This is a genomic window from Mesorhizobium sp. WSM4847, assembly GCF_055811335.1.
The window spans coordinates 170,593-228,263 of the sequence record NZ_JBVVPY010000010.1; the positions used below are offsets into that span (position 1 = coordinate 170,593).

General features: G+C 62.4%; 53 protein-coding genes (2 of these 53 only partly in view). 8 read left to right on the top strand and 45 right to left on the bottom strand.

Annotated elements, in window-relative coordinates; all coding sequences use genetic code 11:
• From AC0L28_RS16755 to AC0L28_RS16830, 16 genes are all read right to left on the bottom strand, one after another.
• Positions 1–1,191 carry the 5' portion of an amidase gene (locus AC0L28_RS16755; protein ID WP_473478839.1) on the bottom strand. The gene continues 273 nt to the left of window position 1, outside the view, so only the first 1,191 of its 1,464 coding nucleotides appear in the window; the start codon lies at positions 1,189–1,191; the stop codon falls past the left edge of the window.
• Between the two features lie 48 nt (positions 1,192–1,239).
• Positions 1,240–2,061 (bottom strand): FAD binding domain-containing protein, encoded by an 822-nt coding sequence (locus AC0L28_RS16760; protein WP_473478842.1) that lies wholly within the window; start codon positions 2,059–2,061, stop codon positions 1,240–1,242.
• Between the two features lie 10 nt (positions 2,062–2,071).
• Positions 2,072–4,459: a xanthine dehydrogenase family protein molybdopterin-binding subunit gene (locus AC0L28_RS16765; RefSeq protein WP_128167606.1), complete on the bottom strand. Its 2,388-nt coding sequence runs from the start codon at positions 4,457–4,459 to the stop codon at positions 2,072–2,074.
• A gap of 2 nt (positions 4,460–4,461) precedes the next feature.
• Positions 4,462–4,950, bottom strand: coding sequence for a (2Fe-2S)-binding protein (locus AC0L28_RS16770; protein WP_023800427.1), 489 nt, complete (start codon positions 4,948–4,950; stop codon positions 4,462–4,464).
• Between the two features lie 13 nt (positions 4,951–4,963).
• Positions 4,964–6,070 (bottom strand): ABC transporter ATP-binding protein, encoded by a 1,107-nt coding sequence (locus AC0L28_RS16775; RefSeq protein WP_128167576.1) that lies wholly within the window; start codon positions 6,068–6,070, stop codon positions 4,964–4,966.
• Positions 6,067–6,966 carry an ABC transporter permease gene (locus tag AC0L28_RS16780; RefSeq protein WP_023800425.1) on the bottom strand — a complete coding sequence of 300 codons (900 nt, stop codon included), beginning with the start codon at positions 6,964–6,966 and terminating at the stop codon, positions 6,067–6,069. Before AC0L28_RS16780 ends, AC0L28_RS16775 begins: the two co-directional genes overlap by 4 nt.
• 2 nt (positions 6,967–6,968) lie before the next feature.
• Entirely contained in the window at positions 6,969–7,844 is an 876-nt protein-coding gene (locus AC0L28_RS16785; RefSeq protein WP_023800424.1) for an ABC transporter permease, read from the bottom strand.
• Between the two features lie 72 nt (positions 7,845–7,916).
• Positions 7,917–9,227 carry an ABC transporter substrate-binding protein gene (locus AC0L28_RS16790; protein ID WP_023800423.1) on the bottom strand — a complete coding sequence of 437 codons (1,311 nt, stop codon included), beginning with the start codon at positions 9,225–9,227 and terminating at the stop codon, positions 7,917–7,919.
• Positions 9,228–9,592: 365 nt separating this feature from the next.
• A complete protein-coding gene (locus AC0L28_RS16795) occupies positions 9,593–11,503 on the bottom strand; it encodes a CocE/NonD family hydrolase (protein WP_473478847.1) in 1,911 nt (636 codons plus the stop codon).
• 20 nt (positions 11,504–11,523) lie between these two features.
• Positions 11,524–12,519, bottom strand: coding sequence for an ABC transporter ATP-binding protein (locus AC0L28_RS16800; protein WP_128171838.1), 996 nt, complete (start codon positions 12,517–12,519; stop codon positions 11,524–11,526).
• 56 nt (positions 12,520–12,575) lie between these two features.
• Positions 12,576–13,538 carry an ABC transporter ATP-binding protein gene (locus AC0L28_RS16805; RefSeq protein WP_091597382.1) on the bottom strand — a complete coding sequence of 321 codons (963 nt, stop codon included), beginning with the start codon at positions 13,536–13,538 and terminating at the stop codon, positions 12,576–12,578.
• The gene (locus tag AC0L28_RS16810) at positions 13,535–14,458 is read right to left on the bottom strand and encodes an ABC transporter permease (RefSeq protein WP_413468470.1); all 924 of its coding nucleotides are present in this window, start codon (positions 14,456–14,458) and stop codon (positions 13,535–13,537) included. Before AC0L28_RS16810 ends, AC0L28_RS16805 begins: the two co-directional genes overlap by 4 nt.
• 1 nt (position 14,459) lies before the next feature.
• Positions 14,460–15,437, bottom strand: a complete 978-nt coding sequence (locus AC0L28_RS16815; protein ID WP_287226327.1) for an ABC transporter permease — start codon at positions 15,435–15,437, stop codon at positions 14,460–14,462.
• 58 nt (positions 15,438–15,495) lie between these two features.
• The gene (ggt, locus tag AC0L28_RS16820) at positions 15,496–17,106 is read right to left on the bottom strand and encodes a gamma-glutamyltransferase (RefSeq protein WP_473478851.1); all 1,611 of its coding nucleotides are present in this window, start codon (positions 17,104–17,106) and stop codon (positions 15,496–15,498) included.
• The gene (locus tag AC0L28_RS16825) at positions 17,103–17,963 is read right to left on the bottom strand and encodes an alpha/beta hydrolase (protein ID WP_473478853.1); all 861 of its coding nucleotides are present in this window, start codon (positions 17,961–17,963) and stop codon (positions 17,103–17,105) included. The genes ggt and AC0L28_RS16825 overlap by 4 nt, the downstream gene beginning before the upstream one ends.
• A gap of 12 nt (positions 17,964–17,975) precedes the next feature.
• The gene (locus tag AC0L28_RS16830; protein WP_023800415.1) at positions 17,976–19,577 is read right to left on the bottom strand and encodes an ABC transporter substrate-binding protein; all 1,602 of its coding nucleotides are present in this window, start codon (positions 19,575–19,577) and stop codon (positions 17,976–17,978) included.
• Between the two features lie 232 nt (positions 19,578–19,809).
• Between AC0L28_RS16830 and AC0L28_RS16835 the strand changes: the two genes are divergently transcribed.
• Positions 19,810–20,604: an IclR family transcriptional regulator gene (locus AC0L28_RS16835; protein ID WP_023800414.1), complete on the top strand. Its 795-nt coding sequence runs from the start codon at positions 19,810–19,812 to the stop codon at positions 20,602–20,604.
• 14 nt (positions 20,605–20,618) lie between these two features.
• Here the strand turns inward: AC0L28_RS16835 and AC0L28_RS16840 are convergent, their stop codons facing one another.
• The 12 genes from AC0L28_RS16840 to AC0L28_RS16895 all read right to left on the bottom strand — a co-directional run bounded on the left by AC0L28_RS16840 (position 20,619) and on the right by AC0L28_RS16895 (position 33,578).
• Positions 20,619–22,538, bottom strand: a complete 1,920-nt coding sequence (locus tag AC0L28_RS16840; protein ID WP_473478857.1) for a CHASE2 domain-containing protein — start codon at positions 22,536–22,538, stop codon at positions 20,619–20,621.
• Between the two features lie 15 nt (positions 22,539–22,553).
• Entirely contained in the window at positions 22,554–23,270 is a 717-nt protein-coding gene (locus tag AC0L28_RS16845) for a FecR domain-containing protein (protein WP_287179800.1), read from the bottom strand.
• Positions 23,271–23,365: 95 nt separating this feature from the next.
• Complete coding sequence (locus tag AC0L28_RS16850; RefSeq protein WP_473478859.1) at positions 23,366–24,640, bottom strand: tetratricopeptide repeat protein; 1,275 nt, start codon at positions 24,638–24,640, stop codon at positions 23,366–23,368.
• 311 nt (positions 24,641–24,951) lie between these two features.
• Positions 24,952–25,119 (bottom strand): hypothetical protein, encoded by a 168-nt coding sequence (locus AC0L28_RS16855; protein WP_473478862.1) that lies wholly within the window; start codon positions 25,117–25,119, stop codon positions 24,952–24,954.
• 15 nt (positions 25,120–25,134) lie between these two features.
• The gene (locus AC0L28_RS16860) at positions 25,135–26,322 is read right to left on the bottom strand and encodes a magnesium transporter (protein WP_023800409.1); all 1,188 of its coding nucleotides are present in this window, start codon (positions 26,320–26,322) and stop codon (positions 25,135–25,137) included.
• 346 nt (positions 26,323–26,668) lie between these two features.
• A complete protein-coding gene (locus AC0L28_RS16865; RefSeq protein ID WP_023800408.1) occupies positions 26,669–27,481 on the bottom strand; it encodes an SDR family NAD(P)-dependent oxidoreductase in 813 nt (270 codons plus the stop codon).
• Complete coding sequence (locus tag AC0L28_RS16870) at positions 27,478–28,536, bottom strand: sugar phosphate isomerase/epimerase family protein (RefSeq protein ID WP_023800407.1); 1,059 nt, start codon at positions 28,534–28,536, stop codon at positions 27,478–27,480. The genes AC0L28_RS16865 and AC0L28_RS16870 overlap by 4 nt, the downstream gene beginning before the upstream one ends.
• Complete coding sequence (locus AC0L28_RS16875; protein ID WP_287179839.1) at positions 28,520–29,287, bottom strand: SDR family NAD(P)-dependent oxidoreductase; 768 nt, start codon at positions 29,285–29,287, stop codon at positions 28,520–28,522. Before AC0L28_RS16875 ends, AC0L28_RS16870 begins: the two co-directional genes overlap by 17 nt.
• 10 nt (positions 29,288–29,297) lie before the next feature.
• Complete coding sequence (locus AC0L28_RS16880; protein WP_473478865.1) at positions 29,298–30,395, bottom strand: ABC transporter ATP-binding protein; 1,098 nt, start codon at positions 30,393–30,395, stop codon at positions 29,298–29,300.
• A gap of 25 nt (positions 30,396–30,420) precedes the next feature.
• On the bottom strand, positions 30,421–31,323 hold the full coding sequence (locus tag AC0L28_RS16885) for a carbohydrate ABC transporter permease (RefSeq protein ID WP_473478867.1): 903 nt from the start codon (positions 31,321–31,323) through the stop codon (positions 30,421–30,423).
• The gene (locus AC0L28_RS16890) at positions 31,316–32,251 is read right to left on the bottom strand and encodes a carbohydrate ABC transporter permease (protein ID WP_473478869.1); all 936 of its coding nucleotides are present in this window, start codon (positions 32,249–32,251) and stop codon (positions 31,316–31,318) included. The genes AC0L28_RS16885 and AC0L28_RS16890 overlap by 8 nt, the downstream gene beginning before the upstream one ends.
• Positions 32,252–32,312: 61 nt before the next feature.
• Positions 32,313–33,578: an ABC transporter substrate-binding protein gene (locus AC0L28_RS16895; RefSeq protein ID WP_473478872.1), complete on the bottom strand. Its 1,266-nt coding sequence runs from the start codon at positions 33,576–33,578 to the stop codon at positions 32,313–32,315.
• A gap of 142 nt (positions 33,579–33,720) precedes the next feature.
• Between AC0L28_RS16895 and AC0L28_RS16900 the strand changes: the two genes are divergently transcribed.
• Together AC0L28_RS16900 and AC0L28_RS16905 are read left to right on the top strand one after the other, a co-directional pair.
• Positions 33,721–34,917 (top strand): ROK family transcriptional regulator, encoded by a 1,197-nt coding sequence (locus tag AC0L28_RS16900; RefSeq protein WP_473478874.1) that lies wholly within the window; start codon positions 33,721–33,723, stop codon positions 34,915–34,917.
• A gap of 368 nt (positions 34,918–35,285) precedes the next feature.
• Positions 35,286–35,735 (top strand): DUF2397 family protein, encoded by a 450-nt coding sequence (locus AC0L28_RS16905; protein ID WP_473478911.1) that lies wholly within the window; start codon positions 35,286–35,288, stop codon positions 35,733–35,735.
• Between the two features lie 90 nt (positions 35,736–35,825).
• On the opposite strand, the gene AC0L28_RS16910 is transcribed toward AC0L28_RS16905, so the two are convergent.
• Entirely contained in the window at positions 35,826–36,224 is a 399-nt protein-coding gene (locus AC0L28_RS16910) for a RidA family protein (protein WP_128167591.1), read from the bottom strand.
• Between the two features lie 543 nt (positions 36,225–36,767).
• Positions 36,768–37,664, bottom strand: coding sequence for a LysR family transcriptional regulator (locus AC0L28_RS16915; RefSeq protein ID WP_128167592.1), 897 nt, complete (start codon positions 37,662–37,664; stop codon positions 36,768–36,770).
• Between the two features lie 293 nt (positions 37,665–37,957).
• Here AC0L28_RS16915 and AC0L28_RS16920 point away from each other — a divergent pair, with 293 nt between their 5' ends.
• The 5 genes from AC0L28_RS16920 to AC0L28_RS16940 all read left to right on the top strand — a co-directional run bounded on the left by AC0L28_RS16920 (position 37,958) and on the right by AC0L28_RS16940 (position 42,645).
• The gene (locus tag AC0L28_RS16920) at positions 37,958–38,692 is read left to right on the top strand and encodes an SDR family NAD(P)-dependent oxidoreductase (protein ID WP_128167593.1); all 735 of its coding nucleotides are present in this window, start codon (positions 37,958–37,960) and stop codon (positions 38,690–38,692) included.
• A 202-nt stretch (positions 38,693–38,894) separates the two neighbouring features.
• A complete protein-coding gene (locus tag AC0L28_RS16925; RefSeq protein ID WP_128245417.1) occupies positions 38,895–39,494 on the top strand; it encodes an NADPH-dependent F420 reductase in 600 nt (199 codons plus the stop codon).
• A 1,094-nt stretch (positions 39,495–40,588) separates the two neighbouring features.
• A complete protein-coding gene (gene nuoH / locus AC0L28_RS16930; protein ID WP_023800393.1) occupies positions 40,589–41,575 on the top strand; it encodes an NADH-quinone oxidoreductase subunit NuoH in 987 nt (328 codons plus the stop codon).
• A 23-nt stretch (positions 41,576–41,598) separates the two neighbouring features.
• Positions 41,599–42,165: an NADH-quinone oxidoreductase subunit I gene (locus tag AC0L28_RS16935; protein ID WP_023800392.1), complete on the top strand. Its 567-nt coding sequence runs from the start codon at positions 41,599–41,601 to the stop codon at positions 42,163–42,165.
• A 39-nt stretch (positions 42,166–42,204) separates the two neighbouring features.
• Entirely contained in the window at positions 42,205–42,645 is a 441-nt protein-coding gene (locus AC0L28_RS16940; protein WP_023800391.1) for a CBS domain-containing protein, read from the top strand.
• Between the two features lie 23 nt (positions 42,646–42,668).
• Here the strand turns inward: AC0L28_RS16940 and nuoG are convergent, their stop codons facing one another.
• The 15 genes from nuoG to AC0L28_RS17015 form a co-directional block, all read right to left on the bottom strand.
• Positions 42,669–45,278: an NADH-quinone oxidoreductase subunit NuoG gene (nuoG, locus tag AC0L28_RS16945; RefSeq protein ID WP_473478913.1), complete on the bottom strand. Its 2,610-nt coding sequence runs from the start codon at positions 45,276–45,278 to the stop codon at positions 42,669–42,671.
• A 32-nt stretch (positions 45,279–45,310) separates the two neighbouring features.
• A complete protein-coding gene (gene nuoF / locus AC0L28_RS16950) occupies positions 45,311–46,576 on the bottom strand; it encodes an NADH-quinone oxidoreductase subunit NuoF (protein ID WP_128245415.1) in 1,266 nt (421 codons plus the stop codon).
• A 5-nt stretch (positions 46,577–46,581) separates the two neighbouring features.
• Complete coding sequence (locus AC0L28_RS16955) at positions 46,582–47,094, bottom strand: NADH-quinone oxidoreductase subunit NuoE (protein ID WP_027152451.1); 513 nt, start codon at positions 47,092–47,094, stop codon at positions 46,582–46,584.
• 16 nt (positions 47,095–47,110) lie between these two features.
• Complete coding sequence (nuoD, locus tag AC0L28_RS16960; protein ID WP_027152450.1) at positions 47,111–48,325, bottom strand: NADH dehydrogenase (quinone) subunit D; 1,215 nt, start codon at positions 48,323–48,325, stop codon at positions 47,111–47,113.
• 28 nt (positions 48,326–48,353) lie between these two features.
• Complete coding sequence (locus AC0L28_RS16965) at positions 48,354–48,890, bottom strand: NADH-quinone oxidoreductase subunit C (RefSeq protein WP_128179632.1); 537 nt, start codon at positions 48,888–48,890, stop codon at positions 48,354–48,356.
• Positions 48,887–49,390, bottom strand: a complete 504-nt coding sequence (locus tag AC0L28_RS16970; protein WP_027152448.1) for a NuoB/complex I 20 kDa subunit family protein — start codon at positions 49,388–49,390, stop codon at positions 48,887–48,889. Before AC0L28_RS16970 ends, AC0L28_RS16965 begins: the two co-directional genes overlap by 4 nt.
• Complete coding sequence (locus AC0L28_RS16975; protein WP_023800384.1) at positions 49,378–49,743, bottom strand: NADH-quinone oxidoreductase subunit A; 366 nt, start codon at positions 49,741–49,743, stop codon at positions 49,378–49,380. The genes AC0L28_RS16970 and AC0L28_RS16975 overlap by 13 nt, the downstream gene beginning before the upstream one ends.
• Before the next feature lie 153 nt (positions 49,744–49,896).
• On the bottom strand, positions 49,897–51,336 hold the full coding sequence (locus tag AC0L28_RS16980; RefSeq protein WP_023800383.1) for an NADH-quinone oxidoreductase subunit N: 1,440 nt from the start codon (positions 51,334–51,336) through the stop codon (positions 49,897–49,899).
• The gene (locus AC0L28_RS16985) at positions 51,333–52,808 is read right to left on the bottom strand and encodes an NADH-quinone oxidoreductase subunit M (RefSeq protein ID WP_023800382.1); all 1,476 of its coding nucleotides are present in this window, start codon (positions 52,806–52,808) and stop codon (positions 51,333–51,335) included. Before AC0L28_RS16985 ends, AC0L28_RS16980 begins: the two co-directional genes overlap by 4 nt.
• Positions 52,809–52,815: 7 nt before the next feature.
• On the bottom strand, positions 52,816–54,576 hold the full coding sequence (locus AC0L28_RS16990) for a Na(+)/H(+) antiporter subunit D (RefSeq protein WP_473478882.1): 1,761 nt from the start codon (positions 54,574–54,576) through the stop codon (positions 52,816–52,818).
• A complete protein-coding gene (locus tag AC0L28_RS16995; protein WP_023800380.1) occupies positions 54,569–54,823 on the bottom strand; it encodes a hypothetical protein in 255 nt (84 codons plus the stop codon). The genes AC0L28_RS16990 and AC0L28_RS16995 overlap by 8 nt, the downstream gene beginning before the upstream one ends.
• Positions 54,820–56,283: a monovalent cation/H+ antiporter subunit D family protein gene (locus AC0L28_RS17000; protein WP_473478885.1), complete on the bottom strand. Its 1,464-nt coding sequence runs from the start codon at positions 56,281–56,283 to the stop codon at positions 54,820–54,822. Before AC0L28_RS17000 ends, AC0L28_RS16995 begins: the two co-directional genes overlap by 4 nt.
• A gap of 4 nt (positions 56,284–56,287) precedes the next feature.
• Complete coding sequence (gene nuoK / locus AC0L28_RS17005; RefSeq protein WP_287063202.1) at positions 56,288–56,590, bottom strand: NADH-quinone oxidoreductase subunit NuoK; 303 nt, start codon at positions 56,588–56,590, stop codon at positions 56,288–56,290.
• Positions 56,590–57,090 carry an NADH-quinone oxidoreductase subunit J gene (locus AC0L28_RS17010; protein WP_473478889.1) on the bottom strand — a complete coding sequence of 167 codons (501 nt, stop codon included), beginning with the start codon at positions 57,088–57,090 and terminating at the stop codon, positions 56,590–56,592. The genes nuoK and AC0L28_RS17010 overlap by 1 nt, the downstream gene beginning before the upstream one ends.
• A 277-nt stretch (positions 57,091–57,367) precedes the next feature.
• Positions 57,368–57,671, bottom strand: the 3' portion of a protein-coding gene (locus AC0L28_RS17015; RefSeq protein ID WP_023800376.1) for a CBS domain-containing protein. 128 nt of this gene lie beyond the right edge of the window; the window shows 304 of its 432 coding nt (coding positions 129–432); its start codon lies off the right edge, out of view; its stop codon occupies positions 57,368–57,370.

Consider the following 57,671-nt stretch of genomic DNA (forward strand, 5'->3'; position numbering starts at 1 on the left):
CGCAACTGTCGGCGTAAGCATCACGTCGACGGTGCGGAACAGTTCGACGAATTGGTTCCGGAGCCGGGAGCGCAGATGCGTCGCCTCCATGTAATCAGCGCCGCTGTAGGTGAGGCCTTTGTCAAGAACGGCGCGGAACTCCTCGTCCGAGTCGAGAAATGCTTCCGCGCCGCGATCACCAACCGATGCCGCTTGTTCAGTGAAGGCGATCGGATTGAGCACCCTGTCGAGAATATCCGGGTCGAGGGCGAAGGGAACCTCGACGAGGTTGGCGCCGGCGGAGGCCAGAATGTCGAGTGCGGTGGCGAACGCCGCACGCACTTGCGGATCGACCGGCGCATACCCGAAATCGACCGAAAAAGCGACGCGCAGACCCATGACCGATGGCGGAATCCTGGAGTACTCCTGCGGCTTCAGGGCGAGCGAGGCGGCGTCGCGCACATCATAGCCCGCTATTGTCTCGAGCAGCAGAGCAGCGTCCGCAACCGTGCGCGCTATTGGACCGGTGTGCGCGAGCGATCCCCATGATGGCGGAAAGAAGCCGGGCGCGCGCGAAACGAGGCCGTAAGTCGGTTTAAGGCCGAAGACCCCGCAGAAGGAAGCAGGTACGCGGATCGAGCCGACGCCATCGGTTCCAATTGCCAGCGGACCGCAGCCGCCGGCGACGCCCGCAGCAGCACCTCCGCTGGAGCCGCCGCTGGTTCGCTCCAGCGACCAGGGATTGCGGGTTATGCCGCTGACGGGACTGTCGGCAGTGAGCTTGTAACCGGATTCGCAGGTGGTCGTTTTGCAGGTTACGATGGCGCCGGCGTCGCGTAGACGGCGCACGACATGGGCATCGACTGGCGGCACGAAGCCGGCAAATGAGGGCGCGCCCGCCTTCGCCGGCTTGCCGGCGACGAAGATGAGATCCTTGACGGTGACGGGAACCCCTGCCAGCGGGCGGGTTTCGGCGCTTTTTCGGTAACGCTGCGCGATCACCTTGGCTGCGGAAACAGCCTCTTCGTAGAGATCAGTCACAACGATATTGCAGACCGCATCCGTGCGGCGGAGCGCACACACCGTGTCTTCGATCACATCAACGGGGTCGAAACGGCCCGCCCTGTAGCCGGCGACCATGTCGACGGCAGAGAGACGCGCAAGATCGCCCGGCGCACTGGCTACGCCGACATTGACTGGAATCATGGTCATGAGCCCTCCCGGGCCGGACTCGCGCGGCCGAACCACGCCGGCCGACCGCTATTTTGTTGCACTTTCGTCGGCACTCCGGAGCGCTGCGGCGACCGCGCGTCGCGCCATGACCATTACGAGATTGGCGCGATATTCCCGATCCGCATGGATGTCCGAATTCAATCCCGACGGATCCAATGACACGCGGCTCAGCGCATCCGGATCGAACCGCTCCTGCAGCGCCGTTTCGATGTCGGTTGCCCTGAACACCGACGAGGCTGCACCGGTGACCGCGACGCGCACCTTTCCGGCCGTTCGTGCGACGAACACGCCGACAATCGCATAGCGCGATGCCGGACTGCGGAATTTCGCATACGCCGCCATGTCGGGAACCGGGACGCGGAAACCGGTGACGATTTCGCCAGCTTCGAGCGCAGTCTCGAACATATCGACGAAGAACGCGTCGGCGGGGATCGTCCGTTCGATCGTGATCACGGTTGCATCAAGAGCGAGGATCGCCGCAGGATAGTCGGCGGCTGGATCGTTGTTGGCGGCCGAGCCGCCGATCGTGCCACGATGGCGGACTTGCGGATCGCCGATGTGCGCGGCGAGCGAAGCCAGTCCAGGTATATGTGTCCGCACCAGCGCTGAGGAGGCGACGTCGCAATGGCGAGCCATCGCGCCGATGACCAGAACGCCTTCATCGAACGCTATCTCGCGAAGTGCTGCGACCGCCGAAAGATCGATGATCGCGACGGGCGCGGCTAGGCTTTGCTTCATGGTGGGCAGCAAGGTCATGCCGCCAGCTAGGATCTTGGCGTCGTCATGCTCGGCAAGCAGGGCAGCCGCTGCCACGGTCGTTGCAGGCTTCAGATAGTCGAAGGATTTCATCGAAGCCCCCTTATTCGGCTGCGAGCGCGGCGCGCGAATTGCGGATGATGTTCCAAATCTTGTTTGGCGTCGCAGGCATGTCGACATGGGTGACGCCCAGGGGCTGCAGGGCGTCGACCACGGCGTTGATAACGGCAGCCGGCGAACCGATAGTGCCGCATTCGCCACATCCCTTCACGCCCATCGGCGTGTGGGTGCATGTCGTTGAATGCGGGGCAACGACTATCGCCGGAAAATTGTCGGCACGCGGCATACAGTAGTCCATGAAGGACCCGGAGAGCAGTTGTCCGGAGCTTTCATCGTAGACACCGTGCTCGAACAGCGCCTGGCCGACACCCTGTACGATACCGCCCTGCAACTGGCCCTCGACGATCATCGGATTGATGATCGTGCCGACATCATCGACGGCGGTGTAGCGCTCCAGCGTCACCATGCCGGTATCGGGATCGATTTCGACCTCGGCGAAATGCGCGCCACCAGGATAGGTGAAGTTGACCGGGTCGTAGTAGGACTGCTCCTCGAGGCCGGGCTCAAGGGTTTCCAGCGGATAGTCGAAGGGCACATAGGCCGCGCCGGCGATCTCCGTGAACGTTTTCTTGCGATCGGTTCCGGCGACCGAAAACTCTCCCGCGTCGAACATGATATCCTCAAGATCGGCCTCGAGTTGGTGCGCGGCGATCTTGCGCCCCTTCAGGACCACCTTGTCGGCGGCTTTCGAGAGCGCCGCTCCGCCGACCACAAGCGAGCGCGAGCCGTAGGTGCCCATCCCGAACTGCACCTTGGCGGTGTCGCCGCAGACGATGTCGATGTCTTCGAACGGCACGCCGAGACGATCCGAGACGATCTGCGCGAACGTCGTTTCGTGGCCCTGGCCATGATTGTGGGTGCCGATCAGCACAGTGACCGCGCCGGTCGGGTGCACGCGCACCGTCGCGCTTTCGTAAAGCCCGCCACGTGCGCCGAGGCTACCGGCCAATCGCGATGGCGCCAATCCGCAAGCCTCGACATAGGTGGACAGGCCGAGGCCGCGATATTTGCCGCGGCCCGCCGATTCCAGCCGCCTCTGCTCGAAGCCATCCGCATCGGCGAGCTTCTCGGCCCTGTCGAGGCAGCCCAGCGGATCGCCGCTGTCATATTCGACGATGACCGGCGTCTGGTAGGGATAGGCCTCGGTCGGGATCATGTTGCGGCGGCGGATCGCGCGCTTGTCGATGCCCATCTCGATCGCCGCGACGTCGACCAGTCGTTCCAGCACGAAGGTCGCCTCTGGCCGTCCGGCGCCGCGATAGGCATCCACAGGAACGGTGTTGGTGAAGACCACCTTCACCGAGCAATGTATAGCCGGCATACGATAGACGCCCGATAGCAGCGGTGCGTAAAGGTTGGTCGGGATGTTTGGTCCGAAGGTCGAGAGATAGCCACCCATGTTGGCGAGTGTGCGCACCCTGAGTCCGAGAAACTTGCCACTCTCGTCGAGTGCCAGCTCGGCCTCGGTGAAATGATCGCGGCCTTGGGCGTCTGAGACGAAGCCTTCCGATCTCTCGCAAACCCACTTGACGGGTTGCCCGAGCTTTGCGGCGGCCCAGGTGACGACGGCTTCCTCGGCATAGTGGAACTGCTTGACACCGAAGCCGCCGCCGACATCGGGCGCCACGACACGCAATTTGTGCTGAGGAATGTGGAGCACCAATTCACCCATCAGGAAGCGGACCACGTGCGGAAATTGGCTCGTCGTCCACAGCGTGTGCTGGCCGGTCGCGAAATCATATTCCCCGATCGCCGCACGCGGCTCCATCGGATTGCCGATTAGGCGGTTGTTGACGAGTTCGATGCTGGCGACATGTGCCGCGTCGGCGAACGCGACCTCCACGGCAGCGGCATCGCCCAGCTCCCAGTCGCAGCACAGATTGTCGGGAATGTCGTCGTAGACGGCGGGCGCACCCGGCTGCAACGCGTCGACCACGCCGACCACGGCAGGCAGGATCTCGTACTCGACCTCGATCGCCTCGACCGCGGCGCGCGCCTGCTCCAGTGATTGCGCCACGACGAAGGCGACGGCATCGCCGACGTGCCGCACCTTGCCATGAGCGATCGGCGGGTGCGGCGGCTCCTTCATCGGCATGCCGTCCTTGCCGTGGATGCCCCAGCCGACCGGCAGCCCGCCGACATTGTCGGCTTTCAGGTCTTCGCCGGTATAGATCGCCGCCACGCCCGGCATGGCGCGGGCGGCAGTTGCATCGATCTCTCCAAGCCGGGCGTGCGCATGCGGCGAGCGCAGGAACGCGCCAAAAAGCATGCCCGGCCGCTTGATATCGGCGACATAGTTTCCGCGCCCGGTGACGAAGCGCAGATCCTCCTTGCGCTTCGGCGCCGCGCCGATGCCAACCACTTTTGACATGTTCATGAGCCCCTCACTTTGCCCGCGCGCATGGCGGCGGCGCCGGCGATCACCGATTTGACGATGTTGTGGTAGCCCGTGCAGCGGCAGAGATTGCCCTCCAGCCAATCGCGCACCTCCGTTTCGGTTGGGTCGGGATTGCGTCCGACAAGGTCGACCGCGCTCATCAACATCCCCGGCGTGCAGAAGCCGCATTGCAGCCCGTGGTTTTCATGGAAGGCCTGCTGCATCGGATGCAGCTTCGCCTGTCCGGCGCCCGCCAGGCCTTCAACCGTCGCTACTGAACCGCCATCTGCCGAGACTGCCAGCATGGTACAGCTTTTCACCGACTCGCCGTTGAGATGCACCACGCAGGCACCGCATTGGCTGGTGTCGCAGCCAATGTGAGTTCCGGTGAGCGAGAGCTGCTCGCGCAGGAGATCGACCAGCAGCATCGCCGGATCGATCGATACGCTGACCGGGCGTGCATTGAGCGTGAGATTGATTTCCATGGTGTGCTCCGGGCTAGGCAAGCAAATGCGCGCGGTCGATCAGCCATGCGGCAAGGACGCTATCGCCGACGTCGAATGGATTCTCGAAAAAGCGGCGTTCCGGCACATAGGCGACGAATTCCTCCTCGCCCGCAGCGTCCAGCATCACCTTGACGAAATTGCCCTGGTATTCGATGCCGAGGATCGTCGCCGGCACCGAAGCCATGTCCTGCTCGGAGAGCGTTGTGCCCGTGCGGAACAGTTCGACGTCGTCGCGCCGCACCGCGATGTCGATCGCCTGGCCGGCCTCCAGCCGGACGCCGGCGCGCATCGGAATCGTAATGCCGTTGATTTCAGGGCTCGCGATCATAGCGCGCGTGCCATTAATCCTGCCGACCTTGCCACTGAGCACATTCTGCCCACCAAGGAATTCCGCGACGTAGCGATCCTTCGGCGCAGCATAGATTTCACGCGCCGGACCAGACTGCTTGATCTTGCCGTTTTCCATGACGACGACCATGTCGGCGAGCGCGATGGCCTCGAGCTGCGTATGCGTGACATGGACGAAGGTGATGCCGAGTTCGCGCTGCATGCGTCTCAGCTCGGCGCGCATCCTGATGCGGAGATGCTCGTCGAGCGCCGAAAGCGGCTCATCGAGCAGCAACACCCGTGGTTCGGTAATGGCAGCGCGGGCGAGCGCCACGCGCTGCTGCTGACCGCCGGAAAGCTGCGCCGGGAGACGGTTGGCAAACTCGGCCAGCCGTACCTTCTCGATCATGGCGTCAGTCCTGGCGTAGCGCTCGGTCTTCGAGAGCCCACGGACCCTGGGCGCGAAGGCTATGTTGTCGCGAACCGTCAGATGCGGAAACAGCGCGTAGGACTGGAACATCATCGCCGTACGGCGCTCGACCGGTGGCAGGCCGACGACACTTTCGCCGCCAATCAGGATCTCGCCAACGGTCGGATCCTCGTGGCCGGCGATCATACGCAGGATCGTGGTCTTGCCGCAGCCCGAAGGGCCGAGAATGCAGCAATAGGCGCCGTCCGGAATTTTCAGATTGACGCCGTCGACCGCATAGCTGAAGCCGTCATAGCTCTTGGCGACGCCGGCGATCTCAATATGACCCATGCCGACCGTCATGCGCCGGCTCCCACGAGAACGGGCGGGCGGCTCCTGCGCCGCTTCTGGATGAAGGCGATCGTGCCCAGACTTGCCCCGATGACGAGAAAAGAGACGATCGTGGTGACGGTGCCAAGCGCATAGAGTGCCGGCGAAGTGATGTTCAGCGTCATGCTCCAGATCTCCAGGGGCAGTGTATTGAGCGAGCCGGCGGTCTGCAGCGTCCGGGCAAATTCGTCATAGGAGAGCGTGAAGCCGAACAGCGCGACGGCGACAAGGCCGGGCGCCAGCACCGGGATCACGACGAGCCGGATCGCCTGCCAGGGCGAGGCGCCAAGGTCGCGCGCCGCTTCTTCCCAGGCATGGTCGAAGCGCGACATGACGGCGAACATGACGAGCACGCCAAAAGGCAACGTCCATGAAAGCTGCGCACCAAGCGCCGAGGTGAACAGGCTTGCCTCGATACCGACCGCGTTGAAGATGAGTCCCACGCCGATGCCGAGCACCAGGCCGGGAGCGACCAGGCTGCCGATCATCAAATAGAAGACGGTCGTGTCACCGGCGAAGCGTTTGCGAAAGCCAAGTCCGGCCAGGAAGGATACGACCACGGTCAGCACCGTGACCACGATCGCAAGCTCGAACGAGCGCTCGAAGGAGCCCTTGACGTCGCCGGTGCGGACCTGCGTGAACAGGTCGACGAACCAGTGCAGCGAGAGACCCTTGATCGGGAAGACCAGCCCGCCGCGCAGATCCTGGAAGGAAAGAATATAGATGCAGGCCATCGGACCGTAGAGCGCCACCAGGTAGAGCGTGAACAGGGTGGCAAGCACATAGAAGGTCCACGGCCGGCGTCCACTGGCCGGGGCAATCGCCCGGCTCCTGTGCGCCGGCACGCTTGCGGCGATGGTCGGGGCCATGCTCATCGCGTGATCTCCTTGCGGATGTCGACGAAGCGCAGGATCAAGCCGACAGTCAGCACGAGAACGACGGTGAGCAGCACTGCACTGGCCGCGGCGGTCGGATATTGCAGCACCGAGATGTCCTCATAAAAGGCGCCGGCGACAGAGGCAGAGCCGCCGCCCGACATTACCTTGACCACGAAGAAGTCGCCCATGACGATCGAAATCACGAAGATCGAACCGAGCGCGATACCGTTCTTGGACAGCGGCACGATGATCAGCCGCATGATATCAAAGCGGCTGGCGCCAGCGTCGAGCGCCGCCTCGACGACGCGCTTGTCGATCCGGCCCATGGCGTTGAAAATCGGCACGATCATGAAGATGGTGAGCTGGTGGACATAGGCGACGACCACCGCGAAGCTGGAAAACAGCAGGAATTCGAGCGGTTGGTCTATCAGACCGATCTTGAGCAAGGCCTCATTGACCAGCCCCTCCTTGCCCAGCAAGGGGATCCAGGAAATCATCCGGATAATGTTGGAGGTCCAGAACGGCACTGTGCAGAGCAGGAACAGCCCGAGCGCAAGCAGCGGGTTCCTGACATGGAAGACAAGGAAATAAGCGACGAGGAAGCCGATCACCAGGCTGAAAAACCACGTCAGCACGGTGAACTTGATGGTCTCGTAATAGAGATTGAACGTCAGTTCCGAGGTCAGTATCTGCGTGTAGTTTTCGAGATTGAACGCCGGGAACAATCCGCCGAAGCCATCGGTTTCGAAGAAGCTCGCTGCCACCACTGCAACCAGCGGTAGCACGAAGAACGGGATCAGCACGACGACCAGCGGGGCAACATAGGCCCACCCGGCCAGATTTCGCTTGAACGCAACGCTTTGTGTCATCGCCGGACTCCGAGGATTTTCGGATGAAGGTGTGATCGGGCAAGGCGCCCGATCCGGTTGCGGCGACGCCGGTCACGCAACCTTGAAGTCGTTCCAGCGCTTGTTCATGTAGGCCGCCTCGTCCATCAGCGTGTTCCAGCACGAGATGTTCTTGACCCGCTCGAGGAAGGAGCCGCCATCGCGCACCGTACCCGTCTTCTCCATCGGAGTGCCGTAGGGGTCCTTGACTTCATCCGGCGCCGGCTTGCCGTCGTACCAGTAGTCCCATTCGGCGGCGGTGAGGAACGGCTTGGCGGTGGACGGCACCGGGCTGTAGTAGCCGTAGCGGGCGACGAAAGCGCCCTGCCAGCCGGTGTAGTACCAATTCATATACTCGTAGGCCGCTTCAAGCTTCTTGCCGGTGAGGTGCTTCATCAAGCCCATCCCGTTGCACCAGCCGCGATAGCCTTCCTTGTCGCCCTTTTTGTTGACCGGCGCGTAGACGCAAGGGATCTCCTTGACGCGAACCGCGGCAACCGCTGGCGACCACATCGACTGGATGATCACCTCGCCGGCCGCCATGAGCTGCACGGATTGGTCGAATGTGGTCCAGGTGGCGCGGAAATGCCCCGACTTCTTCAGCTCGATCAGCTTGTCGATAGTGAAGTCGATCTCTTCCTTGGTCATGTTTCCCTTGTTGCCGTACTTGATCAGGTCGGCACTCTCGAAACACAGGGCGGCGTCCATGATCCCGATCGCCGGCACGTCGAGGATCGCCGCCTTGCCCTTGAACTTCGGGTCGATCAGTTCCTTCCACTCGGTAACCGGATGGCCGATCAGATCAGGACGGTAGCCGATCGAATCCGCATTGTAGACTTGCGGCAGGAATGTCGCCCATTCGGTGACGCCGTCGTGGAGATCGGTCGCGTCGGGCGTCTCGATATACATCGCTTCGTACGGCGAAATGCCCTGGCGCGACACCACTGCGCCGTCGATCTCACCCTTGGTGAAGATCGGCAGGATATTATCGAACTCCTTGATCTTGTTGATTTCGATGCCTTGGATCACGCCGCGTTTGGCGGCGAGCTTGGCCTGCCAGCCTTCGAGGTCGGCGATATCGACCGAATTCGGCTGGGTGATGAAGCGGTTGATGGCAGCGGAGGTGTCGAGATTCTGCATCGTCACTTTCAAGCCGAGATCCTTGGCCGCCTGGTCGCCGATCGCCTTGACGACCGAGTACGAAACGCCGACGTGGCGCAGTTCGATGTCCTTGATCTCCTGGGCCCAGATCGTCGGAAAACCGCCGATCGCTCCGGACCCTACGGCGGCCCCGGCAGCAGCCGCGCTGCCTTTGAGAAACTTTCTTCTTGTCAGTGTATTCGTCGGCTCTTTCACCTGTTTCATGGTCAAACCCTTCCCCTGCATGCCGAGCCTGTTGTCGGCAATCCACATTCTTCGATGTCCGGCTTTATGCTGGAGGGTAGGATATATTTTTTGCGCAGCCCGCCAAATTAGAAGTGAAAATTCCAATTATAAGCAGGGCAAATCTGCCGCCGATATGCGCACCGGCAAGCGCCGTTCTCCCAAAACATATGCAAAAGCGCAGATTCCCTACTCTTTCCTGCCAGAATATTCAGCAAGTTGGCAATTCCCGTAGCGCGCAGACTCGCAGCCACCGGGCGAAAAATAATTTCAAGGCACGTTCACCGTGATCTGGACGAACGGAGGGGACCGTGAGGGAGCCGCAATATCAAAGAGAGGATGTCCGCTTAAGCGAGCTCTGCCGAAAAGGAGCCGCCCGATTGTGCCCCCAATCTCTCCGCGATTAGCCTCGATGGCCGCGCTCTATCGAGAAAAACCGTGTTGCGCGCCACTTGCCGGCTACGGCCGAGCCCCGCCGGCGCACCGGTGTTCGGATTGACGTCGAACTTCGGAAAATTGCTCGAAGAGATGTCCAGCCGCAGCCGATGGCCGGCACGGAACAGATTGGCGGTCGCAAACAGCTCGATGTGAAGCCGCATGATCTCGCCAGGTTTCACGAGCTCGGCTCTTTCGAATGAATGCCGGAAACGACAGCGGAAAATCCCGTCTGACAGGTTCAAGGCAAAGCCCGTCGGATAGTCGGCGCTCGGTGGATGGACGTCGATCAGTTTCGCGGTGAAGTCGGTGTCTGGCGCATCGGTCGTCGCCCAGAGATCCACCGCCACCCTTCCGAGCACGGTCAAATCGTCGGCAAGCGGCTCGGTCTCGAAGGAGAGGACATCGAGACGGGCGGAAATCGGCAGTCCGAAATTGCGGCAGCCGAAGAACCTCTCGTCCTCTCTCTGGTCGAAGCCGCCCCCTGTGAAGATCGGCTGACCGCTGGTCAGCGCCCCGCCAATGGTCGGGACCGGGTCGGCGGGATCGAAATCATAGCTTAGCGCGGCGGCGTCGGGCGCGGGAAAGGCCTCCGAAAGCCTGCCGTTGGGGTGCAGGTAGTAGGTTTGCTCGGTCATGTCCGGCAGCGGCCACCGCTTGGCTTTGATCCAGCGCCCGCCGTGATCGAGACGGCCCGTTTCAGTTTTCGTGCCCTTTCCCCCGCCCATGACAAAAAGGCGGATCGGCTCCTCGTCGAGATTGTCCTCCGGCCCGCTCCTCAGCCAGCGATCGAACCAGCGGCGACGAAACTCCAGCCAGCTCGCCGCCACATTGCCGCCGAGCGGAGCGTTCGGTCCGAAATCGACGTCGCCGGCAAAGGTCAGATTGCGATCGCCGTGCAGACCCGGACCCATGATCAAGGCGAGCGGCCGTTTGCCATTGCGTGCAAGGCCGGCGAAATTCTCGAACGTCGTCGGGACATAGACGTCGAACCAGCTCGAGATCAGGGCGATCGGAATGTGGGGAATGGCGTCGTAGAAGCCCGCTGCATGAATGCCGACCTGCTTCCAGAAGCCGTCGAAAGTCTCGTGCCGCCACTGCTCCAGCAGGTAAGCCTCGTAGTCCGGAGCCCAGCGGAGCGGGGAACGGCCCTCAGACCAGGGCATTTTGCCGAACCAGCGATGCAGGTTTTCCGCTTCGAGCGCCTTTCGGGCCAACTCGTCGCCGGCGGCGGCGGCGCTCTCGCGGGCTTCCCGGTAGGCCCAGGTCGCCTGTTTCAGCTCGAACGCGCCGCCTTGGCGGATGCCGCAGGTGAAGGCGTTAGAGAATCCGCCGGAATCGAGGATCATGGTTGCAAGAGCCGGCGGCGCAAGGCACGCCGCCGCCATTTGGGTATGCGCAGCATAGGAAAGGCCCATGGTGCCGATCCGGCCACTGCACCAGGGCTGGGCTGCGATCCATGCAAGCGTGTCGTAGCCGTCCGGACCTTCGGAGCGATATTTGACGAACTCGCCTTCCGAGCCGTAGCGGCCGCGGCAGTCCTGGTAGACGACGATGTAGCCATGGCGCACGAAATGCTCGGCGACCGTCGCGCGATCCATCGGTTCGGTCATGCTGACCTCGAGTTCGGCGCGCGATGCCATCGCCTTGCCATAAGGCGTCCGCTCAACGATGACGGGAGCTGGCCGGTCCAGCGCGCGGCCTCCCCTTGCCGGTCGGTAGACGTCGGTCGCCAGTCTTACCCCATCGCGCATCGTCACCATAATATCGCGGCAGAGGACCATGTCATCGGTCACGGACTGGAACGCCTGGAGGTCGGTCATCTCAAAAAATTCCAAGGCGTTCAGGCGGCGGCGTCATTGAGGTGGCATGCGCTCTTGTGTCCGGCAGCAACCACCTTCAGTCGGGGCGCTTCGGTGCGGCAACGAGGCATCGCGTGCGGGCAGCGCGGGTGGAAATGACATCCGCTCGGCGGCGAGAGCGGGCTCGGCAATTCACCCTTGATCGCGGCAAAGCCGCGTTTGGTGGTTTCGATCCGCGGCACCTCGGCGAGAAGCGCCTGCGTGTAGGGATGGTTGGCCCGTGCAAAGATCTCCTCGGCCGGAGCCTCTTCGACAATGCGGCCGAGATACATGATCGCCACCCGATCGGAGATGTGCTCGACCACTCCGAGATCGTGGCTGATGAACAAGTAAGTGAGGTTCAGCCTCTCGCGCAGGTCCATGAAGAGATTGAGGATTTGCGCCTGGATCGAGACGTCCAAAGCGGCAACGGCCTCATCGCAGACGAGAAATTCCGGCTGCACGGCGAGCGCGCGCGCAATGCCGATCCGCTGGCGCTGGCCGCCGCTGAACTGATGCGGAAAGCGGTGTTTTAGCGCCGGATCGAGACCGGCACGCCGGAACTGTTGATCGACAAAGGTACCGAGATCGCCCTCAACCAGCCCGTGTACGCGCGGCGCCTCGCTGACGATATCGGCCGCTTTGCGGCGCGGATTGAGCGAGGCGTAGGGATTCTGGAATATCATCTGCACGCGCAGCTTGGCCTCACGCCGTTCGAGCGCCGGAAGCGCCTTCAAGTCCTTGCCGCGCCATGATACCGATCCCTTGCTGGGCGCCACGATGCCGGCGACGATCCGGCCCAGTGTGGACTTGCCGCATCCCGACTCGCCAACGAGGCCCAGAACCTCGCCCCTGCGAACGGCGAGGCTGACACCGTCGATCGCCTGCACGCTTGCCGTCGGTTTGGCGAGTTTGAACGAGATCGCCAAACGGGCCGCGAGATCCGGCCGCGTGCCGAAGCTGTGAGAAATCTCGTTCAGCTCGATCAGCGGCGCCATCCTGCTAGAACCCGCTGAGGAGCTTTGAATGTCTGCCGCAACCGGAGTGGAGGGGATCATACGCGGAACTCCGGCAAGGGATGAACGCAGCGGTGCTCGCGCGGGCCAGCAGTGAGCAGAGGCACCGCCTGGGCACACGCCGCGTCGGCGCGCGCGCAGCGCGGGGCGAAAGCGCATCCGGCCGGCAGCCGCGCAACACTGGGCGCCATTCCCGGGATCTGCCGAAGCCGCTCGCCACGCCGGTTGCGGCTGGGAACGGAGTCGATCAGACCGGCGGTATAAGGGTGCAACGGACGGGCGAGAACGTCCGACACCGGGCCGGATTCGACGATGCGGCCCGCATACATCACGGCGATCCGGTCGGCGAGCCGCGAGACGACGGCGAGATCATGCGTGATCCAGATCAGCGACGTGTTGTTCTGCGCCACGAGCTTTTGCATCTCGGCGAGAATCTGTGCCTGGATCGTCACATCGAGCGCGGTGGTCGGCTCGTCGGCGATGATGAAGTCCGGCCGGTGCAGCAGCGCAATAGCGATAACGACGCGCTGGCGCATGCCGCCGGAAAACTGATGCGGATAGGCCTGCAGCCGCTCATCCGGACTCGGGATCCCGACCATGCCGAGCGCGTCGCGCGCCCGCGCCCTGGCGTCCATGCGCGAGACGTTTTCATGCGCCTGCACCGCCTCGATCATCTGCGTGTCGATGCGCAGGACCGGGTTCAGCGTCATCATCGGATCCTGGAAGATCATCGCCATGCGGCGCCCGCGCAGCGCTCGCATCTCCTCGCGGCTGGAGCGGGTGATGTCGCGGCCGTCGAAGACGATCTGGCCGCCGACGATCGTGCCTGGCGGATCGACAAGGCCGATGATGGAAAAGCCGGTGACCGATTTGCCGGACCCGCTTTCACCGACGAGACCCAGAACCTCGCCGCGCGCGACGCTGAACGAGACGCCGTCGACGGCTTTTGCTTGTCCGAAATGGGTCCTGAGATCGCGGACTTCGAGCACGGTCGCATTCATTCGCGCCCCCGCGGGTTGAGCACGTCGCGGAGCCGATCACCTACGAGGTTGATCGCAACCACGGTAATCAGCAGCGCCACGCCGGGATAGAAACTGATCCACGTCATGCCGGAGAGCATGTACTGATAGCCGTTGGCGACCAGCAGGCCGAGACTGGGCTCGGTGATCGGCACACCGAGGCCAAGGAAGGACAAGGTCGCCTCCAGCGAGATGGCGCGCGCCACCTGCACCGTCGCGATCACGATCAGCGGCGGCAGGCAGTTGGGCAGAAGATGGACGAACAGGATGCGCCATCGCGGAATGGCGAGCGACTCTGCCGCCTCCATGTATTCCTTGCGCCGCTCCACCAGCGCCGTGCCGCGCGCGGCACGTGCATAAGTCGCCCATTCGACGATCACCAGAGCGAGTACGACGTTGAGGATTCCCTTGCCGAGAAAGGCGAGGATCATCAGTGCAACGAGAATGGAGGGGAAGGAGAGTTGCAGATCGACGATGCGCATGATCGCCGTCTCGGTCCGACCGCCGACATAGGCGGCGAGCAGGCCTAAAGAGGCGCCGAACAGCGCGGCGAAAAGCGCCGAGCTGACGCCGACGCCGAGCGATATGCGCAGGCCGTAGATGATGCCGGAAAGCATGTCACGACCCTGGTCGTCGGTGCCGAGCCAGAAAATCATGCCCGTCATCGATTGCGAGCCGGGCGGCAGGCGGCTGTCCATGATGTCGAGCTGGTTGAGGTCGTAGGGATTTTGCGGCGCTATAAGCGGCGCGAGCAGCGCCAGCCCGATGATCGCGGTCAGCAGCACGAAACCGGCAATGGCGGCAGGCGAGCGGAAGAATGCCCGCACGAGCACTCGAAACGGCGCCTCTTCACCCTTCTCGGCCTCGGTAGGCATCGGTGGCGGCAAGGTGTCGACGCTCATGTCACGGTCCCTCGCCCTGGAGCCGCACCCGCGGGTCGAGTGCCGTATAGGTCAGGTCGACGACGAGATTGATGATGACGAAGAAGGCGACGATCGCCATCAGGTATGCGGTGATGATCGGACGGTCGAGCACGTTGATGCTGTCGATGATCAACTTGCCCATGCCAGGCCAGCTGAACACGCTTTCGGTGACGACCGAGAAGGCGACGATAGAGCCGAATTCCAGGCCGATGATGGTCACCACCGGGATCATGATGTTCTTCGAGACGTGGACGCCGATCACGCGCGTTTCCCTGAGGCCCTTGGCCCGCGCGAACTTGACGAAATCGAGCGGCAGGACTTCGGCGACGCCGGCGCGCGTCAGGCGCAGAATGAGGCAGGCGTCAAACAAGGCGAGGTTCACCGCCGGCAGGATCAGGTGGGCAAGGCCGTCTTTGGTCAGGAACGCCCATTGGACGCCGAACAGTTCGGCGGTCTGGCCGCGCCCGCCGCTCGGCAACCAGCCGAGCTGCACGCCGAAAAACATGATCAGCACTAGCCCGACCCAGAAGGTCGGCAACGAGAAGCCGAGGATGCTGACGGTCATGATGACGCGGCTCAAGATGCTATCCGGCCGCAGTCCGGCATAAAGCCCGAGCGGCACGCCGACGACGATGGCAATGAGGATGGCAGAGACGGCCAGTTCGAGTGTTGCCGGCAGTCGCTGCAGGATCACCCTGATCGCCGGCTCGTTGTAGACGTAGCTCTCGCCAAGGTCGCCATGCAGCGCTGCCCAGAGGAAGCGGAGGTACTGCTGCCAAAGCGGCAGGTCGAGCCCGAGTGCCTGGACGACGCGCGCGCGCTCGATCTGATCGGCGTCGGGCGAGATCAAAATGTCGACGGGGTCGCCGATGACGTTGATCGCGATGAAGACGATAACCGTCATGGCGAACATGACCATCACGGCCTGGAGCAGCCGGCGCGCGACGGCTGCGGTCATGGCATCGCTCCGCAGCCTGATTGCCGGAAAGGGTCGCCGGTCGTCTGTGCGCGGCACATCACGCCGGCACCGCCATCGCCATGCCGTCGCGCTGCGGATCGGCGCCGCCGCGGCAAATTCCGTCTTCGATCTGGATGCCGTGGAGGGCGGCAAAAGCGTAACTTTGCCAGGAGCGCTTCACCTCGTAGCCCCGGCCCTCGATTTCTTCAGTGACATAGCGCGGAATGCGATTGGAGACGTCGATTGTGTTCGACACCGCCACGATCCTCGGGGCGGCCACCGCTTCCGACATGCTCATATCGAAATCGATGAGATTCATCAGCCCCTGCGCCATGGACGGCGCGATATAGCTGCCGCCGGGCGCTCCCATGACGATCACCGGCCGGTCGTCCTTGAATACGATTGTGGGCGCCGCAGAGCTGGCCCGCCGCTTGCCGGGAGCCAGCGATCCGGCCCGGCCCGGCCTTGGGTCGAAGCGGCTCATCGTTCCGTTGTACATGAATCCCAGGCCATCGGTGATCGCCCCCGAGGGACTGCCCAGCGTGTGGGTCAAGGCGACGGCATTGCCCTCATGGTCGACCACCGAAATATGGGTCGTGTCGCGCGGCGACCGGTCATCGACGCGCTCGATCCTGGCGCGCAGCCCGGCCTTGATCTCGGCGGCGAGCCCGCTGCAATAGTCGCGGGACAGCAGCCGCGCGACCGGCACGTCGACATAGGCAGGATCGCCGAGATGGCGGTCCTTGTCGATGGTCATGCGCTTCATCGCCTCCGCCAGCAGGACGATGTGCTCGGCACCGTCATGCTCCATGGCTCCGACATCAAAATGCTCGAGGATGTGGAGCAATTGCAGCATGGATATGCCGCTGGCGGGCGGCGGGCTGGTCGCAATATCGTAGCCACGATACTCGCCCCAGAGCGGTTGCGCGGTGGATAGCTCATAGCGCGCCAGATCATCCTTCCCGATAAGGCCGCCGTTGGCGGCCATGTCGGCGGCGATTTCTTCGGCGATCTCGCCCTTGTAGAAAATGTCCGGACCGGCGGCCGCGATGCGCTCGAGCGTTTGGGCGAGGTCGGTGTTGACGACGACGTCGCCTGGCAGCTTGACCGCGCCGTCCGGGCGAAAATAGATGGCGCGCCCCGTGTTGCTGAAGCGCAGCTTGTCAAGGGTCCGCACTTCGCCGGTATCTACGCCGTCCTGGGCCCAGTACCAATGGACATGCGGGCGGACCATAAAGCCGCGCCTCGCCTGCTTGGCGGCGGGTGCGACGACGTCGGCCCATTCAAAAGTGCCGTATCTCGACAGCGCCTCGGCATAGCCCTTGACACTGCCCGGCGTGCAGACGGCGAGATAGCCGATCTCGCTGATGCCGCCTTCCAGCAGAAAGGCGAAGCCGTCGCGCGACTGGCCGACCAGAAGGTCGCTCCACATTTCAGGCGACGCTTTGAGCGGCGCCCTGGCGTAGAATTCTAGCACCTCGTGCACGCCGCGTCGCGGCATATAGACCTGCATCGAGCCAAAGCCCCCGATGCCGGCCATTTGAGGGTCGACGACGCCTTGCATGAAAGCGCAGGCGATCGCCGCATCGACGGCGTTGCCGCCGCGTTTGAGCACCAGAGCGCCCGCCTCGACCGCCTCCGGCTGCGGCGCAACGATCATTGCATTCATCTTGATGCGTTCCGTCGTTCCTTGAGGGCCTGGGCCAGGAAATCCTTGACCGGATCGAGAACCGCGTCGCGTTCGTGGGCTACCCCGGGCAGCAAATCAAAGCGTACGCGCACACCCGCTTCCTCGAACGATCGACACAACGTCCTGAGGCGCTCCGGCCTCGTTTGTCCTGCATCGTTGGCGCCTGGCATCCAATGGGTGCTGCCCTGGGCGTGCGTGATTTCCCAGGTCTCCAGGTCGGCATCGCCGACGATCATCTGGACAGGCACTTTTGCCAGCGCGGCGGCGTCGAAGGTGATGCGGAACTTCTCCGGCAGGTCGCGAATGCCCACCCACCAGTCCCGCGTGCGATCGAGCAGGGTCACCGATCCCGGTGCGCCGATCGACGCCGCCCATAGCCTGTCGGGATGAAGGATGGCGAAGCGATGGGTGAAATGCCCGCCGCCGGAAAATCCGAACATAGCGAAGCGGGTCCAGTCCTGACGGTATTTCGCGACGACTTCTTCGACTATCGCGAGCAGCACCTGATCGTAGCGGATGTCGCCCTCGATCATGTATTTGTATCCGCTGCGGGCATCGTCGCCGAGAACGCCCATTGGAAACACCGGGCACAAAATGGCGCAGTCGTTCCAGCGTCCGAACTCGGCGAACGCATCACGGAAACCCAGGAACGAGGTGCGGCCGGTACCATGGACGGCCACCAGCAGGTCGACTTGGGTGCCTTCCCCAACCGCGGGCGGTACATACAGGCAATAGTGGAAACGTGGGTCCGATTTGGAAGCAAAGATGGCGGTCGCGCCAAGATCGTATGTAGCGCGACCGCGATCCGCAACAGATCCCGTGGCGATGCTCGTCAAGTCTACACCTCCTCAGACAATCTTGGCGTTCATGGCCAGCGTATACTGGTCGGCCCGCGTCGTGAACTGAAGGTCCTTTCGGGCAGCCACGACGAGAACCTCATGGTGCAGCGGAATCAGGGCGACGTCGTTGAAGACGATGTCGCTGAGCTCCGAGAGCATCATTTCGCGTTTGGTGTCGTCCAGCGTCCGCTTCGCCACAGCCAGTTTGGCATCGAGATCGGGATTGGAGTAGCGGCCCGAATTGGCGATGCCCATACCGGCGTCCGGATTCTGCGTCGCGACCAGAGCTGTCATTGGGTTCGAGGTTTCGCCTGTGTTGACGCCCCAGGAGTCCAGATTGACGCTGAACTCATGGGCATCCGCCTTGTCGGCATAAACCGACCAGGGCATGACCTCGACGCTGACTTCCAGGCCGATGCGAGAGAACATCTGGGCCACGGCCTGCACGATCTTCGAATCGTTGACGATACGATCATTGGGCCCGTGGATCGTCAGGCGGAAGCCATCGGGGTAGCCGGCCTCGGCAAGCAGGGCCGTGGCTTTTGCAGCGTCGAATGGAACGGGTTTGATAGCAGCCGAGGTGCCCGGGGCGCCGGCGGGCAGAAACTGTGAAGCGACAATGGCATTGCCCTGCATCAAGCGCTCGACAATGGCGCTGCGGTCGATCGCCATGGACAGCGCCTGCCGCACACGCAGATCCTTCAGCGGGTTGCGGTCGAGCGGCTTGCCATCCTTGCCGCTGATGAAGGGCGTCACGTCCCTGAACGTGTCCAGCGAGAAGAAGACCACCCGGCTCGATACGCCGCGGATGATGTGAAAGCGCTCGTCTTGTTCGACGCGGGCAACACCCTCGTAGGGCACCTGTTCGACGAGATCGAGATCGCCGGCGAGCAGGTTGGCAAGTCGCGCGCCGGCATCGGTGACGATGCGGAGCTCGACGTCCGGCAAAGCAGGCCTCGGTCCCCAGTAGTTGGGATTGGCGGAAAGCGCGACACCGTTGCCGGAAACATATTCCTTCAGCACATAGGGGCCAGTTCCGATCGCCGCGGTGCCGTTGTTGAACTGATCGCTCGGGGTATCCTTGAACTTGGCGCGGATGATGCGAATGCGACTGAGCGAATTGGGCAGAAGCGGCTCCGGCTGCTTGGTTTCGATGAGAAGCTTGCCGGTTTGGGGCGAGGTGATCGACTTGATGTTGCGCGTGTAGGTCCGGAACGACGCCGTGCTGTCGATGGTGTTGGCCCGGTCGAATGAAACGACGATGTCGTCTACGGTGAGCGGCTCACCGTCGCTGAAGCGCACGTCTGGGCGCAGGTCGAACTCCCAATGGGTGTCGTCGACCGCGCGCCAGGCCGTCGCCAGCCCCGGTCTGGAGATCGACTTTTCGTCGTTGGTGACAAGCGTGTCGTAGATATGGGTGGCAAGCGCGTTGTTCGGCGCATTGCTCTTCAGATGCGGGTCTAGCGTCGTCGGCGGAGCAGCCATGCCGATCCGCAATTGGCCGGTTGCCGCTGCCTGGGCCAGCCCCGTCCAGCTAATGCCTTGCAAGACGGCGGCACCGCCGAGCGCCCATTGCATCAGCGCACGGCGCGATATTGTCCGGTTCATCATTGGTTTTCTCCGTGTCCACTCTGGATAGTTCCATCGGAGGAGTTCTTTTCCGCTGCCGCTTGCCATGATCGAGCCCAGCTTGGGATCCGCTGATGGTGCCGGCCTCCTTCCTGACAGCGAGTGAAACGAAAGCTTCACTATTTGTCAACACAGATAAACCATCGTTTCACTAGACGATACAAATTTTCTCGTTTAACCTCCTGCACGAGACGCTTTGCCGAGGAAGTGAGAAATGACCGATCAAGCAGATACCCGGTACACGGTCGATTCCGTCGATCGCGCGATCAGTTTGTTGCAGACAGTGGCCGGCGAGGCAGATCTTGGCGTTTCCGAAATCGCGCGGCGTTCCGGCGACAGCAAGGCGCGCGCTTTCCGGCTTTTGCAGACGCTGGTGCGGCGCGGCTTGCTGGCGCGATCATCGGATGGAAAAGGCTATCGCCTCGGCCTCGCTGCATTGATGCTGGGCCACGCCGCCAGCGAACAGATGGACCTGATCCGCATAGCAAACCCTGTTCTGGAAGAACTCGGTCAGAAGATCGGCGAAACCACCCAGTTGCGGATCCGCGATGACCAGGAAAGCCTTTGCGTCGCCAAATGGGAGCCGAAGCGGGACCTTCGCGTCAATGCGATTGTCGGCCGGCGGCGTCCGCTACATGCCGGTTCGAGCAAGGCGTTCCTGGCCCATATGGGTGATGAGGAGCGCGAGGCCATTCTTTCCGGCTCGTTGAAGCGCTTCACCAAGAAAACGGTGACCGATCCTCGGCTTCTTAGGGGCGGGCTCGAGCAAATCCGCAAGGCGAAGTTTTTCGTCAGTCGCGGCGAGATCAACGACGATCTGATTTCGATCACCGCACCGGTGTTCGTGGCGCCGGGTAAGATAATCGCGGCGCTGAACATCGCTGCCCCGGAAAACCGGGTGCCGGAAGAGCGTATAAGCGAACTGGGCGACATGGTGGCCCGGGCCGCCCATCGTATTTCCGCCGCCCTTGGCTTCCGCTCGCCGGCTGCCAATGACATAGCGAGTTGAACTGGTGCCAAGCATCACACTGCCTCGGCAGATTGCGACGAGGGGTGTATCTCCGGAACGGTGAAAACCGACACCTCGCCCTTGAAGCCTTGCAGTTCAAACACGCCCGCCTGGACAACCGGCATCGACGCTCCCTCCGCAAATCCGGGACCAAGCACCAGAGGGATGCTCAGCTTTTTGGTCGTTGACTCGAGCCGTGCCGCGCGGTTCACCGGCGAGCCAATCGCGGTGTAATCGAAGCGCCGTTCGGAGCCGAAATTCCCTACGGAGCAGACGCCAGTCTCGATGGCGACGCCGATTTCGATGGAGGGATGCCCGCGCGCGACGAAACCGGCATTTTCGCGCTTCACCCGTTCGATCAGGGCAAGCCCCGCCTCGAGCGCGCGCTCGCGATGATCTGGCTGATCAAGCGGCGCGTTCCAGAAGGCTAGCACGGCATCGCCCATGAACTTGTCGATCGTCCCGTCGCGCTTGAGTATCTCATCGGTCGCAAGGCCGAGAAAGTGATTGACCACCTTTCCGATTTCCTGGGCACCGAGTTGTTCGCTCATCGTCGTGAAGCCGCGTATGTCACTCAGCAGGATTGTGATCTCGCGCTTCTCGCCGGACAGGATCGCTTCGGTGTCCGAATTTGCGAGGCGCTGCACCACGGAGGGCGACAGATATTGGGAAAACTGCCGTGCCAGGGTGGACCGGCGCTGCTCGCTGCGCCTGTAGAGGGCATAGCCTTCGAAGCCAGCTACGAGGATCGTCGCAAGCGCCGGCTGCAGTGGGTCATAGAGCTTACCCTGCAGGCTGTATTCGAGAGCGCCGAACGCGAAGGGCGTGGCAGCCAGGAGCGCCAGAGCGAGGGCGCCAAGCATGACACGCTGGGCGAGCACTCCGGAAAGCCCGATGAAAACGATGCCACTGAGGACCAACCACAGCCGCTCCAGCGTACGCGCTTGCGTTGGCTCTACAAGATGGCGCCCGGCAAGGATCTGGCCGATTGCATCAGCGTGGATGTCCACGCCTGGTCGCGCCGGACGCGCCGGGGTGGGCAGATACTGCGTCAATCCCACGGCTGACAGATCAACAATGGCGATCGCGTTCCGCAGCAGCGGATCGCCGCGACCCGAAAGGATATTACTGGCAGATATGCGCGGCGTATTGGTGTCGGTTTCCCAGAGGCGGATGCTGCCCTGCGGCTCAAGTGGCACAATGGTCCCGGCCATCCTGAGCGCGTCAAACCCGGCGACATTCATCCGGGCTACGTAGCCGTTCTCTCCGGCGTAGAGGCGCAGGAGTTCGAGCGCGAACGACGGCCAGAGCTGCACGCCTTGAGCCGTATTTCGGAGCCAGAGCAGCGGCACATGGCGTAGTACGCCGTCGGGATCGGGCAAAGTGCGAATTACGCCGAGGCCTGCAGCGGCGCTCGAGAAATCAGGAAGGGAGCCTGTCAGACCGGTGAAGCCAGGAAGCGTCTCGGGTACCTGCCCGACGATCGACCAGCCGGCTTTGGGCTCTGCGTCTGAAACCGTCACCTCGTTGCCCAGGCTGACGGCGAGCGCCGTTCGATTTTTCGCCAGTGCGCTGGCGAGGCGCTTGTCTCCGGCGACGCCATCAGGAGAGATATCAGCCTCGGGCAGCACCAGCGCAAGCCCGATCACCGCGGCACCGGACTCGGCGACACCATCGACCAGATCGGCCAAAAGGCCACGGTTCCAAGGCCATCGCCCGTATGCCTTAAGGCTCGCGTCGTCTATCGAGACTATGACAATAGGATTGCTCGTCGCCTCGCGCGGGGCGAGGAACTGGTAGAAGTCATACGTACGCTCGCGCAGGCGCGATAGCGGCCCGTCGAAAGCAAAATGGCAAGCGAGCAGCAAGAGTACGACCGCAAGACCCGGAATCTTGCGCCGGGCAGCCCGCCGCCAATCAGCCAAGGGGCTCATGCCGGTCGGCCGGGCCTACCGGCAGTCGGGAAAGCAGTCATCATCCTCATCATCCACCCCGCTGCCCGCTGGTGGCGTTGGGCTGTCAGGGAACTCCATGGCCACACCGGGCAATGCGCCGTCGGTGGACTTGCAGGCTTTGAGCGAATTGCCGAGTGCTGACGCACAAATCGCGCTTACGTCCAGCCCCGGACCCGGTTCGCCTGGCAGGCCGGTGCCGGCTATCCGCTCGATGCTGTCCAATATCGGGAAGGCGTCGATACCGCCGTAGCCGGTCAGCAGTTTGTCATTGTCCGACGTGCAGGCGTGGCCCGGGTTTGTGATCACGAGCTTGCGACCATTCATCATGCAGGTCATGCGGCCGGCGCGCAGTATGCCGACGGTCTGACCAGCTATCACAAGCACTTCAATGATGCCGCCTCTGGCTCCGAGCACCATGTGTGGCGTCGCAACTTGCATGTCGCCGCCCTTCGAAACCTGACCGCCGTAGAAACGGGCCAGGCCGCTGTTCATCCTGATGTCGATCTTTCCTGATCGGGACCCCGGATTGTAGACGAATTCATCGATCGTCAGGCTGGTGTTCGGACCAATCTTGGCGCTCGACTCGTCCCGAAACACGAGCATTCCGAGACCTGTGATATTGCTGCGCAGCTGGTCGCCGAGTTCGACGCCAGCGCCGACGTTCATCGCCTCGCCGTCATTGCGGATGATGTCGGTCTGGTAGGCCGTCATGGACCCGACCGTTTCAGCGACAGATGGTGCCGCAAAGGCAAGGCAGGCGATACAAGTGGCTATCTGACGATACAGGGTCCTCATCGCGGCCTCTTTCAGTTGAGCGTCAACGTGTAGCTCACGAGCAATTCGAATGAATTTCGGTCGCCGCTGGCGATCTCGAAGTCGGTTTCGCGATAGGCGAGGTCGACACTGACCTTCTGCCATTCAGTGAGCTGAAAATCGCTTTCCGAGGCAATGCGCCAGAAGTCGCTCTCTATGTTCGTGCCGATGCCGAAGGACAAGTCGGGAGTGTCGCTGTGGCCGGCCGAGACGGCGACCTGATGAGACCATACGAACAGGTCCGGTACTTCCATCAGCACGCCGCCGTAGCGGACCTCTCCCATATAGCTGCGGCCGATTTCGCCAGCTCCGGAGGCGAAATCAGTCGAGCCGACCAGGCGCAGTCCGAGCGCCTGGCCATTGCGGAAGCGGTAGCTGCCGCCTGCCTCATAGAAGACCCGGCTATCGGCGAACATGCCTTTCGAGCCGCTTAGATCGATGTAGCCTGCACCTGCAAAAAGCGTCGTCTCGACGGTGGGGCGCACGAGGAAGCGCCCACTTAGACCGACGCCGGTCTCGTGGATATCGCTGTCGAAGCGATCTGTAACAGCGAACGCGGAAAGCAGCAGCCGTAGCGAATCGATCCCGCTGTTGGGCAGTCCCTTGTCCAAGGTAATCGCCGCGTCGCCGTGGATAAAAGTCTCCTCATCTCCGGGAACCGAGAGGTCTTCTGTGAAAAAGCGCTCTGTCGCTGCCAGCGAGCCCGAGAGGACAAGCGCGTCAGAACTTGGCGTGCCGAGGTCCCATCGGACAAAACCTTCCGCCCGCCCATAGGGCGAGACCAAGGTGCGGTCGTCTTCGGCCCCGCCCGGCTCAAAAACGGTGGATGCGCTGAACATGCCGCCAGTCAGAGCGATTTCCCAGGTGACGCCACGTAACGCGCGCTCGATGCGGGCGAGCAGGCGAACGGCTTCCTGCTGCTCATCCGCGGACAGGTCCCCGACCTCGAGGCCGTACTGCGCCTGCCGCCGGGCCAATTCATAGGAGCCGACATGATAATACAACCGGCTGGCCGAGAGCCGGGCGCGCGCATCGCGAGGATGTTTGATGAGATACTGCTCGATCGACGAGATCGCCTGATCGTACTGCCCTGCGTTGACGGCAACTGTGACGAATTGAGCTAGCGCTCCGTTGTCGGTCGGATTGGCAATGCGGGCCGAAAACGCATCGTCATAGGCCGGATAGAGACCTTGTGCGCCGGCCGGCAATATGCCGGTACAAAGCAGCGCCGCGGCGAAGCCGAGGATCATTGAAAACGAGGAATGCATGCCGAGAACCCACCCCAACCCGACTAGTGCAGCGGATCTAGCACGCCTGCACGAAAAAAAGCGACAGAACTGTCAGGAAACCTCCGAGTCTTCAGCAGCTGTTGCAGCGGCGCAACAAACTATCGCGTTCATTCGCATTTCGCCTACGCTGGTCGGTCAAACATCTTCTCAGCGTTGCTTGGCTTCCAGCAAGTATTCTCTACAAACGGCAACTAATCCAAATCATACTCAGCGGTGGATTGCGCAGCCGACAAGATCAATATTGTTTGCGCGATTCTCCACGTATCTGGTCGCCGCACGACGCATCAGCGTCACATGGAGCTCATCCGAAGGTCTTCCGCCGCGTTGCGCAAGCGCTCGGAGAGCTGGCGGGCGATGCTTCTCAGGACGGCCTGCGCGATGTGCGGCTTAGCCTTTGTTATCTTGTTGAACGCCGACGAGGTCACTTCACAGGCAACAACGTCCTCGTCCGCGATCACGTCCGTCGAGCGCGCCTACAGCACGAGCATGGTGGCCAGTCCCAGCATCAGGCCCATGCCTACAATATCGGTCACCGTCGTGAGGAAGATCGCGGAAGCCACGGCCGGATCGGCGCCGACCCGCCGCAGGCCCAACGGGATCAGCACGCCGGAGATCCCGGACATGAGGCACGATCCGGACATGGCAAGCAGGATCACAAGCGCCAGCATGGGGGCCTGGGATGCCGACTCCGGCTGCCGTGAAGCGTAGAACCACATGGCCGCAGCCGCCACCAGACCGACGAGCAAGCCGTTGGCGATCCCGAGCGCTCCCTCCCTCAGCACCAAGTGCAGCTTCGGTCGTTTGTCCACATCCCCTAAGGCGAGGCCACGCAGCGTAATAGCCAGCGCCTGACAGCCGGTGTTTCCGCTCTGTCCGGCCAACACCGGGAGGAACGCCGCCAACGCGACGATCTTCTCGATCGTGCCTGTGAACGAGCCGACCACGAAAGCGGCTATGAAGGCCGTCAGCAGGTTGAGCTGCAGCCACGGATGACGTTTCAAGAAGGCTGAAAACAGCGGAGTGAAAGAACGCTCCTCCTTCTGGACACCCACCATCTGGCCAGGCTGGGCAGAAATCTCGATGATTTGCTGCTCGAACAGCCGCCAGCCGCGAACCTGCCCGAGCAGCCGGTTCTCCGCGTCCACCACGGGATAGACAGGGTAGTGACGGCGTACCGCCGCCTTGCAGGCTTCGCTCAAAGGCATATCGACGTGAAGGGCGAACGGACTTGCCAGCATAATTTGATCCACCGTCGCGTCGGCCTCGCTCAGCATCAGATCGCGCAAGACCACTAGGCCAACCAGTCTATCGCCCTCGTCCGTGATATAGAGGTAAGTCAACTCGGTCGGCACCTGCGCGCGCCTGACGGCCTCGACCGCGGCGGCTACCGTGGTCCCGACAGCAACGCTGGCGGGGATCGGATCCATCAGCTCAACGATGGCCTCGGGGATCGCGAGATCCTTGCCGTCGGTATGAGATTTGATGGGCCTCCTTTGCGAGGGAAAATGCTCCGCCACCTTCCGGGCGTGCTTATCCGGTAACAACTTTAGTGCGTCGCGGATGAACTCGGGAGACTCTCGGGCTAGCAATTCAGCCGCGTCGTCAGGGGCTCGAGCACGCAGCGTGCGCACCAACTTCTGAATGTCGTTCTCTTCCCTCATCTGTTCCCCCAAACTCTAATGTTGCGCCTCTGAGCTTATAGACGGAACCGGTTCGCTCTGCCCAGGCGCACGGTGGCCTAAGCGCCTCGATCCGGAATCTTCGCCTTCTCGGGGCGCCGAGTAGACCGACCCAGACAAATCCGAGCCATTGCGTGGGTGCATATAGGCGGGCTGTAACGTCACCGTGTCGCCAAGAGAATTGACGTGTTGCCGAAACGTCACCGTCGATTTCCCGAGCTCTGCGAGCACGTCGCAACTCATCAACGAAGTAAGGTCGGCAAATGGGCCGTCGCGGCCCTGCTCATTGGGGTGCGCTCAGCCCGACAGTTCGCGTGCCGGCCGCGATTCAACCTGGGAAGATGGTGAAGCCGCCATCGACGCGAATGACCTGCCCGTTGATGAAACGCGCGCGCGGACCGGCGAGGAAGGCCACCGCTTCGGCGATCTCTTCAGGCTCGGCATAGCGGTTCAGCGATTTCTTGCTCGAATCCATGCGCTCCGGATCGACGACGCGGCTCGCCTGGAACCGTGCCGTCTTGGTGGCGCCGGGGCTCACCGCATTGATGCGCACGCCATCGTCGATCAGTTCCTTGGCGAGGCAACGCGTATAATGCACGACGGCCGCCTTAAGCGTGGAGTAGACCACCTCCGGCGAGCATCCGATATGCGCTGCCGCCGAGGCAATGTTGATCACCGAGCCTGAGCCGCGCTTAACCATAGGCGGAATGAACGCCTGGCAGACCAGCATCGTGCCGATGAGATTGTTCTCGGTCAGCACCTTGATGTCTTCATAGTCGATGTCGAGCGCGTTGTTGGGACTGGGCTTTACCCCCTTGGCGCCGATGTCGCCGCCGGCGCAGTTGACCAGAACATGCACATCGCCGAGTTCCGCCTCGATCTTCCTCTTCATTTCGGCAACGGCTTGCCTGTCACCGATGTTGCCCGTAACCGCGGTTACCCGTGTCCCATGCTTTTCCAGACCCCTGGCGGATTCGCCGAGGTCTGCGAATTCGCCATATTGCGACGGCCGGGTCCAGTCGAGATCGTGGATGGCGACGTTTGCGCCAAGTTCGGCCAGGCGGTCGGCCATGACGCGACCAAGGCCGCGTCCCGAGCCGGTCACGAAGGCGGTCAGGCCGCTGAGTTCTCGGGCAGTCATGCTGGTTTCTCCATTGCAATGAAATCGAACTTCTTCATGTTGGCGGCGCTGCGCCGGATCATGTCGAGCTCATACGAAACCAGCGCGCCGTCATCGTCGCGCTCCCATGGCGTCCGGTAGTCGGCGTCGTCAGCAAGGCGGTTTACGCGCGCGGCACTCAGGCAGGCCGCGAACTCGCGCGCGGATTTCGGTGCATACTCGTTCCACCAGTCGTCGGTGAGACAGCGAACGTGGCGGGCTTCCAGCGCGCCTGGCTCAAGCACGGCCGTCAGCGTGTCGTGGTGCTTGGCGAGGATGGCTGCCAGTTCGGCGAAAGGCACGGCGCCGTCGCCGATCGCGCAGCGGACCAGACGATAGCCCTCATCGGTGAACTGCACGCGATAGTCCTTGAGGTGGACATGGCGGACGTGCGGTGCGATGCGCCGCGTGAAGGCAAGCGGCGCCTCGCCGACAGGGAAGGTGTTGCCGGTGTCGTAGGTGATGCCGACGCCCGGCCCACCGAGTTCGCAGAACGCGACCAGTTCGTCGCTGCCGAAGTCCTGATGATTTTCGATGCCGAGCACCCGGCCCTCAGCCGCCGCACGCGGCCCCCATTCCGTCAAGGCAGCGCGGATCGTCGCGTCGAACTCGCTCCATTTCGGGCCCCACAGGTTGCGGTCGCCGCACAGGACGGGGGTCAGTGCGATACGGATCGTCGTCGCCTCGAGCAGGCGCGCCGCCCGAAACGCACTGTCCAACGGACCGGCCACCAGAAGTCCGCCACTGACCACCGGGACGATGTCGAGCGCGATCAGACGCTTGCGTAGGTCGACGATTTCGGGGTCCGGCAAGTCGGTCAACCACGGTTCGTAGATCTCGAGCGTGCGTGCGCCCAGTTCCTGCGCAAGCGCCATGAAGCCTTCCAGCCCGGTCCCGTCCGGATTGTGCCGCGGCGTACCGCGTCCCTGCAGGCCGAGAGTGTAGGTCAGTCCGTATGGGTTGAGGCCGAGACGAAACATCAGCTTGGCAGTTCCGTTGAAGGATTTGGAAGCGATCGCATCAGCGCAGACCGGCATCGACTGCGATGGACTGCTTGGTGATCATGCGGCTGTCATCGGCGGCAAGGAAGAGCACGGTCCGCGCGATCTCCTCGCCCAGCAGGACGCGGCGGATGAGTTGCCGCTGCACCGTTTGGTCGATTGCGTCCTGGGTCTTGAACCACAGCTGGCGCTGCCGCTCGGTGATGACGGCGCCGGGTTCGACTGCATTGACGCGGATGTTGTCGGATCCAAACGACCGCGCCAGTGCGCGCGTCAGCGCCACAACGGCACCCTTGGCGGTGGCATAGGCCACCATCTGGTCCGCGCCGAAACGCCAGGCGATGGAAGAGAAGTTTATGATCGAGCCGAAGCCGAGTTCCTTCATATGCGGATGCACCGCCTGCGCGGCGAAGAAGTGATGCCGGAGATTGACGTCGAAGCTGCGGTCCCAATATTCTGACGTCACCGCGTCAACGGGATGGCGCTGATCATCGGCAGCGTTGTTTACCAGAACGGCGACCGGACCGAGCTTAGCGCGCACGTCTTCTACCGATGCCTGCAGCGCATCAACGTCGGTCACATCGCAATGGAGGTACAGGGGAGTTCGCCTGCCGGCACCGCTGAGTTCACGGACCAGCGCCTCTGCAGGCCCATCCTGCACATCGAGAAAGCATACGCGGGCGCCATTCGCCACGAAAGCGCGAACCATATCGGCCCCGATCCCGGAGGCGCCGCCGGAGATCAGCACGACGCGATCGGTCAAGCTCGGGTAAGTCGCGAATTGCATGGACATCAGATCACAGAAGCGCCCTGGTTGCTGGATCGAACAGACAGGCGCGCGACATGTCGATGCCGAGCGTTATCGTCTCGCCCATGACCGGAGCGTCATCCGGCTCGAAACGGCCGGTGATCTCCAGGTCGCCCAGCCTGAGGACGGCAAGCGTCTCGGCACCGGTCGGCTCGACCAGTTCGACCGGCGCCCGCAAGGACACGACAGCAGGTTTGCGCGACTTCAGGTCCGTCGTGAAGCGGTAGATGTGTTCGGGCCGAACACCGAGCACCACGTCCTTTGGCGCACCGGCGGACAGCGGCATGGCAAGGGCAAGAGTGGCGTCGCTGCCGTCAGCGGCGCGTACCGAGATGCTAGTCGATCCCGCAAGCCGGGCGGGGATGAAATTCATCGCCGGCGATCCCATGAAACCGGCCACGAACATGTTGGTCGGCCGGTCATAGATCCGCTTCGGCGTGTCGAACTGCTGCACCGAGCCCTGGTTCATCACCGCAATGCGGGACGCAAGCGTCATCGCCTCGACCTGGTCGTGGGTGACGTACACCGTCGTCTTGCCGACGCGATGGTGCAGCTTCTTGATTTCCGTGCGCATGTCGACGCGCAGCTTGGCGTCGAGATTGGACAGCGGCTCGTCGAACAAAAACAATTTTGGGTCGCGTACCAGGGCGCGCCCCATCGCAACGCGCTGCCGCTGGCCACCCGACAATTGCCCGGGCTTGCGGTTGAGCAACTGCTCGATCTGCAGCAGTGCGGTAACCCGCTTTACGGCTTCCGCCTGCTCCGCTTTGGGCACGCCTCGGCTCTCCATGCCGAAGGTGATGTTCTGGCGCACCGTCATGGTCGGATAGAGGGCATAGGACTGGAACACCATCGCTATGTCGCGGTCCTTGGGCTGCACGGAGTTCACCAGCCGGTCGCCGATCCAGATCTCGCCCGAGGTGACGGTTTCCAGGCCGGCGATCATGGCGAGCAAGGTTGACTTGCCGCATCCCGACGGGCCGACGAGGGCGACAAACTCCCCGGTTCGCGCCTCGAGATTGATGCCGGCCAGAATCTCGAGCCCGCCATAGCTCTTGTGAAGGTCGCGGATCATCAGCGCGGACATGGGCGATGCCTCATTTGATGGCGCCTCACTTGATGGCCCCTTGTGTCAGGCCGCGCACGAAGTATTTTCCACCGAACAGGTAGATCAGCAGCGGCGGCAGCGCGCCGATCAGCACGGCTGCGCTCATCACATCGTAAGCACGGGCGGTCGTGCCGCCGGCCGTAAGCGCGACCAAAGCCGCCGTAATCGGCTGCTGCTGGCCCGAGGTGAAGACGACGCCGAACAGATACTCGTTCCAGATGCCGGTGAATTGCCAGATGACGGTGACGATCAAAATCGGCGGCGACAGCGGCAGGATGATCTTGCGGAAAATCCGCCAGAAGCCGGCGCCGTCGATGCGTGCCGCCTTGATAAGGTCGTCCGGTATGCTGACGTAGAAGTTGCGGCAGAACAGGGTGGTGAACGAGACGCCCTGGACGACGTGAATCAACACCAGACCATACGTCGAATTGGTCAGGCCGAGCTTGCCGAGCAGGAACGCCCACGGCATCAGCGAGATCTGGCCGGGCATGAAGACGCCGAGCAGCATCAGGTTGAACAGAATTTCCGAGCCCTTAAAGCGCCATTTCGACAGCACGTAGCCGTTCATGGCGCCGAGGAGCGTGGAGATGAGCGTTGCGGGGATCGTCATCCAGAGCGAGTTGAAGAAATTGCGCTTCATGCCTTCGCAGGTGCCGCTGACGCAATAAGTGCCCCAAGCCTGCGCCCACGCGTCGAGGCGGAAGCTGCGCGGCAGCGAGATGAGGCCGTTACGGGCAATGTCGGACTGCTCCCGCAACGAGTTGAGGACGACGACCAGCAGCGGTGCAAGGTAGATGACGGCGAAAAGCGTCAGCACCGCATAGACAAGGAAGCGACCCCAGAAATATCGCCGCGTAGCCGCGGCCGCTTCGGGATCATGCCGGGCGTTGGTGACAATTTCAGCCATTGCGGCCCTCCGCCCGCCTGCGCAAAACGATCCACAAGGAATAGGGCACCAGCACAACCGCGAGGGCCGCGAGCATCATCATCGCCGCGGCGGCACCCTCGCCGATCTGCCCGCGCTGGAACATCAGGTCGTAGACATAGATCGCCGGGAAGGTAGTCGACACACCTGGCCCACCCCGCGTCAACGCCGCCACCAGGTCGAAGGTCTTGATGGCGAACTGGATCTGGATGACCGCCACCGCCAGAAAAATCGGGGCGATCGTCGGCAGGATGACCTTCCGATAGGTTCGGGAAACCGACGCACCGTCGATCTGCGCTGCTTTGATGAGATCCGGATCGACCGACCGCAGGCCAGCCAGGAAAAGCGCCATTGCGAAGCCGGACGACTGCCAGATACCGGTTATGATCACCGCATAGATTGCGGTGTTGCGGTTGGCCGTCAGGGCGAAGCTGAAGTCGGTCCAGCCGAGCCCCCGCACGAAGGCCTGGATGCCGTCGACGGGATTATAGAGCCAACTCCACACCGTGCCGGTGACGATGAAGGAGACTGCCAGCGGATAGAGGAAGATCGTGCGCCAGACCGCCTCGCCGCGAACGCGCTGGTCGATCAGGATCGCCAGAAGCAGTCCGATGGCCATCGAGCCGACGATATAGAAGCCGCTGAACAGAAAGAGGTTGGTGTAGGCGATGTTCCAGCGCCGGTTCGCCCAGAGCGAAGCGTAATTGTCCAGACCGACGAACCCATAGGTCGGCATCAGCGACGAACTGGAGAGCGAGAGATAGAGCGTCCAGAGCGTGAAGACGAAGACGTAGATGAAACTCGCCGCAAGCGACGGCGCCAGCACCAGAATGGGCACCATCGTGCCCAGGCGCTGCCGCCACGGGGTTGCGGTAGCCGCAACCGGTACGGTCAGGTCACGCGTTGACATCTTCTGCTCCGGCGAAGTCGGGGGCCGGGCGACGCGCGACAAGCCATCATCGGCAGCGTCTTCACATCTGCGCTTCGGCCGCATCGGCCATCGCGCTGGCTGCGTCCTGAGCGGTCATGTCCGGCGTCGCCACGAATTCGGTGACGGTATCCATGATCGCGCCGCGCACCTTCTGCGGGATCGTCATGTTGTGCGCCATCGAACGGACAAGCGTGCCGCCATCGATCGACGCCTGCAGGTCCTTCTGGGAAAGCTGCTGGCAGGGATTGAAGCCGTTCGAAAGGTCGACGTCGAGACGGGCCGGGATCGAGCCCTTGGTCTGATTGAAAATCGACTGGAACTCGGGCGACAGGATGGTGCTGGCGAGCAGTTTCTGCCCCTCGACGTAATCCGGATCCTTCTGTTGGAAGAACACCACCGAGTCGGAATTCAGGATGAAGCCCGGCTTGCCCCAATCAGTCGGCGCCTGGGCGCAGATATAGTCGGTGCCCTCCTTGAAGCCGCCGGCCGTGAGCAGGCCGAGCGTCCAGTCGCCCATGATGTGGAAGGCGGCCTCGCCGCGGCCGACCAGATGCGACATGCTATCCCAGTCGCGCCCGTTCATGCCGGGGTCCATATATTTGGTCGTCATGGTGCGGAACTGTTCGAAGGCCTTGACCATGCCGTCGCTGCGCATCGCCTCGATGTCACCCTCGACGAAGGCCTTCTTGAAAAGATCGAGATCCATTCCGTAGACGACGACCTCGAAGACCGTCGAATCGGTCCAGTCGGCAGTCGAGTGCGAGATGCAGATTTTGCCTGACGCCACGATCTTGTCGCAGGCGGCGTTGAAGTCTGCCCACGTCTTCGGCACCTCTGCCACGCCTGCTTCCTGCATGACCTTCGGCGATGCCCACAGCCAGTTGATGCGATGGATGTTCATCGGCGCCGCCACCCAGCTGCCGGTCGGCTTCATCACCGGCAGCAATTCGGGAGCGACGACCTTCTCCCAATTTTCCGCTGTCGCCAGTTCGTCGAGATTGGCGGTCATGCCGGTCTCGTTCCATTCGGCGATCTCGGGTCCCTTGAGCTGCACCGCCGGCGGTGCATTGCCGGCGATCACGTCGGCGCGCAGTTTCGCCAGCGTGTTGGCGGTGTGGCCCGCGATGGAGGTCTGCTGCCAGGTGCCACCCTTGGCGGTGAACATCTCGCCGAGCTTGGCAATGGCTTGGGCGTCCGATCCGGTCGCCCATTGATGCAACAGGTTGGTCTTGGGCTCTGCGAGCGCAGCTCCCGCAACAAGGGTGTACGCCGTAGCGGCCGCAACGGCCGTCCTCAGATATTCCATCGTTTCACTCCCATAAGTGATTTGCGGTTCGTCTCGACCGCTTGTGGACGCAATTCGAGTTCGTCGCAGAGGGAGATGCAGTATCTCCGTTCTTTCCAAGATGACATATTTGGGCTATCAGTCAACGTCCTTTGTGCTCATCATGAACAAACCTTCGCTTAGAAATTGGCTGATCGACAAGCCCTCCGCATCACCGGAGAGCCTGATCGTGCGATGCCTGCAGGAGCGCGGCGTGCTTTCTGCCTCGCAAATCTCGCACATCACCGGTTTGGCGCGGTCGACAGTTTCAACCGCGCTCAATGGCTTGAGAAAGTCCGGAATGGTGATCGAATCCTCGGTCCACCATGACGGGGCCAGGGGCATTGGCAGGCCTGCCGCGACCTTGACGCTCAATCCCGCTGCGGGCACTTGTGTCGGCATCCACCTGGGCCTCGATGAGATGCGGTGCCTCGTCGCCGACGTCTCGCATTCTGTCATCGCCGAACAAACTATCGCCATGGGCCTGGACTACCAGCCACAACAGGCGGCCGGGCTCGCCAAGTTAGCAATTGCCCAATGCTACGAAGAGAACGGTCTGCCGATGGCGGGGCTCCTGGGGGTTGGGGTTTCCGTCTCGGGCCCTGTCAGCCGCGAAGGCGTGGTGCAGCGTGCGAGTATTGTTCCGACCTGGGCCGGGGTCAACATCCGCGATGTGTTCGGGCCGGTTCTCGAACAGCCGATTTTCGCCGACAACGAGAGCAACTGCTCGGCCATCGCCGAGCTGATGTGGGGCGCGGCCGTCGGCCAAGACGATTTCGTCCTGTTCAAGATCGATCTCGGCGTCGGCGGGGCCATAGTCCAGCATGGCCGGCTGGTGACGGGCATCGCCGGCGGCGCCGGCGAATTCGGGCATATCAGCATCGATCCAGGCGGCGATCTTTGCCGGTGCGGCAATCGCGGATGCCTGGAGCTTTATGCGAGTTTTGCCCGGCCGCTGCAGCAGATTTCGCGCATCGCGCGGCGGCCGGTCACGATGGACGAGGTGATCATGATGGCCGAACAGGGCGACGTCGGGGCGCTGAGGATGATCGAGGACACCGCGGACTTCGCCGGCCGCGGTCTTGGTCTGATCGGCTCGGTGATCAACCCGCCGCTCATCATCATCGGTGGCCGCATGGCTTTGGCAGGCGACATTCTCCTGGCACCGCTGATCGCGTCATATGAACGCCACACGCTCATCAAGTCCCGCGATATCGCACCCGCACTGCGCACACGGATAATCGTTGGCAAGCACACGCAGAACGATGCCTTGCTCGGCGCGGTCGGCCTTGTGCTGCGCCACAACAGCCGGCTGCAATGATTTGACTTTTCGCCGAGCGCTCGCGAGGAACAGGACGACGGGCGCGATGTGCGCTCACCGCCTGGTGGGACGAGTATGGAAAGAGCGTCCCGGCCAACCGGGCACGCGCAGTCGTAAAGCCAAAGGCGGCTGATTTCCTGGCTTCCCCAGACAGCCACACTGGCAACGAGCCGATACGGCTATCGTCACAGGATCGGTCCGACGTTTGTTGGGCTGACCATCATCTGGCTTTTGACCGCTCTTCGTTTTCAGGGCTGAGTGCACAGAATCTCACAGGCGCATGTGCTTGATGGTCAATTCGGCGTCTTGACGGGGCGCGAGAACAAAGCGAAAACGCTCGAAGTGAGTCCGGGAGGCGGCGCTTGCCCATGCATATTGCGAATGACCCGGCGGACCTATTCCGTCACGTGAGCGCCGAGAAGGCCGTGTTCTACCGCTGCATCATGGACGTCTTCGCGGCGGCGAAGCGGCAATACCGTTTGCAGTTGCGGCCGGACGAAGTGCTTGCCGAAGCCCGATGGCCGAACAAGCCGCCGCGCATTGAGGACGTGAATACGGCGCTCACCCAGCTCACGGAATGGGGCAATCTCGAATCGCACCCCGACACCGCGCGCGTTTCAAGCCTTAGCGACTTCTATCGTGCAAGCTTTCGTAACATGCTGACTTTTCAGCGCAAATTTGTCTGCGCGCAGCCAAGGACCGTCTCAGCGATGCGTCAAAAATTCGCGCTCTTGATTTCAAAGACGAATTTCGGCGATCCGCGACTTGCTCGGTTTCAACCACGATCGGCATCGATCGATCGATTTTGGACCCTTTAGACGCGCCTTCAACAATCAGCATCGTTGGAAAAAGACCGTCACGGCCAGTCGTTGGATAAGACTCTGCTGGTTCGGTTGCCCGATGGTGGCCTAACCATCCACAACCGCAAACGCATCAACCTCGATGAGGTAACCAGGAGAAAGGGCGCTGACCCCTACGATGACGTCGGCAAGCTTGTGATCGCCGAACAGCACCACTCGAGCCTCTTCGATGATAGCCAGATGGCGATCGCGCTCGTAATCAACAACGTAGATCGTAATCTTTGCCACTTGTTCGGGACAGGCACCGGCGGCTGCAAGGGCTCGCCCAAGATTGGCGAACACCTGACGTGCTTGAACTGCTAGATCACCGGGGCCAACAAGCTTCCCGTCGATGTCTTCCGGTTCCTGATCCGCGACGAATATGAGCTTGGGTTCCCTTGCGACAACGACTTGAGTATAGGTCGTTGGGGTCGGTAGATCGCGCGGATTGATACACTCTAGCGTCATCCTTTTTGCTACCCCTTTGGATTGCTTCGTCGTTTGCTGTTCGCGTTCATCTGGGCATCTCCTTTGCCAGAGGCCGATTCCGTATCGCGGAGCCGCATAACAGTCTCCCCCTGGCTATCTTCTTCTACTCTAGTCTACTGCGCGCCACTCTCGTCTCATTCCCACTCGATTGTTCAGAAGCATCATAACGCATTGATCCATCGAAGAAAATCTTTCCGCTGACGACGAAGAACCGTATCCCGGATCCTTCAGAAATTCTCGCTCTTGAATTCAAAGGAGAATTTCGCTGATCCGCGATTGGCTCGGTTTCAAAGACTGTCGATATCGGTTGGTCTATTTTCGTCGGAGTTCTCCGCAAAAGCGGCGTCTCCAGCCTGCCAAAAAAACCGTCAGCGACGGTGAAGTCCGTCGCCCTCAGTAGGGTGGCCTTCGCGCCGGTTGCGATACGGCGCAACATTCGCGGATTGAACGACGCCGCTTCAAGCGATCGCAGCTCGGATTCCGACCGGATTACGGCAAGCGTCGCCGGCGACCTGCCGAGCGTCAGTCTCGCGATATTGATAGCCCTGCGAGAAGCGGAGCGTACGCGGCGAGCCTGCGGGATACGAACTCGGTGAAGAGCCGCACGCGCTTCGTCTTGCGTGTCTCCCCCTGTGTGAGAAGCCAGAGCGTTCCGTATATGTGCGGGTCGGTGCCCGGCACCCTCGCCAGCAGGGGGTCGGCATCTCCGACGAAACACGGCAGTCTCGTGATCCCGATCCCTTGCCGTGCTGCAACGATCTGCGCCTCGGCGTCCGGGGTCCTGAACGGAACCCCTGTGGTACGAACCTCACCCTCGTGGGCCCAGGTTGGGATGCCATGAATGTTTACGACGATCCACCGGATGGGATCAGGCGCGCCCGCACGCCACTCGGCTAGTCGATCGCAGGACATGTAGACGCCGCCGAACAGCTCCGGTCCCATCAGGCCGTGAAGATTGAGCGGCAGGGTCTTGCGGTCGGAGACGATGCGGATCGCGACGTCCGCCTCTCGGTTGGTCAGATTTGCCACCTCGCCGGACGACAAGATTTCCATCTCGATGTCAGGATGCAGACGCGCGAAATCGGCGAAGTCCGGCATGAGTAGGTGTGTTGCGAGGAACGGTGGCAGCGTCACCCGCAGAAGCCCGCGCGCGCTCTGGTCGCGCCCGAAGACGCGCGTCTCCAGCAGGTGCGACGACGCTTCCATCTGGTCCGCGAACTCGAGGACCTCCTCGCCTGCTGCCGTCAGGCGGTAGCCCGAAGGCAGCTTTTCGAACATGTGCACCCCGAGGCGTTCCTCGAGTTGGGCTATGCGTCGCAGCACGGTCGAGTGGTTCACTCCGAGGCGCTCGGCGGCAGCCCGCACCGAGCCTCCGCGCGCGACGGCAAGAAAGTAGCGAACGTCATCCCAGTCGATCATGGTGCAATCCCGCACCGCGGGGTTTGCCTTCGAAAGCCCGAGTCCAACACTATCGAACATCCTCTCGATTGTGGGATAGCACGGGCGGGTGATCACTGCCTATGCCGACAAGCGCGGCCCATTTCCGGACGGCTGACACCGATCGTCGCGGCTGGCGTCAGTCGTCCAGCCGGATAGATTTCGCACCACCGATCTGCGCGCTTCCGCACTCAAAGCCAGACGTCGGCAGACCTATCTCGAGGCTCTCGGGGACCTCCCCGAACGATCAAAGGCGGAGCCTGAAAGGAGAAGTCATGGGAAAGCTTGAGGGTAAGGTTGCAGTCATCACGGGTGGATCGAGCGGCATGGCGCTGGCGAGCGCCAAGCGGTTCGTTGAAGAAGGCGCCTACGTTTTCATCACGGGCCGGAGGCACGAGGCGCTCGATGAGGCCGTCAAGCTGATCGGCCGGAACGTGACCGGCGTGCGCAGCGACGCGTCCAATCTCGACGATCTCGACCGTCTGTTCGACACGGTCAAGCGAGAAAAGGGCAAGATCGACGTCCTGTACGCGAGCGCCGGCACGGGCGAAGCCGTCCCACTGGGCGAGATTACCGAGCAGCATTTCGATGCGACCTTCGGCCTGAATACGCGCGGCACGCTGTTTACGGTCCAGAAGGCGTTGCCGCTGTTCAACGATGGCGGGTCGATCTTCATGACCGGGTCAGTTGCTTCGATCAAAGGCTTTCCTGGTTACAGCGTGTATGCGGCGAGCAAGGCGGCGCTGCACGCGTTCGCACGCGGGTGGCTCAACGAACTCAAGGGCAGGAATATCCGGGTGAACGTGCTGCACCCGGGGCCGATCGCCACACCGATGCAGGACCAAGTTCTCACCGAGGAGGCGAAGCAGATGTTCGAATCCCTGATCCCGCGGGGAAAGATGGGGCGTCCTGAGGAAATTGCGGCAGTCGCGCTGTTTCTTGCTTCAAACGATTCGAGCTTCGTGAATGGGTTGGAGTTGTCTGTCGACGGCGGCTTCTCGGCCATCTGAATTCGCGCCGGATCTCCGGAGGTGGCTGATCGGCGGGACTAGCATGTCCATGGTGGAACGACTTCCGTGCTGATGGTCGGCCCGGCCGCGCGGAAGTCGTTCACGACGGGGCTTCTACACAAAGGTCGCCACACAGCAGAACGGATAACCCAGCGCCGTGGAAGGTCTGGGAATCAATACCAATACGGATCGGAGAAGCATTATGAGCTACGCGATTGTAGGATTTGGTAAGATAGGCCAGGCCCTCGCCCGCGCCTTTGCCCGTAAAAACATCGACGTGACCGTCGCGAGCCGCCGTCCGCCCGAGGCGTTGGCACCGCAGGCTCGGGCGATCGGACCCACGGTCGTCGCCAAGTCGCTGCGGGAAGCACTCGAGACCGACATAATCATCCTGGCGGTCCCGTTCGGGGCGCACCGCGAGGTTGCGAAGGCCCTGCCGAGTTGGGAAGGCAAGACAGTCATCGACGCGACGAACGTGTTTCCAGTCCCTGAAGAGCTGAACGGTCTCCCGTCCTCGGCCTTCGTTGCGAAGGCGTTCACCGGCGCCAAGTTCGTCAAAGGGTTCAATCACCTGATTGCGGCCACCCTGGCTGCCGATCCGATCGTCGAGGGCGGCCACCGGGTCGTCTTTCTGTCGAGCGACGACGAGGATGCGATCGCTCCCGTGGCGGCCTTGGCCAAACAACTCGGGTTCGCGCCCGTCAAGCTGGGAAAGCTCAGCGAGGGCGGCGCGCTGGTGCATGCACGCGGCCGCATTTGGGGCAAGCTGATCTTCCAGGATTTGTTCAAGAAGGAGCAGTAATCGATCTACGACCGTGTGATCGGCGCCGAGAACTGGTCGCGGGCGCTAACTTCTTCGAGCAGCGCGCGACCGAATATTTGAAGGCCACAAAGTCGCGAAGGTTGGGGTGGATCTGACGGCGTATGGGCGCCGTTCGAAGAGCGGGGAGACGCCCGACAGAGCGGCAGATCTGCGGTCGCCTAGAATCTGTCGACTGCTATCGATGGCCTAGGATTCGCTCGAGTGTCCTCCGCCATCCGATACTACTCCACGGTACTCCCCCTCACTCCCACTCGATTGTCTACTGCCCTCATAGCTTACTGATTATGCAATAGAATTCTAATTGGCGTTCCTTCGAATACCGTCAACAATACCGTCACAAAATGGCTTAAATCCAAATCTGCGACGGAGCACCTCGCAGTATCCGAAACACCGCCGATCGCCGCACGGCCGTGCAGTGTCCTGAGATACCATCTTTCTGTTGGCCTCTGCTGTAGGGATGCCTGTTAGATCGTTAGCTCGGGATCGTGCTGCTTGCCAACCGGGTTTTTGTGCTCTGACGGATCGATGGGCTGTCGCGCGTCCCATCGCGGCTGAGGAAGCGGGTCGTCAGTCAGGAAATGACCGATAGCATTGACAATGCACCAAACCCTCCTCGCCTTTGGTCCGTTGGACCGATGACGCTGCCGAGATTTCCCCATTTCTCGTCTGCGTTGTCGGTCTCTTTTTTGGCCGGGCGGGCGGCAACTCGTTCGGATTGCCCTTTAGTGGGGGAGCGTCACCTGCACCGATTAAGCGGTTCAGTGCCCTGCGTTCTGGCCCTTAGGAATGTGTCTCGTGCCGAATGCCGTTGTTGAACGGTAAAATGGGGGCTGTTTGTGGAGGCGTTCAGTATTAGGCGCTGGGGCCGTCTGGTCCCGTCATTGCGTGCCATTGCTCGATGTGCGGGCCCGTTTGAGCGCCAAGCGACACGCACACCATGGCCAGCAACGGTAAGACTGTGATACCATTGCACAAGTTGCGTCGCCGCCGGCAGACTGCCGTTTCCGCGAAGCCGGACAAGCGCAGTGCTCAGTATCGTAACTCTCAACCCGATGAACAAGTAGCCGCGGATTATGGAACTTGTCGTCGCCCTTGGCCTGATCGCCTTCAAGGTCGCGTTGCTGATTGCGATCCTGCTGCTGCTGCCTTTGCCGCTGACCTGGGTGGAACGCAAGATCGCCGGGCACATCCAGCAGCGGATGGGGCCGATGCGCGTGGGGTGGCACGGGCTGCTGCAGCCGGTGGCGGACGGCATCAAGCTCTTGACCAAAGAGGACCACATCCCGGCCGAAGCCGACCGCTTCCTGTTCAAACTGGCGCCAATCCTGGCGCTCGCCCCGCCCTTTGTGGTGTTCGTCGCGATCCCCTTCGGCGAAAGCATCTCGGTCCTCGGTCACGAGATCACACTCTACGTCTCCAACATGAATGTGGCCCTCCTTTTCGTCTTCGCGGTGATCGGGATCGAGGTCTATGGCGTCATCTTCGGCGGCTGGGCCGCGAACAGCAAATACGCGGTCCTGGGCAGCCTCAGAACCTGCGCGCAGATGATCAGCTACGAGATCCCCATGGGGTTCGCGGTCATCGGCGTGGTCATGCTGGCGCAATCCATGAGCCTGCTCGATATCGTGCGGGCACAGGCCGATGTCTGGAACATCGTCTACCAACCGGTCGGATTTTTCGTATTCTTCGTCGCCGGGCTGGCCGAAGCGCAGCGCATTCCGTTCGACCTGGCGGAGGCGGAGGGCGATCTGGGGGCCGGGTTCCATACCGAATACAGCGGCATCCGCTTTGCGTTCTTCATGGTCAGCGAATACGCCGTCATGCTGCTGGTGTCGGTCCTGTCGGTCATCCTGTTCTTCGGCGGCTGGAACGGCGTGCTGATCCCGTTGCCGCCGCTCCTCTGGTTCGCGCTCAAGGTCGCGTTCTTTCTCTATGTGTTTATGTGGTTCCGCTTCACCTTCCCGCGCTATCGATACGACCAACTGATGGCGATCGGCTGGAAAGTCTTGCTTCCACTGTCACTGGCGAACATAATAGTAACAGGTGTTGCTTTCCTTTGAGGGCCACCCCAAGCGAGGCGGCGATGTCGCGCGCACTGCACATAAGTGGAACATGGATCGGCTGGGCATTCTTCGCCGATCTAGCGGGCGCCTTGGCGCTGACCTTCGGCTACATGTTCTCCAGATCCGTGACCATGCAGTATCCTGACAAGGAAAAATGGTTGCCCTATTCGCGTTACCGCGGGCATCACTTCCTGACGCGCGACGAAGAGGGCGAGATCAAGTGCGTGGCCTGCGAACTCTGCGCGCGGATTTGTCCCTGCGACTGTATCGAAGTCATTCCCTACGAGGACGAGAAGGGCAACCGGCATCCAGCTAAATTCGAGATCGACATGGCCCGCTGCCTGTTCTGCGGGCTGTGCGAGGACGCCTGCCCGGCCGACGCGATCGCGCTTGGCCAACAGTACGAATTCTCGAGTTTTTCCTCGCGTGACCTGGTGGTCGGGCGCGACGACCTGCTCGGCAAACCGGGCAAGGCGACGACCGGCGGCGGCGTGGTCGCCGCGCGCCTGAACACCGAACAGGACGTGCTGGTCGAGACGAGCGAGCCTCAGGGATACAACTGGTGGCGGAATATCCGCCGAACGTGAACGCGTGGCAGCCGTCAGGCCGGAGCACAGGAGGCTCAGATGCTTGTCCGCCAAATCTTGAAGACCAAATCTCCCGAGCTCATCTCGGTCACACCAGATCAGACGGTCGTAGAAGTCCTGCGGCTGTTTCGGGACAACAACATCGGATTCGTGGTCGTCAGCCGTTCGCCCGGGGAATGCCTGGGCACGCTGTCGGAGCGGGACTGCTGCTATGCGGTGGCTGAATACGGAATCGAGGCGCCCACAATGCGGGTCGCCGACATCATGAACCGCAGTGTGGTGACCTGTTCGACACAGGATTTGCTGCCCTTTGTGATGTCGCTCATGACCGACCGACGCACGCGCCATGTGTTGGTCATGGATGGCGACGCTTCTGTCGGCGTGGTGAGCATCGGCGACGTGGTCAAGCACCGGCTCGACGAATTGCTCCGTACCGAGCAAGCGTTGAGCGATTACATTGCCGGCACCCCTTATCACTGAGGATGCAAACCCGGGGGAGCCGATTAGGGTGAACTGCCCGGAAGCTCGGCAATGCCTTGGCCGCGATTTTCAGGGCGCGCCCCGACTCCGGTGGCGAAGGCAGCGTGCGCCTTTTGAACCTCCACCGGACAAGGGTATTCGCCCCGCCGCATAAGGCTGTTGAGACGCAGGTCTCTATAGTTTTCAGGCACGAACACGAGGCCCGGGGGAAAATGCCTGTTGACCTTGAGCTGCGCCCTCAGTTCGCCCTGGGCGGCTCGCACGACCACCTGATCGCGATCCGAAAGGCAAAGCTGCGCGGCGTCCCACGCGCTCATCTCAACATATGGGTCATCCGCCACCGTATTCAGGATCTCCGAGCGTTCGGAAAGATATCCATTGTGGAACAGGCAGTTGCCGGTGACCAACATGAGCCGGTCGGCCGCATTCGGGTTAGGCGGAGGGGCGAAGAACTCGCCAGCCGGCGGCGTCGGGTCCGCCGTGGTGAATGCTCCGTCGGCTCCAAGCCCGTCCGTCAGCCCTTGGTAGGCCGGAACCAGCCGGGCAATCTCGCGGAAGATTTCGCCTTGCATCGACGGTTGCAATGCCTGGTTGCGGAGCGCTGCGACGAAGTCGAAGATCGCTAGATTGCCCCGCGCCTCGAAGGCGGGTTCGCGGAACTTGCAGACCTTCTGGATCCGGCCCTCGTTGTTGGTGAAGGTGCCGGTTTCCTCGCCATAACCCGCCGCTGGCAGGACGACATCGGCCACGCCCACCGTATCTGTGAGGAACGTGTCCTGCACGATCAGGAGATCGGTGGCATCAAGCGCCCGCTTGACGAATCCCCGGTCGGGATAGGCCATCAGAGGGTCGCTTCCGGCGATATAAAGCGCGCCTACCCGCCCCTCGTTACAAAGCGCCAGCATGGCGTCGAGATCTGCGCCCGGCTCAGGCGGAATTTCGGCGCCCCAGGCTCGTACGAGAGCGGTGCGCGCCGCATCATCGTTGACCGGGCGCAGCCCCGGCAGCGCCGCCGACAGAACCCCCATGTCCCAGGCGCCCAACTGGTTGGCACGGTCGAAGAGGAACTGCATCGCCAGGTCCTTGCCGAGAATGCGGAGAAGCTGCAACAGGTTTCTGAGTTGCTGCAACGTCGCGCGCGCTTCGGGTGATCTCAGGAGATCGGCGCTGACAAGAACGGTGACGCTGCGGCCTTCCAGCAGCGCGGCGACCAGACGGTCCGGCCCGTTACTCTCTGCGGTCGCTTCCGGCCCACCGCTTGTCGCGCCCATGTCGGCAAAAACGTCACGCGGCAAGGCCTGACCAGCCGCCGCCACCAGCCCGGCCACTACCGCGGCAAGGCTCGCTGCCTCACCGCCCGGCCGAACGCGAACGACCACCCGGGCATCGGCGTCCAGACGGGATGGCCGCGCCGAGAGCATGAGCAACCCGGTCTGCCGCCGCCGGGCGCTGTCTCGCAGCAGGTATTCAGTGACCGGGTTCTCGTCGGTCACGTTGCCACCGACGACAAGCACGCAGTCGTTGCCGATCACCTCCTCCAGCGGCGCGCGGGTGTAGAAGCCCGCCACCAACGGGCCGAGCGTCTCGAAGGGCGTGGACCAGCGCGACGAGCAGTCGATGTTGTTGGTCCGGAATACCGTCCGCATCAGCTTCTGGAACTGATAAAGCACCTCGTTGGGCAGGCGCGGCGAGGCCAGCCCGCCCGCAGCCTTGCTCTCGACGGCCGACAGGCCTAGGCGCAGGTAGTCCCCGGCTTCGTCCCAGGAAACCGGAACCAAGGCACCATCACGACGGATCATCGGCCGCTTGATCCGGTCCTGGCTCTCTACGAAATCGAGGCCGAAGCGTCCCCGCACGCAGAGCGTTTCGCGGTTGAGCCCCTCGTCCCACTTCGAGCGGACCCGCATGAACTCGCCCTTGCGTGTGCCGACGGTCAGCTGGCAGCCCGTGCCGCAGTGCGGACAGACCGTGTCGGTCTCGACCAGATCCCAGGGCCGCGCCTTGTAGCGATAGGGGAAGCTCATCAGCGCGCCAACCGGGCAGACCTCGACGCAATTGCCGCACTGGTCGCAACTCGCGAGACTGCCCTCGAAGCCGGTGACGGCGGTATCCATGCCTTTTTCGATGGTGCCCAAGGCGACCGCTCCGACCACGTCCTCGCACATCCGGACGCAGCGCTGGCACTGGATGCAGCGGTTGACGTTCATGATGATGACGGGGCTGAGACGGATGTCCTCGGAGTGGAACACACGTTTGGCATCGCGGAATCGGCTTTCCCGGGGCCCGTATGCCATCACCATGTCCTGAAGCTCGCACTCGCCGCCCTTGTCACAGATCGGGCAGTCGAGGGGGTGGTTGGCAAGCAGCATGTCGAGCATGGAAGAGCGCGTTTCGTCGATCAGCGGCGTGTTAGTCCGCACCACCATGCCGTCGGTGACCGCGGTGGCGCAGGAAGGCTGCAGCCGCCGCTGCCCTTCGATCTCCACCAGGCACATGCGGCAGGAGGCCAGCGCCGGCAGCCGCTTGAGATAGCAGAAGGTCGGGATTTCGATGCCCAAACGCTCGGCAGCCTGCAGCACCGTAGAGCCTGCCTCCACTTCCAGCGATTGTTCATCGATCGTGACGCTAACCATGACTTTCTTGCGGCCTTCTCCCTGCGCGCTCCTTAGTGAAACGAGCACCTGCCCTCCTCGATATGGGCGACGAATTCATGCTCGAAATGCGCCAGTGCCGCCCGCAGCCCCATAGCCGCGCCATCGCCCAGAGCGCAGAACGTGTTGCCGAAAATGCCTTTGCAGAGCGCCTCCAGCTGTTCCAGATCGTCCGGCACGCCCTGTCCCGCCTCGACCCGGCGCAGCACTTTCACAACCCAGTTGAGCCCTTCGCGGCACGGCGTGCACTTGCCGCAGGACTCGTGGTGGAAGAACTCGATGATCCGGGTGGCGACCTTGACCATGCAGGTCGAGTCGTCGATCACGATCACCCCGGCCGAGCCAAGCATCGAGCCGACCGCAGCCAGTGAGTCGAAGTCCATCCCGACATCCAGCCCGCGCTCCGGGATCAGCGGCGCCGAGACCCCGCCGGGGATCACCGCCTTGATCCTGCGCCCCGGCGGCGGCCCGCCCGCGCGGTCCTCGACCAGTTCACGCAGCGATATGCCCATCGGCAGTTCGTAAAGGCCCGGTTTCCGCACGTGCCCGCTGAGGCAATAAAGCTTCGGACCGGGGCTCTTGTCAGGGCCGATGCCGCGAAACCAGTCCGGCCCCCGCGCCACAATATGCGGCACGCAGACCAGCGTCTCGACATTGTTGATCACGGTCGGGCTGGCGTAGAGCCCCGCGACCGCCGGAAATGGCGGTTTCAGACGGGGCTGCGCCCGCTTGCCTTCGAGCGAGTCGAGCATCGCCGTCTCCTCGCCGCAGATATATGCGCCGGCGCCGCAATGGATGTGCACGACGAAATTGAAATCCAAGCCCAGAATCCGTGTCCCCAGATAACCCTTCGCATGGGCCTCGGCGATCGCCTGCTCCAGCCGGTGGATCGCCAGCACGTATTCCCCGCGGATGTAGACATAGGCGGTTTCCGCCCCGATCGCGTAGGCGCTGATCGCCATGCCCTCGATCAGCTGGTGCGGATCACGCTCCATGATGATCCGGTCCTTGAACGTGCCGGGCTCGCCCTCATCGGCGTTGCAGCACAGGTATTTCGGCTTGTCGGCCCGTTTTGGCACGAAGCTCCATTTCAACCCCGTCGGGAATCCGGCGCCGCCGCGACCGCGCAGGTTCGATTGCTTGACGAGGTCGATGATCTCGTCGGGCGTGTGCTCGCGCAGCGCCTTCGCCAGCGCCTGGTAGCCGCCGCCGGCCTCATAGCTCGAAAGCAGATGGCCATCCGGCACGTCCATGTTTCTGAGAAGGACCGGTTCGAACATGGCGGCTATTCACCCGGCGGTCCTGCGGCGGCGAGTTCGGCGCCGGTCGCTTGCCCTGCCGCCGCGCGCAGCCTGTCCAAGAGCGCGTCGATCCGCGCAATGTCGAGGTCGCCGTGATAGTCGTCGCCGACCTGCATCACCGGGGCCATCTCGCAAGCGCCGAGGCATTCGACGGTCGAAAGCGTGAACAGCCCGTCCGGGGTCGTGCCGCCCTTTTCGATCCCCAGCACAGTCTCCAGATGCCTCAGTAGGTCCTCGGATCGGCGCAGCATACAGGATAGGTTGTCGCAGAGTTGCAAGTGGAACAGACCCACCGGCTCGGTATGGAAGAGGGTGTAGAAGGTCGCCAATTCGTAGACCCAGACCCGCTCGACACCCAGGATGTCGGAGACCTCTTCCAACACCGGGCCGGGCAGATGACCATGTTCCTTCTGCGCGATCAGAAGCGCGGGCATGATCGCCGAGCGCTGGTCGGGATACCGCGCCGCCGCCGCTTCTATCTTTTCGCGCATGTTCATTGCGTCCAGATCCCGGCTACTTGTCTACCTCGGCCATCACCGGGTCGAGGCTGCCCAGCACGGCGATCATGTCCGCGAGGAAGCGCGCATTGCTTGCCCCGAACAGTCCCTGAAGGTTGACGAACGACGGTGCCCGCACCTTCATACGGAACGGTTTTTGCGACCCGTCGCTGATGATGTAAAAGCCGAGTTCGCCCTTTGGTGCCTCGATCGCCGAATAGACCTCGCCCTTCGGCACTTTGAAGCCATAAGCCGACAGGTCGAAATGCTGGATCAGCGCCTCCATCGAGCAGTGCACCCTGTCCTTATCCACTGGGAAAGCGATGGTCGGCATATCGATCTGGAACGGCCCCTCGGGCATCTGGTCAAGGCATTGCTCGATGATCCGGACGCTCTCGCGCATCTCCTCGACGCGGCATTGCCAGCGCGCGTAGCAATCACCCTCATCGCGGGTAATGACGTTGAAAGCCAACCGGTCGTAGATCTCATAGGGCTCGTCGCGGCGGATGTCCCAGTCGACGCCCGAGGCCCGCAGGTTCGGGCCACTCAGGCCAAGGTCGATGCCGTCCTCGGCTGAGATCACGCCGATCCCCTGCGTGCGCTTCAGGAACACCCGGTTGTTCTCGACCAGCCGTTCATAGTCGCGGATCCGGTTCGGGAAGATGTCGCAGAACTCCCTGATCTTGGGAAAGAACCCGTCGGGCAGGTCCTCGCGCACACCCCCGACCCGGCAGAAGGACGTGTGCATCCGCGCCCCGCTGATCATCTCCAATAGGTCCATGATCATTTCACGCTCGCGCATGGCGTAAACCAACGCGGTCATGGCGCCCAGGTCCATCGGCAACGCACCGGTGATCAGGAGGTGACCGGAGATCCGCGCGAGTTCGGCCATCAGCACGCGGATATATTGCGCGCGGATCGGCGCTTCGATGCCCAGGAGCTTCTCCACCGCTAGCGCGAAAGCGAGGTTGTTCGAGGGCGGGCAGAGGTAGTCGAGCCGGTCGGTTAGCGGAAAAATCTGGGTGTAAGTGAAGCTCTCGGCCAGCTTTTCGGTGCCGCGGTGGAGGTAGCCGATGTGTGGGTCCACGCGCGCGACATACTCGCCGTCCAGCTCAAGGACGAGCCGCAGCACCCCATGCGTGCTGGGATGCTGCGGGCCGAGGTTGAGAAGCACCTCCTTTGTGTCGAGCGCTTCACCTGCCGGCCTGCTCAGTTCCGTGACTTCGGTCATCTCACTTCCCGGCGTCGAACGGCCTCCCTTATGGAATGTCCTTGGTGGCGAGATCGGGCTGCGTCGGCGGCGGGCCTTCCGCGCCAAACGGGTTCAGCGTGTCCTTGTAGCCCCGGAGCGGAAAGTCCTTGCGCTGCGGAAAGCCCTCGAAGCCTTCCCACATGTAGATCCGGCGCAGGTCGGGATGGCCCTCGAACCGGATGCCATACATGTCCCAGGCCTCTCGCTCGTGCCAGTTGGCGGTCCGCCAGACCCCCGTCACCGACGGGACCCGCGGCGGATCGCCGAGGCGGCATTTGATCCGAACGCGCCATTTGTTCGGCAGCGAATAGAGGTGGTACACCGCCTCGTAGCGCAGCGTTTCGGGATAATGGTCGACCCCGCAGATGTCGGACAGGAAATCGAACCGCAGCGTCGGATGGCCCTTCAGGAATTGGCAAAGCTCGACGATCATGTCAGGCGGTGAGGCGAAAGCGTGAACCCCATGCGAGAAGCCAAGCTCCTCGATTTCCCCCCCGAAACGTTCCGCGATCAGGGTGCGGATGAGGGACGTCTCCACGCTCATGAGGCTGCAACCCGATCCAGAGGCGTCCCGGCCAGCGCGCGGGACCTCTTGATCTTCTCTTGGAGCAGAAGGATGCCATGCATCAGTGCCTCGGGCCGCGGCGGGCAGCCGGGCACATGCACGTCCACCGGCACGAAAGTCTCCGCCCCCTGCACCACGGCGTAAGTGTTGTAGACCCCGCCCGAGATCGCGCAGGTGCCCATGGCGATGACCCAGCGTGGCTCCGGCATCTGGTCGAAGAGCCGGCGCACGACCGGAGCGAACTTCCGCGTCACCGTGCCGGCGATGATCATCACGTCGGACTGGCGCGGCGAAGGTCGAAACACCACGCCGAAGCGGTCGAGATCGTAGCGGGCGCAGCCGGCCGAAATCATCTCTATGGCGCAGCAGGCAATCCCGAAGGTCTCGGGCCAGAGCGCCGACCGCCGGCTCCAACTGATGACGCTGTCGGCGGTGGTGAACAGCACGCTGTCGCGAATCGTTTCGCCTACTCCTCCCATTCCAGCGCTCCTTTCAGCCAGGCGTAGGCGAAGCCCACGATAAGCAGCAGCATGAAGACAAACATCTCGACATAGCCGACGAGCCCGATCTCCTTCAGCACGACCGCCCAGGGAAACAGGAACATCGCCTCGACGTCGAACACCACCAGCAGGATTGCGAGGATGAAGAACTGCACCCTGAAGCGGCCCCCGGCGGCCTCGCCGGCCGGGTCCATGCCGCACTCATAGGGCATGTTCTTCGCGGGATAGGGGTTGGACGGGCGCAGGAGCGAGGAGACGAACAGCGTCGCCACGGCCACCAGGACAATTCCGGCGACCATGAAGAGAACCGGCAGGAATTCCATTCCAGTCATGTCGCGCTGCCCTGGTCACCCACCGAGGGCTTGCTCAAGCTGCGACCGACCAATCTTCAGGCCGGCGGTGCTGGCCCTCGTGCAGCGACTAGGGCATCCTTTCGTACGCTCCAGAGTATTCCCTTGGCCGGTTCATTGCAAATCCAATCGTGGTCAACCGCCGAACACGGAACTCTGGGCAAGCCTCAGAAACCACGCCGGAAACAGTCCGATGCCGATGGTGCCGGCGGCGGTCAAGGCGAGCGTGGCGCGGACGGACGGCGTCAGGGCAGGCTCGAACGCGCGCTCCGGCTCGCGCATGTAGATCACCATGACGATGCGGATGTAGAAGTAGGCGGCGACGGCGCTCAGCAGCACCGCGATCACCGCCAGCGTGACGAAACCCCGCTCGACGAGCGCCACCAGCACGTAGAACTTGGCGAAGAACCCGGCTGTCGGCGGAATGCCGGCGAGCGAGAACAGGTAGAGCAGCATCAGAAGCGCCAACCCGCGATGCGACTTGGCGAAGCCGGCGTAGTCCTCGATGACCTCGCCGGAGAAATCGCCATTCCGCATCATGATGACGATGCCGAAGATACCGAGATTCATGAAGGCGTAGATCAGCAGGTAGAGCATCACCCCGGCAATCCCGTCGGCGCCACCCGCCACCACGCCGAAGAGCGCGAAGCCCGCATGGGCGATGCTGGAATAGGCGAGCAGGCGCTTGAAATTGTCCTGCACCAGCGCCACGAAGCTGCCGAGCGCCATCGTCACCACCGCGATCACTGCGACGATGATCCAGGCGTCGGAAGCGGCGACCAGCGGGTTGAGGAACACGCGCAGGATCACCGCGAATCCCGCCGCCTTGGGGGCGACCGACATGAAGGCCGTGATTGTCGTCGGCGCGCCTTCATAGACGTCCGGCACCCACATGTGGAACGGCACCGCGCCGACCTTGAAGACCAGCCCCGCGACGATGAAGACCACCGCCAGGAGCAATCCGGGATCGAGCGGGTCGCCGGTCACCGCCGCAGCCATCCCGTCCAGCTGCGTCGTGCCGGTGATCCCGTAGATCAGCGAGACGCCGTAGAGGAAGATTCCCGTCGAGACCCCGCCGAGAACCACGTATTTCAGCGCCGCCTCGTTCGACCGCCGCTCCTTCCTGAGGAAGCCGGTGAGCACATAGGTCGAGAGCGCCATCAGTTCGAGGCCGACATAGATCGACAGAAGATCGGTTGCCGAGGCCATGATCATCATGCCGGAAAGCGCAAAGAGCAGCAGGACATAGTATTCGCTCAACGCGATCTCCTCGATCTCGGCATATTTTCGCGACAGGAGGAACGTCAGGATGGTCGAAAGGTAGAACACCATCTTGAAGAAGACCGCGAAGCGGTCGGCGATAAACATGCCCGAATAGGCCGGCCGCACCTCGCCCGCCAGTAACAGTGTCGCCAGCGTCGCAACCAGCACGGTTGCAGCGGAAGCCCAGACGAGGAAATACCCCTGTCCCTTTGGCACAAGCTGTCCCAGAATCAGCAAGATGCAGGCCCCAGTGACCACCACGATCTCGGGCAGGCTCGCTAGGATCGACTGGAAAAGCGTGGCAGCGGTCATTGGCCGCCCCCGTTAGAATGCACCTGCGTGAGCAGATGCCTCACCGAAGGCCCGATGATGTTGAGAAAAGGTTTCGGATAGAGCCCGACCCAGAGCACGAAGACCGCCAGCGGCAGGATCGCCACCAGTTCGCGGGCGTTTACGTCGCGAATCTTGAACCGCACGCCGATGCTGGCTGGACCAAGCGCGACTTTCCTGTACATGCCAAGCAGATAGGCCGCGCCCAGCAGTGCCCCCAAAACGGCGGCCGCGCCGACGGCCAGATTGGCCGCAAACGCGCCCGACAGCACCAGCAGCTCGCCCACGAACGAATTCGTTCCCGGCAGCGCCATCGACGACAGGGTGAACAGCGCAAGAAACGCGGTATAGACCGGCGCCGCCTTCATCAGCCCGCCATAATCCGCGATGCTGCGGGTATGGGTCCGCTCGTAGATCAGGCCGACGAACAGGAACAACGCGCCCGTCGTTACGCCATGATTGAACATTTGCAGGATGCCGCCCTCGAGCCCGCGGAGGTTCAACGTGAAAATACCCAGCGTCACGAAACCCATGTGGCTGATGCTGGAATAGGCCACCAGCTTCTTGAGGTCGTCCTGCGCCAGCGCGAGTAACCCGCCATAGACGATTGCGAGCGCCGAAAGCGAAAGCATTAGCGTGGAATAATACAGCGACGCCTCCGGCAGCATCGGCAGCGAGAACCGCAGGAAGCCGTAGGCGCCCATCTTCAGGAGAACGCCGGCGAGGATGATGCTACCCGCCGTCGGCGCCTGCACATGGGCGTCCGGCAGCCAGGTATGGACCGGGACCATCGGCACCTTGACTGCGAAGGCGATCAGGAAGGCAAAGAACAGCCAGGACTGAACCCGGAACGGCAAATCCTGCGCCGTCAGGGCGAGGATGTCGAAAGTCTCGCCGCCGTGGAAATAGAGCACGATGACACCGATCAGGAACAGAAGACTGCCCGCCAGCGTGTAGAGGAAGAATTTGAACGCCGCATAGACCCGGCCGTCGCCACCCCAGACGCCGATGATCACGTACATCGGGATCAGCATCGCCTCCCAGAAGACGTAGAACAGGAACAGGTCGAGCGCGCAGAACACCCCCAGCATCAGCGCCTGCATGGCCAGCAGGCTGACCATGAACTCCTTCACCTTGCGGTCGATCGCGACCCACGAGGCGAGCACGCAAATCCAGCCCAATAACGCAGTCAGGAATACAAAGAGCGCGCTGATTCCGTCGATGCCGAGCGCGTAAGTGATTCCGAGCGCGGGCACCCACGGGCGCGTCTCGGTGAACTGCATCTCGTGGGTAGTGGTGTCAAAGCCGGCCAGCATAGCGATGCAGAGAGCGAGGTCGAGGACGGTGACACCTAGCGCCGTCCACCGCACCGCATCGTCGCTGCGGAGAAGCATCAGAACCGCTGCCCCGGCGGCGGGCATGAACACGATGAGGCTAAGCAGCGGGAACGCCATCGCACCCCTACCGCCACACCACAGCGAAGACGGCGATGGCTGCGATCACACCGACGATCATCGCCAGCGCGTAATGGGTCACGACGCCGGTCTGCAGCTTGCGCAGCGCACCGCCACCGCGCAGGATTGAGCGGGCGACGCCGTTCACAACGGCGTCCACACCGTTGAGATCGATCCGCAGTCCGGCCCGTGCGGTTCCGTGCAGGAAGGGCAGCACCACGGTCTCGGACACGTCGCTCACCGCCTTCTCGTAGCGCGCCAGCGGTTTTTCGGCGAGCCACATGAAATGCCGCGCGCCTTTGCGGTAGAACCAGTCGGTGTCGATGCTGATCGTGTTCTCGGGGTCGAGCGCCCTGAGGAACAGCACGAAGCCCAATGCGGTGAACATCAGTATGCCGAGGCTCTCGGTGATATGGACGCCGGTGTAGGGTTCGAAGTCGACTGGATGGGGCAGCAGCGCGTAAAGTGGTTGGGGGAACACCCCGATCGCGATGCACAGCACCGCCGCCATTCCCATCGCAACAAGCATATTGCGGGGCGGCTCCCGCGCCTCCAGCATCCGGTCCATGCCGAAGAACATGTAGTACGGGAGCTTGAGCCCAGTGTGCAGGAAGGTCCCAGATGATGCCATCGTCAGCGCCAGCACCACCAGCGCGCGGTGATCCTGTCCGGCGGCGGCCACCACCATCGATTTGGTCACGAAGCCCGAGAAGAACGGAAATGCCGAGATCGCGAAGGCGCCGACCATGTAGAGCGCCACGGTCAGCGGCATGGTCCTGTAGAGCCCACCGAGCTCGGTGAGCTTGCGCCGCCCGGTGACGTGGATCACCGCCCCCGCACCCATGAACAGGAGCGCCTTGTAGAGGATATGCGCGAAGGCATGGCTGGAGGCCCCGTTCACCGCCATCTCGGTACCGATGCCGACGCCCGCCACCATGTAGCCCACCTGGCTGACGATGTGATAGGCCAGGAGCCGACGGCAGTCGTTCTCCAGCACCGCGTAGATGACGCCGTAAAGCGCCATTGCCGTGCCGAGCCAAACGAGAAGCTCGGTGCCCGGAAACGCCCGGGCCAGCACATAGACGGCGGTCTTGGTGGTGAAGGCGCTCATGAACACCGCTCCGGTGACGGTCGCCTCCGGGTAGGCGTCTGTCAGCCAGGCGTTGAGAGGCGGCACCGCGGCGTTGAGCATGAACCCGGCGAGGATCAGGTAGGCGGCGACGCCCATCCCCCCCTCGATCGGGCCGAAGAGCAGCGAACCTGTGGCGAGCCCGTGGAGAATGACGCCACCCAGCAGGGCGACGCCGCCGGTGATATGGACCATGAGATACCGGAACCCCGCACGGATCGCCTGCTTGCCGCGCTGGGCAAAGACCAGATAGGCAGAGGCAAACGCCATACCTTCCCAGAACAGGAACAGGGTCAGGTAATCGCCTGCAAACACCACGCCGAGCGCGCTGCCAACATAGACGAAAGCCGCCACATGCTCTCCGGCGCCCGTCAGGTGCAGCGCATAGACCATGCCGATCAGCGCCATAATGGTGAAAACGGTGGCGAAGACGATGCTCAGCCTGTCGACCTTCGCAATCAGGATTTCCTGCCCGATGAACTCCGCCGCGCCGTAGCTGCCCGGCTGCACGGTGAGCACGGCGAGGATCGCCAGCGCGGGAATCAACATCAGATAGGCCTTGCGGATTGATCCTTTCAGGAAAGGGATCGGCAGGGCGCCAAGAATGAACAGCAGGGCGGGATGGACGAAGTCAATCATAATAGTCCTCGCGCCGCATCAACCCGCCCTGATGGCCGAGGAACTTGGAGACGAAGATCAGCAGGACGCAGGACAAGAAGCCATAGACGGCCGACCAGCCCGGCAAGCGGTCCCACAGGAATTCAGCGTGTTCGCGGGGGACCAGAAAATCGGCGATGACGATCAGAACGAGCGCCAGATAAAACAGCCGGCGGCGTTGCTCCGCGTATCTCGCCTCACCAAAGAAATCGACGACACGCCTGATCATCTGACCACTCCTTCCGCCAGGGCGAGAAAATAGCCGGGGAAAATACCCATCGACACCGACAGGATCGCGGTCGCGACCAGTGGGATCGTCACCAACGGAATTTCACGGACCGTCGCCGGACTTTCCTGTGCCTCCGTCCCGAAAAAAGCGACATAGCTGACCGGCAGGAAGTAGGCGGCGTTCAGGACCGAGCTCACCAAGAGCACGACCAGGAACGCAATCTCCCCCGCCTCCACCGAGCCCAGCGCCAGATACCACTTGCTGACGAAGCCCGCGGTCGGCGGCACCCCGATCATGCTGAGCGAGGCCACGAAGAACGCGCCCATCGTCCAGGGCAGCCTGCGGCCGATGCCGGCCATGTCGCTGATGTTCCGCTTGCCGGACGCGCAATAGATCGACCCGGCGCAGAAAAAGAGCGTGATCTTGGAGAACGCATGCGCCGCAATGTGGATGATCCCGCCAACCATCGCGACCGGCGACAGCAGGACCGCGCCCAGCACGATGTAGGAGAGTTGGCTGACCGTCGAATAGGCGAGCCGCGCCTTCAGGTCGTCCCGCGTCAGGGCGTAGATGGACGCCATCAGGATGGTGAACGAGACCAGATAGGCCGTTGCGATGCCGAGCCCCAGCCCGTCCACCAGCCCCGTGCCGAAGACATGGAACACCACCCGCAGCACGCAGAACACGCCCATCTTGACCACGGCCACCGCATGCAAGAGTGCGCTGACTGGTGTCGGCGCGACCATCGCGGCAGGCAGCCAGGCGTGCATCGGCATCACCGCGGCCTTGGCGAAGCCGAACAGATAGCAGAAGTAGACCACGGTCAGCAGCGCCGGCGAGGCATCGACCCCGGCCAGCAGCCCGCCTGGCACGAAGTCGAGCGACCCCGCCAGATGGTAGGTCAGCGCCAGCGCGGCGAGAAGCACGCTTTTCGACGCCCCCATCAAATAGACGAGGTACTTGCGGCTACCCGTCCATCCCTCTTCGTCCTCGTGGTGATAGACGAGCGGATAGGTAACGAGGCTGAGCACCTCGTAGAAGATCACCAGCGTGAACAGATTGGCGGCGAAGGCGCCCCCGACGGCCGCCGCGAGACTGGCGGCGAAGCAGGCGAAGAACCGGGTCTGCGCGTGCTCGTTCAAGTGGCGCATGTAGCCGATGGAATAGATCGCCGCCACGATCCACAAGAGCGACGAGACGGTGGCAAACACCATGCCGAGCGCATCGACCCGGAAAGCGAAGTCGATCCCCGGCAGAATCTCGAACAGGCGCAAATCGACCGTCCCGCCGGCCAGCACCGTGGGTGCCATCGAGGCGACAATTGCGAACATGGCGATCGCGGCCAAGGGCGAGACGAGATCGCGGAGTTTCTCGCGGTTGTTCAGAACGAGAACTGCAAGGGCCGCCAGGCCTGCGACGGCGACGGCAAGCAGCGGCCGGATCGATATCACCGGGTCCAAGCCGCTATCCTTTCATCATGGTCACGTCGTCGACCTTGAGGGTGGACTTGTTCCTCACGAGGGCGACCAGAATCCCGAGGGCGACCGCAATCTCCGCCGCGGTGATTGCGATGACGAAGATCGCGAAGATCTGCCCGCGGAAATCGTCGTAGTAACGCCCGAAAGCGATGAAATTGATGTTGACCGAGTTGAGCAGCAACTCCAGCGACATCAGCACGACCAGGATATTGCGCCTGAGCAGCACGCCCGCCGCTCCGATCACGAACAGGACCACTCCGAGCAAAATATACCACCAGAGCGGAACCATCACCCCTGCTCCTTCCGCGCCAGCACGATGGCGCCGACCAGGGCCGCCAGCAGGATCACGGAGGCGGCTTCAAACGGTAGGAGATAGTCGGCGAAAAGTGTCATGCTGAGCTGCCTGATCTGATCGCCGCCGCGCATCGCGACGGGCTCCGTGACCGAAAAGCGGTCGCTCCAGAGCACCAGTACAAGCATCTCGACCCCAAGCAGGACGAGCAGCACCAGAGCCGGCAGATTGCCGCCCGGCAAGAACCGCTGCAATACCGCTTCGCGCACATCGATCATCATGATCACGAACAGGAACAGGACCATGATTGCGCCGACATAGACGAAGATCTGGATGACAGCGAGCAACGGTGCCTGGAGCAAGACGAAGATTGCCGAGATCTGCAGGAAACACGCCATCAGCGCCAATGCGCTGTGAACCGGATTCCGCGCCAGGACCACGGTCAGTGCCGTGATCACGGACGCCGCAGCGAACAGAAGAAAGAACGCCTGATCCATCGACGCCAACCCTCCGCCGCGATCTGTCACTCGGCGCAAGGCGGCCGGGTTTGAGATAGCTGCGCACTTCAGATGCGTCTACAAATTGTGCCCTAGTATCGAATTTTTCTCAAGATTACATGGTTTGGCGCTACGTTATGCCCAAGTCTCAGCATCTGATACGGTGTGCGATCCCGCAGCTGCCTATCCGTTACTCAGGCTGCCTAAGGAGGTTCGGCACGAGATCAGAAACCCTGAAAAAAGGACGTCGCGGCCAGACGGCGGGCCTTTGGCGAGCTTACCCCGCCCAGATGTAGTGAATAATCTCTTCGGCCTCGCGCTCGACCTCCTCGATGCGCTTCTTCACCACGTCGCCGATCGAGACGATGCCGTCGAGTTGGCCGTTCTTTACCACGGGCAGGTGGCGGAAGCGGCCTGTGGTCATGATCTCCATGACCTGGTTGATCGTGTGGTTCTCGGTGCAGAGGTTGACCTTGGCGGTCATTGCGTGACGGACACTCTGCTCCAGGGCCGCAGACCCATACTTGTTCATGGCGCAGACGATGTCGCGCTCGGACACGATGCCGATCACCTTGCGATCA

Coding starts and splice junctions, on each gene's coding strand:
- AC0L28_RS16775 (WP_128167576.1), bottom strand. CDS start 6,070: ATGACGGTCGGCATGGGTCATATTGAGATCGCCGGCGTCGCCAAGAGC.
- AC0L28_RS16790 (WP_023800423.1), bottom strand. CDS start 9,227: ATGAAACAGGTGAAAGAGCCGACGAATACACTGACAAGAAGAAAGTTT.
- AC0L28_RS16890 (WP_473478869.1), bottom strand. CDS start 32,251: ATGTCAACGCGTGACCTGACCGTACCGGTTGCGGCTACCGCAACCCCG.
- AC0L28_RS16815 (WP_287226327.1), bottom strand. CDS start 15,437: ATGACCGCAGCCGTCGCGCGCCGGCTGCTCCAGGCCGTGATGGTCATG.
- AC0L28_RS16910 (WP_128167591.1), bottom strand. CDS start 36,224: ATGACGCTAGAGTGTATCAATCCGCGCGATCTACCGACCCCAACGACC.
- nuoH (WP_023800393.1), top strand. CDS start 40,589: ATGGAACTTGTCGTCGCCCTTGGCCTGATCGCCTTCAAGGTCGCGTTG.
- AC0L28_RS16770 (WP_023800427.1), bottom strand. CDS start 4,950: ATGGAAATCAATCTCACGCTCAATGCACGCCCGGTCAGCGTATCGATC.
- AC0L28_RS16905 (WP_473478911.1), top strand. CDS start 35,286: ATGCATATTGCGAATGACCCGGCGGACCTATTCCGTCACGTGAGCGCC.
- AC0L28_RS16925 (WP_128245417.1), top strand. CDS start 38,895: ATGAGCTACGCGATTGTAGGATTTGGTAAGATAGGCCAGGCCCTCGCC.
- AC0L28_RS16995 (WP_023800380.1), bottom strand. CDS start 54,823: ATGATCAGGCGTGTCGTCGATTTCTTTGGTGAGGCGAGATACGCGGAG.
- AC0L28_RS16940 (WP_023800391.1), top strand. CDS start 42,205: ATGCTTGTCCGCCAAATCTTGAAGACCAAATCTCCCGAGCTCATCTCG.
- AC0L28_RS16935 (WP_023800392.1), top strand. CDS start 41,599: ATGTCGCGCGCACTGCACATAAGTGGAACATGGATCGGCTGGGCATTC.
- AC0L28_RS16970 (WP_027152448.1), bottom strand. CDS start 49,390: ATGGGAGGAGTAGGCGAAACGATTCGCGACAGCGTGCTGTTCACCACC.
- AC0L28_RS16895 (WP_473478872.1), bottom strand. CDS start 33,578: ATGGAATATCTGAGGACGGCCGTTGCGGCCGCTACGGCGTACACCCTT.
- AC0L28_RS16885 (WP_473478867.1), bottom strand. CDS start 31,323: ATGGCTGAAATTGTCACCAACGCCCGGCATGATCCCGAAGCGGCCGCG.
- AC0L28_RS16985 (WP_023800382.1), bottom strand. CDS start 52,808: ATGGCGTTCCCGCTGCTTAGCCTCATCGTGTTCATGCCCGCCGCCGGG.
- AC0L28_RS16865 (WP_023800408.1), bottom strand. CDS start 27,481: ATGACTGCCCGAGAACTCAGCGGCCTGACCGCCTTCGTGACCGGCTCG.
- nuoK (WP_287063202.1), bottom strand. CDS start 56,590: ATGGTTCCGCTCTGGTGGTATATTTTGCTCGGAGTGGTCCTGTTCGTG.
- ggt (WP_473478851.1), bottom strand. CDS start 17,106: ATGAATGCAATGATCGTTGCGCCGCAGCCGGAGGCGGTCGAGGCGGGC.
- AC0L28_RS16900 (WP_473478874.1), top strand. CDS start 33,721: ATGAACAAACCTTCGCTTAGAAATTGGCTGATCGACAAGCCCTCCGCA.
- AC0L28_RS16980 (WP_023800383.1), bottom strand. CDS start 51,336: ATGACCGCTGCCACGCTTTTCCAGTCGATCCTAGCGAGCCTGCCCGAG.
- AC0L28_RS16780 (WP_023800425.1), bottom strand. CDS start 6,966: ATGGCCCCGACCATCGCCGCAAGCGTGCCGGCGCACAGGAGCCGGGCG.
- AC0L28_RS17010 (WP_473478889.1), bottom strand. CDS start 57,090: ATGGATCAGGCGTTCTTTCTTCTGTTCGCTGCGGCGTCCGTGATCACG.
- AC0L28_RS16810 (WP_413468470.1), bottom strand. CDS start 14,458: ATGAGCGTCGACACCTTGCCGCCACCGATGCCTACCGAGGCCGAGAAG.
- nuoG (WP_473478913.1), bottom strand. CDS start 45,278: ATGGTTAGCGTCACGATCGATGAACAATCGCTGGAAGTGGAGGCAGGC.
- AC0L28_RS16760 (WP_473478842.1), bottom strand. CDS start 2,061: ATGAAATCCTTCGACTATCTGAAGCCTGCAACGACCGTGGCAGCGGCT.
- AC0L28_RS16805 (WP_091597382.1), bottom strand. CDS start 13,538: ATGAATGCGACCGTGCTCGAAGTCCGCGATCTCAGGACCCATTTCGGA.
- nuoD (WP_027152450.1), bottom strand. CDS start 48,325: ATGACCGAAGTCACGGAACTGAGCAGGCCGGCAGGTGAAGCGCTCGAC.
- AC0L28_RS16850 (WP_473478859.1), bottom strand. CDS start 24,640: ATGCATTCCTCGTTTTCAATGATCCTCGGCTTCGCCGCGGCGCTGCTT.
- AC0L28_RS16840 (WP_473478857.1), bottom strand. CDS start 22,538: ATGAGCCCCTTGGCTGATTGGCGGCGGGCTGCCCGGCGCAAGATTCCG.
- AC0L28_RS16920 (WP_128167593.1), top strand. CDS start 37,958: ATGGGAAAGCTTGAGGGTAAGGTTGCAGTCATCACGGGTGGATCGAGC.
- AC0L28_RS16875 (WP_287179839.1), bottom strand. CDS start 29,287: ATGCAATTCGCGACTTACCCGAGCTTGACCGATCGCGTCGTGCTGATC.
- AC0L28_RS16915 (WP_128167592.1), bottom strand. CDS start 37,664: ATGATCGACTGGGATGACGTTCGCTACTTTCTTGCCGTCGCGCGCGGA.
- AC0L28_RS16860 (WP_023800409.1), bottom strand. CDS start 26,322: ATGAGGGAAGAGAACGACATTCAGAAGTTGGTGCGCACGCTGCGTGCT.
- AC0L28_RS16785 (WP_023800424.1), bottom strand. CDS start 7,844: ATGACACAAAGCGTTGCGTTCAAGCGAAATCTGGCCGGGTGGGCCTAT.
- AC0L28_RS16800 (WP_128171838.1), bottom strand. CDS start 12,519: ATGGCGCCGCTGATCGAGCTGAACGAGATTTCTCACAGCTTCGGCACG.
- AC0L28_RS16975 (WP_023800384.1), bottom strand. CDS start 49,743: ATGACTGGAATGGAATTCCTGCCGGTTCTCTTCATGGTCGCCGGAATT.
- AC0L28_RS16835 (WP_023800414.1), top strand. CDS start 19,810: ATGACCGATCAAGCAGATACCCGGTACACGGTCGATTCCGTCGATCGC.
- AC0L28_RS16795 (WP_473478847.1), bottom strand. CDS start 11,503: ATGACCGACCTCCAGGCGTTCCAGTCCGTGACCGATGACATGGTCCTC.
- AC0L28_RS16765 (WP_128167606.1), bottom strand. CDS start 4,459: ATGTCAAAAGTGGTTGGCATCGGCGCGGCGCCGAAGCGCAAGGAGGAT.
- AC0L28_RS16870 (WP_023800407.1), bottom strand. CDS start 28,536: ATGCCGGTCTGCGCTGATGCGATCGCTTCCAAATCCTTCAACGGAACT.
- AC0L28_RS16965 (WP_128179632.1), bottom strand. CDS start 48,890: ATGAGCGTGGAGACGTCCCTCATCCGCACCCTGATCGCGGAACGTTTC.
- AC0L28_RS16990 (WP_473478882.1), bottom strand. CDS start 54,576: ATGATTGACTTCGTCCATCCCGCCCTGCTGTTCATTCTTGGCGCCCTG.
- AC0L28_RS16845 (WP_287179800.1), bottom strand. CDS start 23,270: ATGACGGCCTACCAGACCGACATCATCCGCAATGACGGCGAGGCGATG.
- AC0L28_RS16830 (WP_023800415.1), bottom strand. CDS start 19,577: ATGATGAACCGGACAATATCGCGCCGTGCGCTGATGCAATGGGCGCTC.
- AC0L28_RS16880 (WP_473478865.1), bottom strand. CDS start 30,395: ATGTCCGCGCTGATGATCCGCGACCTTCACAAGAGCTATGGCGGGCTC.
- AC0L28_RS16955 (WP_027152451.1), bottom strand. CDS start 47,094: ATGAACATGCGCGAAAAGATAGAAGCGGCGGCGGCGCGGTATCCCGAC.
- nuoF (WP_128245415.1), bottom strand. CDS start 46,576: ATGTTCGAACCGGTCCTTCTCAGAAACATGGACGTGCCGGATGGCCAT.